This is a genomic window from Methylobacterium sp. UNC300MFChir4.1 (assembly GCF_900110155.1).
In the GTDB taxonomy this organism is placed as follows: domain Bacteria; phylum Pseudomonadota; class Alphaproteobacteria; order Rhizobiales; family Beijerinckiaceae; genus Methylobacterium.
The window spans coordinates 1-55,811 of sequence record NZ_FOCS01000019.1 but is presented as its reverse complement, the minus strand read 5'-3'; the positions used below and the strand labels follow the sequence as shown (position 1 = coordinate 55,811).

55 protein-coding genes are annotated in these 55,811 nt (G+C 71.1%); 24 read left to right on the top strand and 31 right to left on the bottom strand.

Features of this window, described 5'->3' with window-relative positions:
* Positions 1-419: 419 nt before the first annotated feature.
* The 5 genes from BMY19_RS22270 to BMY19_RS22250 form a co-directional block, all read right to left on the bottom strand.
* Entirely contained in the window at positions 420-902 is a 483-nt protein-coding gene (locus BMY19_RS22270; protein ID WP_100252958.1) for a DUF3280 domain-containing protein, read from the bottom strand.
* A 71-nt stretch (positions 903-973) separates the two neighbouring features.
* Positions 974-2,029, bottom strand: a complete 1,056-nt coding sequence (locus BMY19_RS22265) for an efflux RND transporter periplasmic adaptor subunit (RefSeq protein ID WP_100252957.1) — start codon at positions 2,027-2,029, stop codon at positions 974-976.
* Complete coding sequence (locus BMY19_RS22260; protein ID WP_100252956.1) at positions 2,029-2,223, bottom strand: DUF1656 domain-containing protein; 195 nt, start codon at positions 2,221-2,223, stop codon at positions 2,029-2,031. Before BMY19_RS22260 ends, BMY19_RS22265 begins: the two co-directional genes overlap by 1 nt.
* 23 nt (positions 2,224-2,246) lie before the next feature.
* Positions 2,247-4,286, bottom strand: coding sequence for an FUSC family protein (locus tag BMY19_RS22255; RefSeq protein ID WP_100252955.1), 2,040 nt, complete (start codon positions 4,284-4,286; stop codon positions 2,247-2,249).
* 126 nt (positions 4,287-4,412) lie between these two features.
* Complete coding sequence (locus BMY19_RS22250; RefSeq protein WP_020091797.1) at positions 4,413-4,721, bottom strand: hypothetical protein; 309 nt, start codon at positions 4,719-4,721, stop codon at positions 4,413-4,415.
* A 240-nt stretch (positions 4,722-4,961) separates the two neighbouring features.
* Here BMY19_RS22250 and BMY19_RS22245 point away from each other — a divergent pair, with 240 nt between their 5' ends.
* Entirely contained in the window at positions 4,962-5,597 is a 636-nt protein-coding gene (locus tag BMY19_RS22245; RefSeq protein WP_056521224.1) for a glutathione S-transferase N-terminal domain-containing protein, read from the top strand.
* A 6-nt stretch (positions 5,598-5,603) separates the two neighbouring features.
* On the opposite strand, the gene BMY19_RS22240 is transcribed toward BMY19_RS22245, so the two are convergent.
* The gene (locus BMY19_RS22240; protein ID WP_020091800.1) at positions 5,604-6,068 is read right to left on the bottom strand and encodes a DUF2147 domain-containing protein; all 465 of its coding nucleotides are present in this window, start codon (positions 6,066-6,068) and stop codon (positions 5,604-5,606) included.
* 268 nt (positions 6,069-6,336) lie between these two features.
* Here BMY19_RS22240 and ndk point away from each other — a divergent pair, with 268 nt between their 5' ends.
* Both ndk and BMY19_RS22230 read left to right on the top strand, forming a co-directional pair.
* Positions 6,337-6,759 (top strand): nucleoside-diphosphate kinase, encoded by a 423-nt coding sequence (ndk, locus tag BMY19_RS22235; protein WP_012317495.1) that lies wholly within the window; start codon positions 6,337-6,339, stop codon positions 6,757-6,759.
* A 173-nt stretch (positions 6,760-6,932) separates the two neighbouring features.
* Positions 6,933-7,298 (top strand): hypothetical protein, encoded by a 366-nt coding sequence (locus tag BMY19_RS22230; protein WP_020091801.1) that lies wholly within the window; start codon positions 6,933-6,935, stop codon positions 7,296-7,298.
* A 141-nt stretch (positions 7,299-7,439) separates the two neighbouring features.
* Here BMY19_RS22230 and purN read toward each other — a convergent pair whose 3' ends face one another.
* Positions 7,440-8,090 carry a phosphoribosylglycinamide formyltransferase gene (purN, locus tag BMY19_RS22225; RefSeq protein WP_056521218.1) on the bottom strand — a complete coding sequence of 217 codons (651 nt, stop codon included), beginning with the start codon at positions 8,088-8,090 and terminating at the stop codon, positions 7,440-7,442.
* Positions 8,090-9,169, bottom strand: coding sequence for a phosphoribosylformylglycinamidine cyclo-ligase (gene purM, locus BMY19_RS22220; protein WP_091678383.1), 1,080 nt, complete (start codon positions 9,167-9,169; stop codon positions 8,090-8,092). Before purM ends, purN begins: the two co-directional genes overlap by 1 nt.
* Positions 9,170-9,312: 143 nt before the next feature.
* Here purM and BMY19_RS22215 point away from each other — a divergent pair, with 143 nt between their 5' ends.
* From BMY19_RS22215 to BMY19_RS22195, 5 genes are all read left to right on the top strand, one after another.
* Positions 9,313-10,437: an AI-2E family transporter gene (locus tag BMY19_RS22215; RefSeq protein WP_026604737.1), complete on the top strand. Its 1,125-nt coding sequence runs from the start codon at positions 9,313-9,315 to the stop codon at positions 10,435-10,437.
* Between the two features lie 13 nt (positions 10,438-10,450).
* The gene (locus BMY19_RS22210; protein ID WP_020091805.1) at positions 10,451-11,161 is read left to right on the top strand and encodes a P-loop NTPase family protein; all 711 of its coding nucleotides are present in this window, start codon (positions 10,451-10,453) and stop codon (positions 11,159-11,161) included.
* Positions 11,162-11,259: 98 nt separating this feature from the next.
* Complete coding sequence (locus BMY19_RS22205) at positions 11,260-13,647, top strand: RNA degradosome polyphosphate kinase (protein ID WP_100252954.1); 2,388 nt, start codon at positions 11,260-11,262, stop codon at positions 13,645-13,647.
* Positions 13,648-13,728: 81 nt separating this feature from the next.
* Positions 13,729-15,282, top strand: a complete 1,554-nt coding sequence (gene ppx, locus BMY19_RS22200) for an exopolyphosphatase (protein WP_100252953.1) — start codon at positions 13,729-13,731, stop codon at positions 15,280-15,282.
* A 401-nt stretch (positions 15,283-15,683) separates the two neighbouring features.
* Positions 15,684-18,200 carry a methyl-accepting chemotaxis protein gene (locus BMY19_RS22195; RefSeq protein WP_100252952.1) on the top strand — a complete coding sequence of 839 codons (2,517 nt, stop codon included), beginning with the start codon at positions 15,684-15,686 and terminating at the stop codon, positions 18,198-18,200.
* A 12-nt stretch (positions 18,201-18,212) separates the two neighbouring features.
* On the opposite strand, the gene BMY19_RS22190 is transcribed toward BMY19_RS22195, so the two are convergent.
* Together BMY19_RS22190 and BMY19_RS22185 are read right to left on the bottom strand one after the other, a co-directional pair.
* Complete coding sequence (locus BMY19_RS22190) at positions 18,213-19,658, bottom strand: acetamidase/formamidase family protein (protein ID WP_020091809.1); 1,446 nt, start codon at positions 19,656-19,658, stop codon at positions 18,213-18,215.
* An 82-nt stretch (positions 19,659-19,740) separates the two neighbouring features.
* Positions 19,741-22,068 carry an NADP-dependent malic enzyme gene (locus BMY19_RS22185; protein ID WP_020091810.1) on the bottom strand — a complete coding sequence of 776 codons (2,328 nt, stop codon included), beginning with the start codon at positions 22,066-22,068 and terminating at the stop codon, positions 19,741-19,743.
* A 66-nt stretch (positions 22,069-22,134) separates the two neighbouring features.
* On the opposite strand from BMY19_RS22185, the gene BMY19_RS22180 reads away from it, so the two are divergent.
* The gene (locus BMY19_RS22180) at positions 22,135-22,797 is read left to right on the top strand and encodes a CatB-related O-acetyltransferase (RefSeq protein ID WP_170863018.1); all 663 of its coding nucleotides are present in this window, start codon (positions 22,135-22,137) and stop codon (positions 22,795-22,797) included.
* A complete protein-coding gene (locus BMY19_RS22175; RefSeq protein WP_020091812.1) occupies positions 22,794-23,045 on the top strand; it encodes a DUF3297 family protein in 252 nt (83 codons plus the stop codon). The genes BMY19_RS22180 and BMY19_RS22175 overlap by 4 nt, the downstream gene beginning before the upstream one ends.
* Here BMY19_RS22175 and BMY19_RS22170 read toward each other — a convergent pair.
* Genes BMY19_RS22170 through aspS form a run of 4 tightly spaced genes read right to left on the bottom strand, consistent with a single transcriptional unit; the run spans position 23,015 to position 27,154 of the window.
* Entirely contained in the window at positions 23,015-23,347 is a 333-nt protein-coding gene (locus BMY19_RS22170; protein WP_100252951.1) for a hypothetical protein, read from the bottom strand. The genes BMY19_RS22175 and BMY19_RS22170 overlap by 31 nt on opposite strands.
* Positions 23,344-24,420 (bottom strand): acyltransferase family protein, encoded by a 1,077-nt coding sequence (locus BMY19_RS22165; RefSeq protein WP_100252950.1) that lies wholly within the window; start codon positions 24,418-24,420, stop codon positions 23,344-23,346. The genes BMY19_RS22170 and BMY19_RS22165 overlap by 4 nt, the downstream gene beginning before the upstream one ends.
* Positions 24,417-25,289, bottom strand: a complete 873-nt coding sequence (locus BMY19_RS22160) for a glycosyltransferase family 2 protein (RefSeq protein ID WP_100252949.1) — start codon at positions 25,287-25,289, stop codon at positions 24,417-24,419. The genes BMY19_RS22165 and BMY19_RS22160 overlap by 4 nt, the downstream gene beginning before the upstream one ends.
* 20 nt (positions 25,290-25,309) lie before the next feature.
* Positions 25,310-27,154, bottom strand: a complete 1,845-nt coding sequence (aspS, locus tag BMY19_RS22155; RefSeq protein ID WP_100252948.1) for an aspartate--tRNA ligase — start codon at positions 27,152-27,154, stop codon at positions 25,310-25,312.
* 144 nt (positions 27,155-27,298) lie between these two features.
* Between aspS and BMY19_RS22150 the strand changes: the two genes are divergently transcribed.
* The 6 genes from BMY19_RS22150 to xoxJ all read left to right on the top strand — a co-directional run bounded on the left by BMY19_RS22150 (position 27,299) and on the right by xoxJ (position 33,475).
* Positions 27,299-27,697 (top strand): hypothetical protein, encoded by a 399-nt coding sequence (locus BMY19_RS22150; RefSeq protein WP_170855122.1) that lies wholly within the window; start codon positions 27,299-27,301, stop codon positions 27,695-27,697.
* 93 nt (positions 27,698-27,790) lie between these two features.
* Entirely contained in the window at positions 27,791-28,978 is a 1,188-nt protein-coding gene (gene rnd, locus BMY19_RS22145) for a ribonuclease D (protein ID WP_056522182.1), read from the top strand.
* 110 nt (positions 28,979-29,088) lie between these two features.
* Positions 29,089-29,376: a hypothetical protein gene (locus tag BMY19_RS22140; RefSeq protein WP_020091819.1), complete on the top strand. Its 288-nt coding sequence runs from the start codon at positions 29,089-29,091 to the stop codon at positions 29,374-29,376.
* A gap of 703 nt (positions 29,377-30,079) precedes the next feature.
* The gene (gene xoxF1, locus BMY19_RS22135; protein ID WP_026604740.1) at positions 30,080-31,885 is read left to right on the top strand and encodes a lanthanide-dependent methanol dehydrogenase XoxF1; all 1,806 of its coding nucleotides are present in this window, start codon (positions 30,080-30,082) and stop codon (positions 31,883-31,885) included.
* Positions 31,886-32,018: 133 nt separating this feature from the next.
* Positions 32,019-32,630: a c-type cytochrome, methanol metabolism-related gene (locus BMY19_RS22130; RefSeq protein ID WP_020091821.1), complete on the top strand. Its 612-nt coding sequence runs from the start codon at positions 32,019-32,021 to the stop codon at positions 32,628-32,630.
* The gene (gene xoxJ / locus BMY19_RS22125) at positions 32,630-33,475 is read left to right on the top strand and encodes a rare earth element methanol dehydrogenase accessory protein XoxJ (RefSeq protein ID WP_244526844.1); all 846 of its coding nucleotides are present in this window, start codon (positions 32,630-32,632) and stop codon (positions 33,473-33,475) included. The genes BMY19_RS22130 and xoxJ overlap by 1 nt, the downstream gene beginning before the upstream one ends.
* A 27-nt stretch (positions 33,476-33,502) precedes the next feature.
* Here the strand turns inward: xoxJ and folK are convergent, their stop codons facing one another.
* From folK to BMY19_RS22045, 16 genes are all read right to left on the bottom strand, one after another.
* A complete protein-coding gene (folK, locus tag BMY19_RS22120) occupies positions 33,503-33,973 on the bottom strand; it encodes a 2-amino-4-hydroxy-6-hydroxymethyldihydropteridine diphosphokinase (protein ID WP_091678360.1) in 471 nt (156 codons plus the stop codon).
* Positions 33,970-34,347 carry a dihydroneopterin aldolase gene (folB, locus tag BMY19_RS22115; protein ID WP_091678357.1) on the bottom strand — a complete coding sequence of 126 codons (378 nt, stop codon included), beginning with the start codon at positions 34,345-34,347 and terminating at the stop codon, positions 33,970-33,972. The genes folK and folB overlap by 4 nt, the downstream gene beginning before the upstream one ends.
* A gap of 2 nt (positions 34,348-34,349) precedes the next feature.
* On the bottom strand, positions 34,350-35,186 hold the full coding sequence (gene folP, locus BMY19_RS22110) for a dihydropteroate synthase (protein ID WP_091678353.1): 837 nt from the start codon (positions 35,184-35,186) through the stop codon (positions 34,350-34,352).
* A 97-nt stretch (positions 35,187-35,283) separates the two neighbouring features.
* A complete protein-coding gene (locus BMY19_RS22105) occupies positions 35,284-35,646 on the bottom strand; it encodes a hypothetical protein (protein WP_091978084.1) in 363 nt (120 codons plus the stop codon).
* Positions 35,627-36,337 carry a hypothetical protein gene (locus BMY19_RS22100; protein ID WP_244534977.1) on the bottom strand — a complete coding sequence of 237 codons (711 nt, stop codon included), beginning with the start codon at positions 36,335-36,337 and terminating at the stop codon, positions 35,627-35,629. The genes BMY19_RS22105 and BMY19_RS22100 overlap by 20 nt, the downstream gene beginning before the upstream one ends.
* Positions 36,338-36,348: 11 nt before the next feature.
* Positions 36,349-37,494 (bottom strand): pyrroloquinoline quinone biosynthesis protein PqqE, encoded by a 1,146-nt coding sequence (pqqE, locus tag BMY19_RS22095; protein ID WP_056521179.1) that lies wholly within the window; start codon positions 37,492-37,494, stop codon positions 36,349-36,351.
* The gene (gene pqqC / locus BMY19_RS22090; protein WP_100252946.1) at positions 37,491-38,576 is read right to left on the bottom strand and encodes a pyrroloquinoline-quinone synthase PqqC; all 1,086 of its coding nucleotides are present in this window, start codon (positions 38,574-38,576) and stop codon (positions 37,491-37,493) included. The genes pqqE and pqqC overlap by 4 nt, the downstream gene beginning before the upstream one ends.
* 186 nt (positions 38,577-38,762) lie before the next feature.
* Positions 38,763-39,662 carry a pyrroloquinoline quinone biosynthesis protein PqqB gene (gene pqqB, locus BMY19_RS22085; protein ID WP_100252945.1) on the bottom strand — a complete coding sequence of 300 codons (900 nt, stop codon included), beginning with the start codon at positions 39,660-39,662 and terminating at the stop codon, positions 38,763-38,765.
* Between the two features lie 33 nt (positions 39,663-39,695).
* Positions 39,696-39,785 carry a pyrroloquinoline quinone precursor peptide PqqA gene (pqqA, locus tag BMY19_RS22080; protein ID WP_012317526.1) on the bottom strand — a complete coding sequence of 30 codons (90 nt, stop codon included), beginning with the start codon at positions 39,783-39,785 and terminating at the stop codon, positions 39,696-39,698.
* A 224-nt stretch (positions 39,786-40,009) separates the two neighbouring features.
* Positions 40,010-40,714 carry a response regulator transcription factor gene (locus BMY19_RS22075; protein WP_020091831.1) on the bottom strand — a complete coding sequence of 235 codons (705 nt, stop codon included), beginning with the start codon at positions 40,712-40,714 and terminating at the stop codon, positions 40,010-40,012.
* Positions 40,711-42,369 (bottom strand): sensor histidine kinase, encoded by a 1,659-nt coding sequence (locus BMY19_RS22070; protein WP_100252944.1) that lies wholly within the window; start codon positions 42,367-42,369, stop codon positions 40,711-40,713. Before BMY19_RS22070 ends, BMY19_RS22075 begins: the two co-directional genes overlap by 4 nt.
* 78 nt (positions 42,370-42,447) lie before the next feature.
* Positions 42,448-42,654, bottom strand: coding sequence for a hypothetical protein (locus BMY19_RS22065; protein WP_012317529.1), 207 nt, complete (start codon positions 42,652-42,654; stop codon positions 42,448-42,450).
* 84 nt (positions 42,655-42,738) lie between these two features.
* Positions 42,739-43,533, bottom strand: a complete 795-nt coding sequence (locus BMY19_RS22060; RefSeq protein WP_056521171.1) for a formylmethanofuran dehydrogenase subunit C — start codon at positions 43,531-43,533, stop codon at positions 42,739-42,741.
* A 3-nt stretch (positions 43,534-43,536) separates the two neighbouring features.
* Positions 43,537-44,484, bottom strand: a complete 948-nt coding sequence (gene fhcD / locus BMY19_RS22055) for a formylmethanofuran--tetrahydromethanopterin N-formyltransferase (protein ID WP_020091835.1) — start codon at positions 44,482-44,484, stop codon at positions 43,537-43,539.
* A 27-nt stretch (positions 44,485-44,511) separates the two neighbouring features.
* Positions 44,512-46,158: a formylmethanofuran dehydrogenase subunit A gene (locus BMY19_RS22050; protein WP_100252943.1), complete on the bottom strand. Its 1,647-nt coding sequence runs from the start codon at positions 46,156-46,158 to the stop codon at positions 44,512-44,514.
* The gene (locus tag BMY19_RS22045; RefSeq protein WP_100252942.1) at positions 46,152-47,222 is read right to left on the bottom strand and encodes a molybdopterin-binding domain-containing protein; all 1,071 of its coding nucleotides are present in this window, start codon (positions 47,220-47,222) and stop codon (positions 46,152-46,154) included. Before BMY19_RS22045 ends, BMY19_RS22050 begins: the two co-directional genes overlap by 7 nt.
* Before the next feature lie 398 nt (positions 47,223-47,620).
* Here BMY19_RS22045 and BMY19_RS22040 point away from each other — a divergent pair, with 398 nt between their 5' ends.
* The 8 genes from BMY19_RS22040 (at position 47,621) to BMY19_RS22005 (ending at position 54,925) form a co-directional block, all read left to right on the top strand.
* Positions 47,621-48,598 (top strand): beta-ribofuranosylaminobenzene 5'-phosphate synthase family protein, encoded by a 978-nt coding sequence (locus BMY19_RS22040; RefSeq protein ID WP_100252941.1) that lies wholly within the window; start codon positions 47,621-47,623, stop codon positions 48,596-48,598.
* 86 nt (positions 48,599-48,684) lie between these two features.
* The gene (locus tag BMY19_RS22035) at positions 48,685-49,578 is read left to right on the top strand and encodes an NAD(P)-dependent methylenetetrahydromethanopterin dehydrogenase (protein WP_100252940.1); all 894 of its coding nucleotides are present in this window, start codon (positions 48,685-48,687) and stop codon (positions 49,576-49,578) included.
* 22 nt (positions 49,579-49,600) lie between these two features.
* Entirely contained in the window at positions 49,601-50,752 is a 1,152-nt protein-coding gene (locus tag BMY19_RS22030) for an ATP-grasp domain-containing protein (protein ID WP_100252999.1), read from the top strand.
* Positions 50,749-51,723 (top strand): methenyltetrahydromethanopterin cyclohydrolase, encoded by a 975-nt coding sequence (gene mch / locus BMY19_RS22025; protein ID WP_100252939.1) that lies wholly within the window; start codon positions 50,749-50,751, stop codon positions 51,721-51,723. The genes BMY19_RS22030 and mch overlap by 4 nt, the downstream gene beginning before the upstream one ends.
* 120 nt (positions 51,724-51,843) lie before the next feature.
* Complete coding sequence (locus BMY19_RS22020) at positions 51,844-52,752, top strand: ATP-grasp domain-containing protein (protein ID WP_100252938.1); 909 nt, start codon at positions 51,844-51,846, stop codon at positions 52,750-52,752.
* Entirely contained in the window at positions 52,749-53,588 is an 840-nt protein-coding gene (locus BMY19_RS22015) for a triphosphoribosyl-dephospho-CoA synthase (protein WP_100252937.1), read from the top strand. The genes BMY19_RS22020 and BMY19_RS22015 overlap by 4 nt, the downstream gene beginning before the upstream one ends.
* Positions 53,589-53,826: 238 nt before the next feature.
* The gene (fae, locus tag BMY19_RS22010; RefSeq protein WP_012317540.1) at positions 53,827-54,339 is read left to right on the top strand and encodes a 5,6,7,8-tetrahydromethanopterin hydro-lyase; all 513 of its coding nucleotides are present in this window, start codon (positions 53,827-53,829) and stop codon (positions 54,337-54,339) included.
* A gap of 295 nt (positions 54,340-54,634) precedes the next feature.
* Entirely contained in the window at positions 54,635-54,925 is a 291-nt protein-coding gene (locus tag BMY19_RS22005) for a hypothetical protein (RefSeq protein ID WP_100252936.1), read from the top strand.
* Positions 54,926-55,025: 100 nt separating this feature from the next.
* Here BMY19_RS22005 and groEL read toward each other — a convergent pair.
* On the bottom strand, positions 55,026-55,811 hold a 786-nt coding region (groEL, locus tag BMY19_RS22000), incomplete at its 5' end, for a chaperonin GroEL (protein ID WP_139215661.1).

Sequence of the window (55,811 nt, the reverse complement as noted above, 5' to 3'; positions counted from 1 at the left end):
GCGGAACGGCTCGAAGTGGGGCCTTTCGCGCATTCGAAGGCGTGCCATGTGTGGCCGCTTCTGCGCCCCTGGAGCCGCGTCCGTCCGGCTGTTCGTGTTGCGCCGCTGGGTCTTGGGCCGAACCTGTCCCTGAACCGTCTAGGCGGCATTCCGCTGCGGTGGAGTCATCCCTGTCTCCTCCAGCTTCCGACGACCGACACCGCTGCGAAACCTGATCGCGTCAAGATTTCATGCCGGTCCGCGCCCGCTCTCGCTAAGCACAGATGGAGACTGCGCCCGTCCTCCAAGTCGGTCAATAGCTATTTTCTCGGCAAAAGGCTTTTTCGATCCGCTTGCCCCCGCCGCCGCACCGCAGCGCGTGCGAGCTCAATCACTTGGATCGATCCCGCGGCGCTGCGAAATATTGATTGGCCCGCAAGCTACTTGCCGGCGCCCATATTGTTCTCGACCAGAAAGCGGATGCCGCGGTCGAAGGACTCATCCGTGTCGCCGCGCAGGTCGACGCTGTAGGCCTTCTCGGGCGCGTCGCCGGTGAGGGACTTCACGTAGACGTTGAGGTTGAGGATCAGGTTCGAGACTTTCTGCACCTCGCCGGTGATCGCGACATCCGCGCCGAGCTTGCGGGCGAAGTCATCCGCGCAGCCATTGCAGCGGCGCAGGTCGGCACTTCTGGTGACCTCGTCCCGCACCGGCTCGGTCGAGACCACGACGAACAGGCCCTTCTTCTGGAGGAGGTCGCGCAGTTCGGCGCTGACCCGCTTCAGCCGCGCGGTGTCGGCGGCGTCACCCGGCACCGGCGATAGGTTCGAGAACTGGAAATCGAATACCGCGGCCCGCGGGGGCGCGGCCGCGGCCGGTCCCGCGGCCAGCAGGAAGGTGGCGAGTGCGAGCAGTCGGTTCATCGTGATCTCCGGCGCGGATGCGTCTCCGGGAAACCGCGCCCCCGCCAACCAGGTCGCGTCCGCGCGGCGATTCAGCGCCGGTCGGCCTCCCGGGTGGGGCTGGCCGCCGGCTTTGCCAGGCCGGAGACGCGGTCGCGCAGGTCCATGAACCAGCTCGGTGCCGGGCCGCGGCCGCCGTTGACGAACACCGTCGCGGTCATGCCGGCGATGAGCGGGACGCCCGCCGGGACGCGGTCGATGCGGATGCGGACCGGCACCCGCTGGGCGAGGCGCACCCAGGTGTAGACGGGGTTGACGTCCGGCAGCCCCTGCGTGCTGGCGGCGGCGTTCGCCGTGGAGATGCCGAGCGTGATGCTGTGGACCGTGCCGGTCAGGTGCGGATCGAAGCCCATCAGCTTCACGTCGGCGGGGTCGCCGACGCGGATGTTGGACATCTTGGTCTCCTCGAAATAGCCGTCGATCCAGAAGGAGTCTGTGTCGACCACGTTGATGTTCGAGGTGCCGGTCCGGGCGTAGTCGCCGACCCGCATCAGCAGGTTGGTCACCCGTCCGTTGACGGTCGACCTCACCTGGGTGCGCTCCAGATTCACCTTGGCCTGCCGCAGCTGCGCCTGCGCGCTCTCCAGCGACGCCTCGGCGATCTTCGCGGCGCCTGCGAATCGCTGCTTCTCCTCGATCGAGGTCGACACGGTCGAGAGCGCTTGGCGCCGGGCCGACTCGGCGTTCTTCACCTGCAGGTCGGCTTCGCGATTCTTGACCTCGGCATCCGCCGAGGTGACGGCGACCTCGAAATCGACCGGGTCGATGACGTAGAGGACGTCGCCCTTGCGGACGTTCTGGTTGTCCTGGACCCGGACCTCGACGATCTGACCCGCGACCTGCGGGGCGATGTTGGCGACCTGGACCCGGACCGTGCCGTCGCGCGTCCAGGGCGCCGCCACGTAGAACTCCCACACGAAGGCTCCCGCCAGGATCGCCGCGAGCAGGATCACGCCGGTGGCCGCGAGGCGGAACACTTTGGCGGCCCGGCCCCGGCGCGGCACTGCGGGCAGGGGGTCGCTCCGCCCGGGCGCGCCGTCGCGGGCGGCGGACTTCGGATCGTCCTCGTCGGCGGTCGTGTCGGGCATCAGATGAACGCGATCAGGAGGGCGAGGACACAGACGTAGAGGCCGGCTTCGGCGAGCGGGGCGTTGGCGACGTAGCGGCTGAAGCGGATGCGGGCGAAGACGAGGCGAAGGACGACCAGGATCACGAACGTGGCGAGCGCGTAAGCGACGAAGGCCGTGACCAGCACCCCGCCGACATGGATGTCCTCGTGCATGGTTACCCCGGAAGAAGCGGCAATCAGAATAGCGCGACGTCGAGGCGTTGGAGGAATCGCCTGTGGCGGGCGATGGTCCGCGACGCGGTGGCGAGGTCGCTGGCGGCACGGGCCGTCGTGAGCCGCACCGCCCGGTCCTGGCTGGAGGCGGCGCGGATCAGGTCGCGCGCCGCCATCTCGAGCCCGCGATCGTCGCCTGCCGCGAGGGCGTCCCGCGCCCGCGGGATCGCGCCGCGCAGGGCTCCGACCGACCAGAGGCGGCGCAGTTCCGCGTGGGCCCGGGCGGCGGCGGCCTCCAGGCGGGCGAGGGCGAAGGCGTGGTGCAGGTTCGCTTGCCGCACCGCCGCGCTCCCCGAGCTGTAGGCGGCGAACTGGAACAGCCGGTCGGCATTCAGGCTCGTGCGGGTGGTGGCGTCGCCGCCCTGGCCGACGAGGGCGTCGGCGAGCGCCCGCCGCGCCGAACCGAGGGCGAAGACCCGCTGCTGGGCCGGCGAGATCGGCAGGATGAGGCGGACGATGATCGACAGGATCACGGCCGCCACGACGACGAGGAACGCGTTCAGCAGGAAGCTCAGGGCGTCGTAGGTCTGCGGGTTCGAGGGCCCCAGCAGGACGGGGAAGAACACGATCAGGATAAAGCCGACCCCGAAGGTCTTCGGGTTCAGCGAGAGGAAGCAGCCCAGGAAGATCACCGGCGCCATCACGAGCGCCAGCATCGGGAAGCCCTGGACACCGTTGAGGAGCGCGAACCGGGCGATGCCCGCCAGGGCGGCGGCCAGCGTCATGCCGACGACGACGCCGTTCGCGAACTTCTTCGGGTCCGGCGTCATCGACGACAGGGCCGCGGTGGCGGCCACCTGGACCAGTGCGAACGAGGCCTGGGGCAGGCCGAGCGCCGCGAAGGTGGCGGCGGTGACCGCGAAACTCAGGGCCACCCGCAGGGCGCCGCGGAGGGCGACCGGGAAGTCGCGGTGCGTCGGCAGTTCGGCGTCGCGCAGAGGCCTGTGGCCGTCGGCGACGGCGCGGATGCCGTCCTGCGCGAAGGTCGCGGCGCAGACGAAGTCGAGGGCGCGCTGGAGCACAACGACCTCATCGAGGGGACGGGTCCCGTCGCGGATAGCCGCGTCGACCAAGTCGCGCAGGCGCTCGTCGTCTCGGTCGAGGGCGTCGGGATCGGGCGCGTCGGCCACCCGCCGGCAGATCGCCATCGCCTCCGCGACGGCCGGGCTCGGATCGCGCAGGGACGCGGCCGCGGCCCCGAGGCCGCGGATCGACGCCGCCATCACGTAGAGCGCGGCGATGCAGCTGCGCGCGCCGGCCGCGCGGTACCGGCCGTCGTCCAGCTCGCCCGCGATGGCGCTGGCATCGGCCCGCATCGGCGCGATGGCGCGGATCAGCGCGGCGGTGCGCGGGGCGCCGAGATCCCCCGACGCCAGAGTCTCGCGGGCGTAGCCGCGCGTCTGGTCCCAGGCCGCGCGCAGCTGCGGCAGCAGCGCCCGCCACGTGCTCGGCGAGGCGAGGGCGTCGTTGATGAAGGTGATCACGACGATGCCGAGCACGATCGCGGCGACGCGGGACACGGCGGCGTCGAAGGTCCCCTGCGGATCGTCGATCTGGCCGAGCGCGATGATCGCCACAGTGTAGCCGGACAGCATCGCGCCGTAGGCCCGCGTGTCCTGCAGAAACTGGGCGACGAAGACGCAGAGGCCGAGCCAGACGGTGAAGCTGAGGAGCAGCAGCACCCGGTCCTGGCCGAAGAGCGCCATGAAGACGAGCGCCACCGCCGCGCCGACGAGCGTGCCGAGCAGGCGGTAGACCGCCTTCGAGATCGCCTGCCCCCGCTTGGGCTGGGCGAGGATCGCCACGCAGGTGGCGGCGGACGAGGCGCTGTCGAGCTGGAGCCAGAATGCGGCGGCCAGCGCCAGCATCATGGCGATCCAGATCCGCAGCGCGAAGGCCCAGGCGGCCGGCTTCGGCACCCAGGCATCGAGGAACGCCAGGACGCGGTCGCCGAGCGGTTCGGGGCGGCGATCTGCGACGGAGCCGGCGGGGGCCTCAGCCATGCCGGACCCCGCGCGGCGCGCTGTCCACCGCCCGACCGGACGGAGAAGGGTCCGTCATCGCCTCGTGCCTCCTGCCAACCCGCCGCGGATGTTCGAACGAACGGAACGCCCCGCGGTTCTAGCCGATCAGGCCTTGTCGCCACCTTTCAGGCGCTTGTTGCACTTGCTCCAGTACTGCGGCCATTTCGGTCCCTGCGCCGCCTTCTGCGCGTCGGTCAGGGCGCGCCACTCGGTGCCGCAGGTCTTCTGGCGATCGCGGGCGGCGGACTGGCCCGCGCTCGGCGCCCTGGCGGCCGGCGCCTCGGCGGCGGGCGGCGCCTTCGTGGGTGCTTCCTTAGCGGGTGATTCCTTGGCAGGTGGCTCCTTGGCGAGAGCCGGGCAGGCGGCGAGCAGCGGCGCGGACAGGACCGCGATCCTGACGAGACGATCGATCATCGGATGTTCCCCCTCGGGCGCCGTTCCGGCGCCCGAGCCGCAATCTCGCCGCTCTCCCGCGGCGCCGGCAAGCCCGGCCGCGCCGCCGCCGCCAGCCCCGGCGCAGCTTCGCCGTGCGACCGCGTCTACGGGCGCGGTGCCCTTGAGCGCGGCCGGGAAATCGTCTTCACTGCCGGGGCAATTCGGAAACGGCGGAGGACCACCGCGCCGCCGACGATCGGGTCCAGGAGCAGGCAAAGCATGGCAGCGGTGTCCGGGCGGCCGATCGACGTCCACACATGGAGTACGCCGAACGGCTGGAAGATCCCGATCATGCTGGAGGAGTGCGGGCTCCCCTATCGCATCGTTCCCGTGGACATCGCGAAGAACGAGCAGTTCGCGCCCGACTTCCTGGCGATTTCGCCCAACAACAAGATCCCGGCCATCGTCGATCCGGACGGTCCGGGCGGACAGCCGATCTCGGTCTTCGAATCAGGCGCGATCCTGCAGTATCTCGGCCGGAAGACCGGGCAGTTCTACCCGACCGACGAGCGCGCCCGCGTGGCGGTCGACGAGTGGCTGTTCTGGCAGGTGGCGGGCTTCGGGCCGATGCTCGGGCAGACACACCACTTCAAGATCTACGCGCCCGAGAAGCTGCCTTACGCGATCGACCGGTTCACCGCCGAGGCCAAGCGCCTCTACGGCGTGCTGGAGCGGCGCCTCGAGGGGCGCGCCTTCCTGGCCGAGGACTACTCCGTCGCCGACATCGCGACGTTCACTTGGGCGAAGCTCAACTTCAAGCAGGGTGTCGACATCGACACCCTCCCGAACGTCGCCCGGTGGCTCGAGAGCATCCTGGCGAGGCCGGCAGTGCAGCGCGGCCTCGCGGCGATCTGACGAAGCTCAGTTCTTGTTGGCGGCCTGCTGGTTCACGTCCGGCACGCGGGTCCAGGTCTGCGACCCGCACAGGATCTTGAGCATGCAGCCCGACACGTTGAGCTCGGCCTCGCTCTCCCGCTCGAGGCTGACCGTGTAGATCTTGCCTTCCTCGATATTGTAGAGTTCGCCGGTGAACTTCGCGTCGTCCGGCTTCAGACCTTCGATCAGCTGGAGACCGATTACCGGACGGGCGCGCTTCTTCGGGTCGGGATTCTTGAGGTCGGTGCGCGGGGCGCCGTTGTCGAAGGTCGGCGTCTTGAGCCAGACGACCTTGCCGCAGACCAGCTTCTGGCCGGGGCCGCAGCGGTCGATCCGGATCTTGGCGCGGCCGTCGCCGGTGAGCCAGGTGCCGGACGGGTCCTTGCCCGTGTCGGCGGAGGCGGCGGTGAGGCCGGCGAGAAGCAGGCTGGCGCTGAGAGCGAGTCGCATGGTTCGTCTCCGGGATTGGGGCGCCGCGGGCGCCCGAGGGGTGGACGAAGTCGGTTGGTGCGCGACTGAGCCGCCGCAATCGGGCGATTTTTCGGCGGTGTTGCGGCAGAGCCACGGCCGCGCTTGCCCCGCCCGGGCGCGCCGGGCCGCTTGAGACACCGGGGGGCGCCCGCTATAAGCCCGGCGCCGAAGCGAAATTCTCGCTGCCGCGGCGTGTCCGGATCGCCGGCGCGCCGCAGATCTTTTCCACAGACAGACCGGACGCACCATGGCCACCGAGCGCACCTTCTCGATCCTGAAGCCCGACGCGACGCGGCGGAACCTGACCGGCGCGGTCAACGCCGTCATCGAGGAGGCCGGCCTGCGCATCGTCGGCCAGCGCCGCATCCGCATGACCAAGGAGCAGGCCGAGAAGTTCTACGAGGTGCACAAGGAGCGCCCGTTCTTCGGCGAGCTCGTGACCTTCATGACCTCCGGCCCGGTCGTGGTTCAGGTCCTCGAGGGCGAGAACGCCGTCGCCAAGTACCGTGAGGTGATGGGTGCCACGAACCCGGCCCAGGCCGCCGAGGGCACGATCCGCAAGAAGTTCGCCGAGTCCGTCGGCGAGAACACCGTCCACGGCTCCGACAGCGCCGAGAACGCCAAGCTCGAGATCGCGCAGTTCTTCAAGGATTCCGACATCGCCGCCTGAGGCGAGGCGACGCGCGGTGGCGGGTTGGGCACACCGACCCGCCATTCGCGCGCCCCGTACCCGGCGGCGCCGGGAATGCCGCCCTGTGTGACCGGGTCGTCCTTGACGGGACGGAGCCCGGGAGCGTCCAACGGCCGAGCTTAGCCAATCTCAGCCCCCGGACGACCCCGACCATGACGATGCGCCGCCTGCCCCTGCTGATCGCGACCGGCCTGTTCGCCCTCGGCGCGACCGCCGCCCTCGCGGGCGGATCCTCGGCCCCGTTCCAGCAGTACGAGCCGGACCCCGCTCTCAAGACCGCCAGCAAGACCAACCTCGAGGGCCGCGTGCGCCACGCCTGCACGGTCGTCCAGGCCCGCATGACCAGCGCCAGCGAGGCCTCCCTGGAGCGCCCCTGCGGCTGCTACGCGCGGCAGACGCTGCGCAGCCTCGACGCCTCCGAGATCGAGGCCTACCGGACCACCGGCTACTTCAACGACACCGCCCGCGCTAAGGCGCTCTCGGCCCTGGACAGCTGCAAGCTCCAGCGCCCGGTCTGAGCGCCAAGAGCTTCGAAGGCCTCCGGGTCCGCGCATCGTCTTCGTCGGCGGAGCAGCCCCGGGGGCGGAACATGGCGAGCGTGGCGCGGCCGGATCGCGGCGCCCCGCTCGCGCGGACGGAAACGCCCGTGCTACCGCCGCCTAGAGGCTGAACAGAGCGCCGTCTGGCGCCCTCTCGTCGATCACGACGCGATCGCCGTCCAGACGGGCGCGGCCGCCCGCCACCAGGGCGAGCACCGCGGGGTAGAGCCGCCGCTCCTGCACGATCACGCGGTCGGCGAGGCTGTCGGGATCGTCGTCCTGGCGGACCGGGACCGCAACCTGGGCGACGATCGGTCCGGCGTCGAGTTCCGGCACGACGAAGTGGACCGTGCAGCCGTGCAGGCGCACGCCCGCGTCCAGCGCCTGCCGGTGCGTGTGGGTGCCCTTGAACAGGGGCAGAAGCGAAGGGTGGATGTTAAGCATCCGGCCGGCCCAGGACGCCACGAAGTCGGTCGTCAGGATCCGCATGAAGCCCGCGAGGCAGACGAGGTCGACCTCGGCCGCCCGCAGCGCCGCGTCGAGGGCGGCGTCGAAACCGGCCCGGTCGGCGAAGGCCCGGTGATCGATGGCCTGCGTCGGGATGCCCGCCTCGGCCGCCCGGGCGAGGCCGGCGGCCTCCGGGCGGTTCGACAGGACCAGCACGATCTCGGCCGGGAAGGCGGGATCCTTCGCGGCCTCCAGCAGCGCCAGCATGTTCGAGCCGCGCCCCGAGATGAGGATCGCGACGCGGGTCTTGCGGGCGGACGCCATCACAGGGCGAGGCGGCCGCTGAAGGTCACCGGCTCGGGGCCGCGCGCCGTGATCCGTCCGAGGCGGACCGGGGTCTCGCCGGCCCGGGTCAGAGCCTCGTCGACGTCGTCGACCGCGTCGGCGGCGGCGATCACCACCATGCCGATCCCGCAGTTGAAGGTCCGCAGCATCTCGGCCTCGGCGACGCCGCCCTCGCGGGCGAGCCAGCCGAAGACCGGCGGCGGGGTCACGGCATCGAGGTCGACGGCGATGCCGACTTCGTCCGGCAGGACCCGGGGAAGGTTGTCGGGGAAGCCGCCGCCCGTGATGTGGGCGAGCGCCCGGATCCCGTCGGTGGCGCCCAAAGCCGCGAGCAGCGGCTTCACGTAGATCCGGGTCGGCTCCAGCAGCGCCTCGCCGAGGCTGCGGCCCGGGGCGAACGGGGCCGGCGCGTCCCAGCCGAGACCCGTCTTCGCGACGATCCGGCGGACCAGCGAGAAGCCGTTGGAATGGACGCCGGAGGAGGGCAGGCCGAGCACGACGTCTCCGGGCCGGATGCCGGGCCGCGGCAGCAGCGCGCCGCGCTCGGCGGCGCCGACCGAGAAACCCGCGAGGTCGTAGTCGGACCCGTCGTAGAGGCCCGGCATCTCGGCGGTCTCGCCGCCGATCAGCGCGCAGCCGGCCTGCCGGCAGCCCTCGGCGATGCCGCGCACGATGTCGGCGCCGACGCCGGGGACCAGCTTACCGGTCGCGTAGTAGTCGAGGAAGAACAGCGGCTCGGCGCCCTGGACGATGATGTCGTTCACGCACATCGCCACGAGGTCGATGCCGATCGTGTCGTGGCGGCCGGTCTCGATGGCGATCTTGACCTTCGTGCCGACGCCGTCGTTGGCGGCGACCAGGATCGGGTCGCGGAAGCCCGCGGCCTTCAGGTCGAACAGGCCGCCAAACCCGCCGATCTCGGCGTCGGCGCCCGGGCGCCGGGTCGAGCGCACCAGCGGCTTGATCGTCTCGACCATGGCGTTGCCGGCATCGATATCCACGCCCGCCGCCGCGTAGGTCAGCCCCGTCTTCGGCTCGTTGCCGTCCTTGGCCGTCATGCCCGCGCCACCTCGCTGAATACTGGCCCCGCTCTAGCGGCTTCCCGCGCGCCGCGCGAGTCGTGCCGGCGGCGCCTTGATCGGCGCGCTCCGCATACCCACTCTGCCCGCTGGCGTGGTGTGCTGCTGGGGGGAGCGTCATCGTGCGCGCACGGGCTGTGATCGGGCTGGCCGCTGTCGTGGCCCTGGGATTGATCGTCTACCTCCTGCGGGAGGTGATGCTGCCGTTCGTGGCCGGCATCACGCTGGCCTACCTCCTCGACCCCCTGGCAGACCGGCTGGAGCGGCTCGGCCTCGGGCGTCTGGCGGCCAGCCTGCTGATCCTGGCGCTGTTCGTCGTCGTCCTCGTCGTGACGCTGCTGATCCTGATCCCGCTCACGGCCAACCAGGTCGTGGCGCTCGTCAACGCGCTGCCCGGGATGGTGTCGCGGCTCCAGGCGATCATTGCCGAGCGGTCCGGGACCCTGCTCGAGCGCGTCGGCGGCGCGAACGTCCTCAACGAGCTGCAATCCTCGGTGGGCACGCTCGCCACCCAGGCCGGCACGTGGCTCCTGGCCTTCTTAAAATCGCTCTGGTCGGGCAGCCAGGCGCTGATCTCGATCGCCTCTCTGCTGGTCGTGACACCGGTCGTCGCCTTCTACATCCTCGTCGACTGGGACCGGATGGTCGCAGCCATCGACGGCTGGGTGCCGCCCCGGCACCGGGCGACGGTGCGCGAGCTGGCGCGCCAGATCGACGGAGCGGTCACCGGCTACGTCCGCGGCCAGACCCTGGTCTGCCTCATCCTGGGCAGCTTCTACGCCGTCGGCCTGTGGCTGGTCGGCCTCAACTTCGGCGTGCTGATCGGCCTGATCGCCGGGTTCCTGACCTTCATCCCCTACGTCGGCACGCTCACCGGCTTCATGCTCTCCGTGGGCGTCGCGCTCGTCCAGTTCTGGCCCTCCGGAGACTGGCTGCATCTCGGCCTGACCGTCGCCGTCTTCCTCGTCGGCCAGTTCCTAGAGGGCAACGTCATCTCGCCGAAGCTCGTCGGCGATTCCACTGGGCTGCACCCGGTCTGGCTAATGTTCGCCCTGCTCGCCTTCGGGACGCTGTTCGGCTTCGTCGGGCTGCTGCTCGCCGTCCCGATCGCGGCCTCGATCGGCGTGCTGGTCCGCTTCGCCCTGGCCCGCTACCTGGAGAGCCGCCTCTACCACGCCGGGCAGCCGATCCTGATCGAGCACGAGGGCAAGGACGCTTCGGCCTTGACCTCCGCGGGCGCGGGATGATCCTGAGCGGCCTATGCGCGAGAACGCCCCACCCCGGCAACTGGCCTTCGACCTGCCGCTCGACCCCCGCTACGGGCGCGAGGATTTCCTCGTCGGACCGGCCAACGAGGCCGCCTACGCGCTGATCGAGGCGTGGCCGGACTGGCCCGACAGCGTCTTGGTCCTCACCGGCCCCTCCGGCAGCGGCAAGAGCCACCTCGCGGCGATCTGGGCCGAGCGGGCCCATGCCTGGACCCTCCCGGCCGCCGAGCTGGGTGCCGACGCGGTCCAGCACCTCGTCTCCAACGGGGCGCTGGTCGTGGAGGACATCGACCGGGCGGAGCGGCGCGACGAGGCGGCGCTGTTCCACCTGCTCAACCGCGCCCGCGAGCGAGGCTGCCCGGTCCTGCTGACCAGCGCCACGGGTATCGACGCCCTCGGCCTCACGACGCCGGATCTGCGCTCGCGGCTTCGCCTCGCGCCGCGCATCGCCATCGAGGCGCCGGACGACGCGCTCCTGCGTGCCGTCCTGGTCAAGCTGTTCGTGGACCGGCAGCTGGTGGTCGATCTCGGCGTCATCGAGGCGCTGGCCCTGCGGATCGACCGGTCGCTGGGCCGAGCCCGCGACGTCGTCGCCGAGCTCGACCGCGACGCCCTCGGGCGCGGCCGCCGCATCAGCCGGCCGCTCGCGCTGGCCGTCCTGCGCCGCATGGGGCTGGAGGACGAGCCGGACCCGAACGCCTGAAGGAGGAATGCAGTGGCCGTCACGAAACTGTCGTGAAGGCCGCCGGTCTAGGGTGATACACGCTCCGCCGCCGCGAGGAGCAGAGACAGGGATTCGGGATGGAATCGACGCAGAAGCCCGTGGACCGCGACGCCGCCGATGAGGCGCCCGAGCCCCGTCGGCGCGCGACGGCCAGTCCGGCGACGCGGCGGGCGGTCGCGCCCAAGCGCCTGCAGGCCGATCCGGTCGCGGGGGCGGCGGCTCCGGCGGAAGCCATTCCGGACGCCAACGACGAGTGGCCGGCCGCGGCGGCCGCGACTCCGGCGGAGCCGCCGGTCGGCGCGGCCCGCGAGCCGGTGGTGGAAGCCGGGCGAACCCTGCGCCACTCACCGGAGCGGTTCGTGAACCGCGAGCTGTCCTGGCTGCAGTTCAACCGGCGGGTGCTGGAAGAGGCGTCGAACCCCAACCACCCGCTCTTGGAGCGCCTCCGCTTCCTGTCGATCTCGGCCAACAACCTCGACGAATTCTTCATGGTCCGCGTCGCCGGCCTCATCGATCAGGTCCGGGCGGGGATCACGGTCCCGTCGCAGGACGGCCTATCGCCGTCCGAGCAACTCGTCCGGATCGGCGCCGAGGTGTCGCGCCTCGCCGCCGACCAGCAGGCCCGCTGGCGGGAACTGCGCACGGAGCTGCACACCAGCGACATCGACATCGTCGAGCCCGCGGCCCTCACGGCCGAGCAGGCGGCGTGGCTGGAGGAGTACTTCCTCAACCACGTCTTCCCGGTCCTGACGCCGCTGGCGATCGATCCGGCCCACCCGTTCCCGTTCATCCCGAATCTCGGCACGACCATCGCGCTGATGCTGGTGCGGCCGAAGGACGGCCGGCTGCTGCGCGCCCTGATCCGGCTGCCGGGCGTCATCGACCGCTTCGTGCGCCTGCCGGTGAGCGACAGCGAGACGGCCGCGCGCCTGATCACCATCGAGCAGGTGATCGGGATGTTCACCGGGCGGCTCTTCCCGGGCTACCTCGTCAAGGGCAGCGGCGCGTTCCGCGTGGTTCGCGATTCCGACCTGGAGATCGAGGAGGAGGCGGAGGACCTCGTCCTGCATTTCGAGACGGCGCTGAAGCAGCGGCGGCGCGGCGTCGTGATCCGTCTCGAGGTCGAGGCGGGCATGTCGGAGGATCTGCGCAGCTTCGTCGCCGACGAGCTGGAGATCGCCGCGGACGCGATCTTCCTCGTGGAGGGCATGCTGGCCCTGAACGAGCTGTCCCAGGTCGTCGGCATCGACAGGCCCGACCTGAAGTTCAAGCCCTACAATCCCCGCTTCCCGGAGCGCATCCGCGAGAGCGGCGGCGACGTCTTCGCGGCGATCCGGCAGAAGGACTTCATCGTCCACCACCCGTACGAATCCTTCGATTCGGTGGTGCAGTTCCTCGCGCAGGCCGCCCGTGACCCGAACGTGGTCGCGATCAAGCAGACGCTCTACCGGACCTCGTCCAACTCGCCGATCGTGGCGGCCCTCGCCGAGGCCGCGGAACTCGGCAAGTCCGTCACCGCCCTCGTGGAGCTGAAGGCGCGCTTCGACGAGGAGGCCAATATTCGCTGGGCGCGCAACCTCGAGAAGGCCGGCGCGCAGGTGGTGTTCGGCTTCGTCGAGCTGAAGACGCACGCCAAGCTGTCGCTGGTGGTCCGGCGCGAGGGCGACAAGCTCGTCACCTACTGCCACGTCGGCACCGGCAACTACCACCCGATCACCGCGCGCATCTACACGGACCTGTCGTTCTTCACGGCCGATCCCGCGATCGCGCGCGACGTGTCGCGGATCTTCAACTTTATCACCGGCTACGCCGAGCCCGCCGAGCTGGAGCGCATGGCGGTCTCGCCGCTGACCGCCAAGAACAAGCTCCTCGAGCACATCGAGGCCGAGGTCGCGCACGCGAAGGCCGGGCGCCCGGCCGCCATCTGGATCAAGTGCAACTCCCTGGTCGACAGCCAGATCATCGACGCGCTCTACGATGCCTCGGCAGCCGGTGTTCAGATCGACTGCGTGGTCCGCGGCATCTGCTGCCTGCGCCCGGGCATCCCCGGCCTGTCGGAGACGATCCGGGTCAAGTCGATCGTCGGGCGGTTCCTGGAGCACGGGCGCATCTACGCCTTCGGCAACGGCGTTGGGCTGCCGCACCCTAAGGCAACGGTCTACATCTCCTCCGCCGACCTGATGAGCCGGAATCTCGATCGCCGCGTCGAGGCGCTGCTGCCGATCACGAATCCGACGGTGCATCAGCAGGTGCTCGACCAGATCATGCTGGCCAACCTGCTCGACAACCGCCAGAGCTGGCGGCTCCTCGCCTCGGGCGGCTGCGAGCGGATCCAGCCCGCCGAGGGCGAGGAGCCGTTCAACGCCCACAAGTATTTCATGACCAATCCCAGCCTCTCTGGGCGCGGCAAGGCCTCGAAGAAGTCGAGCCCACGGGCGCTGAGCCGCCGCGCCCAACGCAGCTGAGTTTCGCTGCGCGGCGTCGCTGGGCTAAACCTCCCGCACGGCGCGCCGGCGGCGCGCCGGGCTGATGAAGGACTCGGACGTTTGGGCAGCCCTCTTGCCAACCTCACCCTCGCGCACGACGCGGAGGCGATCGACAACACCGCGCGCCATCCTGTGGCGATCATCGACATCGGCTCCAACTCGGTCCGCCTCGTCGCGTACGATGGACTGACCCGAGCGCCGACGCCGCTCTACAACGAGAAGGTGCTCTGCGGCCTCGGCCGCAACGTCCTGACGACCGGCCGCCTGAACGAGGAGGCGGTGACGCGCGCACTCGCCGCCCTGGCGCGGTTCCGGGTGCTGTGCCAGACGATGCGCGTCAGGCAGGTCTACGTCCTCGCCACGGCGGCGGCGCGGGACGCCGAGAACGGTCCAGACTTTCTCCGCGCCGCCGAGGCGGCCTGTGGCCAGGAGATCCAGCTCCTCTCCGGGCGGCGCGAGGCCGAGCTGTCGGCCCTCGGCGTGGTCTCGGGATTCCACGCGCCGAACGGCGTCGTGGGCGACATGGGCGGCGGCTCGCTCGAGCTCGTGGACGTCCGCGGGGCGGTCGTCGGACAGGGGGTGACCATGCCCCTCGGCGGCCTCGCTCTGCAGGACCTGTCCGGCGGCTCGGTCAAGAAGGCCGCCAAGATCGTCCGCGAGTACATGCGCAAGGCCGCCCCGCAGCTCGAGACCCTGCGCGGGCGGACCTTCTACGCGGTCGGCGGCACGTGGCGGGCCATCGCGCGGCTCCATCAGGCGGCCCGCGGCTACCCCGTCCACGTGATGCACGGCTACACGGTGGAGCCCACCGACGAACTCAGCTTCCTGCAGGTCGTCGAGCAGACCGACGTGGCGCTGCTGCAGGACGTCGACGCGATCTCCGAGGCGCGGCGCCCGCTCCTCGCCTACGGCGCCGTCGTCCTCGAGGAGATCATCCGGGTCGGGCGCCCCCGCGAGGTGGCGATCTCGGCATCGGGCGTGCGCGAGGGCCTGCTGTTCGAGCAGCTCGACCGCGACACCCGTCTGATCGATCCGCTGCTGGCCTCGGCGTCGGAATTCAATGTTCTGCGCGCGCGCTCGCCCCGCCACGGCGAGGAGCTGATCACCTGGACGGACCGGTTCGTCGCGACCCTGGACGGCCACGAGACCACCGACGAGCGCCGTCTGCGGCACGCCGGCTGCCTGCTGTCCGACGTCGGCTGGCGGGCGCATCCGGATTACCGCGGTGAGCAGAGCATCGCGGTGATCCAGAATGCCGCGTTCGTCGGCGTGGATCATCCGGGCCGGGCCTATCTCGCCCTGGCGGTGTCCCTGAGGCACACCGGCCTGGCCCCCGAGAAGGCGAACCCGATGCTCCGGAGCGTGGCCGGCCCGCGCCTGTTCGAGCGCGCCCGCCTCCTGGGCGCCCTGCTCCGGATCGCCTTCCCGATCTCGGCCGGCATGGACGGCGCCCTCGGACGGGCGCCGCTCACCGTCGAGGAGGGACGGGTGGTGCTGCGCCTGCCGCGGGACTGGGAGCCCCTGAACGGGGACCGCCTGCTGAACCGCGTCCGCGGCCTCGGGCGCATCATCGGCCTGGACGGGCGGGTCGAGCTCGCGGACGACGCGCCCTGATCCGCGCGGCGCGGGCGCCGAACCCGGGCAGGGCCTCGCTCGTCGCCGCGGTCCGGTCTCGCACGATGGCCCGGGCCCGTCGCGCGGGAGAGCTCACGCGTCCCGAGGCCGCGAGCGGCCTCGGGACCGTCGCACCGGCGCTCACCGCACGCCGCCGGAACGGTGAGCGTGCGCCTGCCGACCGAGATCGCCGCGGTAACGTCGGCTTAATTCACAAAGCCAACTTTTTTATTGGTTGATGTCGATTCTCCTCTGAATCCGGAATAGAGCGCGCCGCCCGCAAAGTATGTCGGCGCGATAGACTTTCGAACACTGCCGAGCGGCAGCGTGAACGCGCGCGCCGTTCGCCCTATGATGCGAGCAACACGCAGATCCCACTCGCACATCGGAATGTTCACGCGATGAGATGGCTTGGCTACGTCTCGATTCGAGTCGTCATGTGCACGACGATACTCGCAATGGCGATGATGTTACTGGCTTACGCGGGGAACGCTCTGTTCGACGCGCGTCTTCAGGCGCGACAGGCCCGGGACGCGGTCACGCTGACCCGCGCGAGTCGCCAGCTGCTCGGGACGATCCTGCCGACACGCCTCGAGCGGGGGGCAGCGCTCGCCCTGGGCGGGGATGCGTCCGCCGACCCGGAGAGCCTGAAGGCCTACGCGACGAACCGGGACGCGATGGTCGCGGGCTTCGCGAGCGTTCAGGACCTGCTGCGGGACCGGGATCTGCCCTCCGTGACGGCGACGATGGCGAGGCTCAACGCGGCGCAGGACGCCGTGAACCTGCTCCGCCCCCGGATCGATGAAGCCCTGCGCGTACCGAAGCCGAAGCGGGACCCGGCGCTGCTGCCCGCCGTGCTGACGGCCTTTCAGGAACTTCTCGACGCGCTGACGGCGACCACGGACGCCGTGGATTCGGCTATTCCGCGCTCCGACGCCGTCCTGCAGCACTACCTCGTCCTCAAGCGGTCCGCCTGGGCGACCCGTGTCGCGATCGGGAACGTCGCCCTGCGCGTGCAGACCTCGCTGGCGGCGGGAACGTCGTGGTCGCTGCCCGAGACCGTGGCGGCGGCCGAGGAGCGGGCGCGGGTCCAGTCGGCGTGGTCGAGCACCAGCGAGGCCGCCGCCCAGAGCTCGGACGCCGTGCGGTCCGCGTTCGAGAAGGCCAAGCGCAGCAATTTCGAGGGCGAGGCGGCGGAGGCGGCGCGCGCGATCTTCGACGCCCTGAGCCAGCATCGCGCGTCCCCCATCACGTTCCAAGATCTCCGTAAGCGAAACAGCGTCGAGCAGATGACGATCGTCGATCTCGCCAATGCCGCCCTCGCCGAGATGGTGGCGCGGGCCGAGAGCCTCGCCGCGGAGGCGGACCGCGTTCTCCTGCACAGTGCCGCGGCGCTGCTGGCCGTCCTGCTGCTCGTCGGGCTGGGCCTCATGGCTCTGTTCGGGGGCGTGCTGCGCCCCCTCCGGATCATCGCCACCGCGATGCGCGCGCTGACGGGGGGCGACACCGCCGTCGCCGTCCCGGTGCAAGCGTACCGGAACGAGTTCGCGCCGATCATGGTGGCCGTGCAGGCCTTCCGGGACAATCTGATCCGCACGCGCGACCTCGAGGCCGGGGCCGAGCGGGCGCGGCTGGACGCCGACGACCAGCGTCGGGACAGCCTGCGCCAGATGGCGCAACGGTTCGAGGAGGCCGTCGGAGGCATGATCGGCTCGGTCGCGTCCTCGGCCAACGCCCTGCAGGTCACGGCGCAGACGATGACCGCAACGGCCACCCAGACGGCCGGGCAGTCGACGGCGGTCGCGGCCGCCGCCGAGCGGGCCTCGAGCAACGTCAACACCGTGGCGGCGGCCGCGGAGGAGCTCGGCACCTCCGTCCAGGAGATCGGGCGGCAGGCCGACGGGTCGGCGGATCTCGCGCAGAGGGCCGCGGCCGAGGCCGACCGGACCGCCGCGCGCGTCCAGGACCTGAGCAGCGCCGTGGACCAGATCGGTGCCGTCGTGGGGCTGATCTCGTCGATCGCCGAGCAGACCAACCTGCTGGCGCTCAACGCCACCATCGAGGCGGCCCGCGCGGGCGCAGCCGGCCGCGGCTTCGCGGTGGTGGCTTCCGAGGTGAAGGCCCTCGCCGCGCAGACCGCCAAGGCCACCGACGAGATCTCCAGTCAGATCGCGCAGGTGCAGGCGTCCACCGGGCAGGCGGTGGAGGCCATCGCGGCGATCACCGCGCGGATCCGCGAGATCAACGGGGCGGCGACCACGATCGCGGCGGCCGTCGAGGAACAGGGTGCGGCGACCCAGGAGATCGTCCGCAACGTCGGGCAGGCGGCCACCGGCACAGGCGAGGTCACCACGACCATGACCGGCGTCGCGCAGGCGGCGGAGGGCACCGGCCTGGCCGCGAGCCAGGTTCTCGCGGCGGCCTCCGCCCTGTCGGACCAGTCGGACCGTCTGACCGCCGAGGTCGAACGGTTCCTGGCGAGCGTTCGCGTGTCCTACGCGGTCTCCGCCGCCCAGGTCGCGATCGTGCAGCGCAGCTTCGCGACGGTGCAGGCGCTCGGCGACACCGCGGCAGAGCTGTTCTACGGACGCCTGTTCGACATCGCGCCGCAGGTCCGGTCGCTCTTCCCGGACGACATGACCGCGCAGAAGCGCAAACTCGTCGCCATGCTGGCACTGGCGGTGGCCAACCTCGACAAGCCGGAGGCCCTCGTCGCCGCCGTGCGCGATCTCGGGGACCGGCACGTCGGCTACGGCGCGCTGCAGGCGCATTTCGAGGCGGTCGGGGCGGCACTGCTCTGGACCCTGGAGCAGGGGCTCGGCCCGGACTTCACGCCGGAGGTGCGGGAAGCCTGGACCGAGACCTACCGGGTCATCGCCGGCCTCATGACGATGACCGGAGCCGCGAAGGCCGCGTGACCGGGTCAGGCGTCAGGCGACGCGATCGGAGAAGATCGCCTTCTTGACCACGGCGTGGACGCCCCAGTTGCCGTCCACGACCTGCGTGATCCCGAAATCGACCGCCACCGACATCAGCGAGATCGCCTCGTCCTCCGTGAGGCCCTTCGCGTGCATCAGGAACTGGCGCATCTTCCGGAAGGCGTCGCGCATGGCGAGGTCGATCGAGGATTTCTGGAAGATCGCGCTCTGCGCGTCCGGACCGAGATCCCGCAGGTAGTTCGGGTAGCTGAAGCCGGACAGAACCCAGTCGTCCCGGGTCTCGATCATCGGGAAGTCGAGCGCCTCCAACGGCGTGCCGGGCAGGTCCGCCTTCTTGTGCAGGATGAACTGGAAGGTGCCGGTGAGCGAGCACTCGATCGCGGTGCCGCACAGTTCGGAATCGCCCTGGCTGGCGTGGGGATCGCCCACGGAGAACAGGGCGCCCGGCACCGCCACCGGGTAGTAGAGGGTCGCGCCCTTGCCGATCCGCCAGTTGTCGATGTTGCCGCCGGTGTAGCTCGGCGGGATCGTGTTCACCCGGTCGGCCTCGGCAGGCGCCACGCCCATCGTGCCGAAATGCGGCCGGATCGGCACGCGGATGCCCTTCAGGACCTCGAAGGTCTTCTGGGTCTTCGTGTGGTCCACCGGCAGGCCGGGATAGTCGATGGTCGGGTGGGAGACGCCGAACGGGTCGGTCACGCCGGGCCAGCGGAAGCTGTAGACCGCCCGGGCCCAGTCGCGCTCGCCGGTGGCGTCGACCTCGTAGATAGTCACGACCTCCCGGGGTTTATCGCCGGTGATCAGGTCGTTGTAGTGGTAGCCCCACCACGCCGCCGCGTTGCTGCCGAAGGCCAGTCCCTTGTACCTGGGATTGGCGCAGGGGCGGGGGGCGACGTCGAGGATGCGCACCTCCAGGACGTCGCCGGGCTCGGCGCCGCGGATCGCCACCGGGCCGGTGCAGATGTGCACGCCGAGGCCACCGCCGGGGCCGACCTTGGCGTCCATGGCGCCGGCCCCGCGGGGCGAGACGCCCATCTTGTCCTTGGTCCAGAGATAGACGCTCTCGGCGCCCGGATCGCCCTGGATCATGCGCTCGGCATCGTCGCTCGCCTGGTGGGTGAGCGTCTCGATCGTGACGAAGTCGCCCGAGCCGATCTCGACCTTGGGCTTGAGGCTGCGGCTGAAGAAGCCCCAGTGGACCGTCTCGGCATTCGCCGGCAGGTGGTAATGCGCCGTGGCGGCGATCTTGGCGCCGCTCGCCTGGGCCAGGGCCGGGCTCACGAGCGACGGACCGCCGGCCGCGAGGGCCGCGGCCGCGGCGCCGGTCGCCGCGAAGCCGCTCTTCAGGAAGGCGCGCCGCTCAGGCTCGAGATCCCGCCGGAACCGGCGGCGGTGCTCCTCGAAGGCGTGGCAGGTTGGATCGTCGCCCGCGCACATCGCGTCGTCTCCCGGTGGTTTCGTGGTCCCGGGGCGGGCAAGCAAATCGACGGCCACGCTGGCGGCCGCCGACGGGCGCCCCTCACTCCGAGAGCATGCCGACGCCGCCCTCCTCGGCGCGCGCGACGGCCTCGTCCGCCTGGGCCTCGACCACGGCGGCGGCCGTGACGTTGACGATGCCGCGCGCCGTCACCGACGGCGTCAGGATGTGGGCGGGCTTGGCCGGGCCGATCAGGAGCGGGCCGACCGGCAGCGCGTCCGCCAGCACCTTCGCGAACTGGAAGGCGATGTTGGCGGCGTCGAGGTTCGGGAAGATCAGGACGTTGGCCGCGCCCTTGAGGCGCGAGCCCGGCAGGACGCGCTCGCGCACCATCTCGTTGAGGGCGGAATCGGCCTGCATCTCGCCGTCGACCTGCAGCTCGGGATTCCGCGTGTGCAGGAGCGCGAGGGCGTCGCGCATCTTCATCGCGGAGGGCGAATCCGACTGGCCGAAATCGGAGTGGCTGAGGAGCGCGATCTTCGGCGTCATCCCGAACCGGCTGACGTGGCTGGCGCAGGCCTGCGCCACGTCGGCGATCTCCTCGGCCGTGGGGTTCTGGCGGACATGGGTGTCGGCCAGGAAGTAGGCGCCGTTATGCGTCACCACGAGGCTCATCGCGGCGCACTGCTCCACGCCCGGCGCGAGCCCGATCACGTCGCGGATGATGCGCAGGCGCGTCTCGAACCGGCCCTCCAGGCCGCAGATCAGCGCGTCGGCCTCGCCGCGGCGGACCGCGATGGCGCCGATCACCGTGTTGTTGGTGCGGACCAGCGTCCGGGCCGCGTCCGGCGTGATGCCGCGGCGACCGGCGACTTCCAGGTAGGTCTGGACGTAGGCGCGGTAGCGGGGATCGTCCTCGGGATCGATCAGCTCGAAGTCGCGGCCGTGCACCATCGACAGGCCGAAGCGCTTCAGGCGGGTCTCGACCACCCGCGGCCGGCCGACCAGGATCGGCAGGGCGACCTTGTCCTCGACGATCGCCTGGACGGCGCGGAGCACGCGCTCGTCCTCGCCCTCGGCGTAGATCACGCGCTTGGGCTCGGCCTTCGCCTTCGAGAACAGCGGCTTCATGATCAGGCCGGACCGGTGCACGAACCGGTCGAGGCTCTCGACATAGGCGTCGAGGTCCGGGAGCGGCCGGCCGGCGACGCCGGAATCCATCGCGGCCTTGGCCACCGCCGGGGCGATGCGCAGGATCAGGCGCGGGTCGAACGGGCTCGGGATCAGGGATTTCGGTCCGAACGGCCGGGCCTCACCGCCGTAGGCGCGGGCGACCACGTCCGAGGTGGTCTCGTGGGCCAGGCCCGCGATCGCCTTGACGGCGGCCTTCTTCATCTCCTCGTTGATCTTGTGGGCGCCGACATCGAGCGCCCCGCGGAAGATGTAGGGGAAGCACAGGACGTTGTTGACCTGGTTCGGGAAGTCCGACCGGCCGGTGCAGATCATGGCGTCCGGCCGCTCCTTCTCGGCCAGATCCGGCATGATCTCCGGGTAGGGGTTGGCGAGCGCCATGATCAGCGGCTTCTCGGCCATCTCCTTCAGGTACTCGGGCTTGAGCACGCCGCCGGCCGACAGGCCGATGAACACGTCCGCCCCCGGGATCACCTCGGCGAGCGTCCGCTTGTCGGTCTCCTGGGCGTAGACGTCCTTCCACCGGTCCATCAGCTCGGCGCGGCCCTTGTAGACGACGCCCTTGATGTCGGTGACCGTGATGTTCTCGCGGGTCGCCCCGAGCGACACGAGGAGGTTGAGGCAGGCCAGAGCCGCCGCGCCGGCGCCGGACGTGACGATCCGGACGTCGGACAGGTTCTTGCCGGCGAGTTCCAGGCCGTTGAGGACGGCGGCGGCCACGATGATCGCGGTGCCGTGCTGGTCGTCGTGGAAGACCGGGATGTTCATCCGAGCCCGGCACTGCTCCTCGACCTCGAAGCACTCGGGCGCCTTGATGTCCTCGAGGTTGATGCCGCCGAAGGTCGGCTCGAGGGCGCAGACGACGTCGACGAGCTTCGACACGTCCTTCTGGTCGACCTCGATGTCGAAGACGTCGATGCCGGCGAACTTCTTGAACAGGACGGCCTTGCCCTCCATCACGGGCTTCGAGGCGAGCGGGCCGATATCGCCGAGGCCGAGCACGGCCGTACCGTTGGACAGCACCGCCACGAGATTCTGGCGCACCGTGAGTTCGGCGGCCTGCTGCGGGTCGTCGTGGATCGCCATGCAGGCCGCGGCGACGCCGGGCGAGTAGGCCAGGGCGAGGTCGCGCTGGTTGCCGAGCGGCTTGGTCGCCTGGATCTCCAGCTTCCCGGGCTTGGGCAGGCGGTGGTAGACGAGCGCCCCGGCCTTGAGGTCCTCGGACATGTTATCGGCCATCGCCCACGCTCCCGCTCACCTTTTTCACCGAGGACGACGCGGTCGCGCATCGCGCGGGCCCGCGTCATGACCGGTCTGTTGCACCGGCTGCGCAGGGGGCGCAACCCGCACAACGAGACCCGGATCCACCTCGCCGAGCTGGCGAGGACCCACGGGTTCTCCATAGGCGCTTATTCGTACGGGCGTCCAAAAGTCCGCTTCCCAGAGAGCGGGCGGCGGCTGACGATCGGCCGCTATTGTTCCATCGCCGACAAGGTCGAGATCCTGCTCGGCGGCGATCACCGCCTCGACTGGGCGTCGACTTATCCGTTCGCGGCGATGCGCGGGCTGTTCCCGGAGGCCGCGGCGCCGGAGGATTTCCACGCCTCCCGGGGCGACGTGGTGATCGGGCACGATGTCTGGCTCGGATCGGGCTGCATGATCCTCTCGGGGGTGACCGTCGGGCACGGGGCCGTGGTGGCGGCCCGCGCCGTGGTGACCCGCGACGTGCCGGCCTACGCCGTGGTGGCGGGCAACCCGGCCAAGGTCGTGCGCCACCGCTTCGACGCGGCGACCGTGGAGGCACTCGTCGCGGCGGCGTGGTGGGACCTCCCGCACGACGCGGTGACCCGGCTGGTACCGCTGCTCCAGAGCGGGCGGATCGCCGACCTGCTCGCGGCGTTGCGCGCGGGCGCGGATTCCCGTACCGGCGGGGCCCCATACGAAGACCATCCGAGATCCGGACGATGACCGACACGCCCCCCGACCGCCTCGCTTCCAACCCGAACAGCCCGTTCTACGACGAGAAGGTGCTGGAGCGCGGGGTCGGTGTCCGGTTCAAGGGCGTCGAGAAGACGAACGTCGAGGAGTACTGCGTGAGCGAGGGCTGGGTCCGGCTCTCGGCCGGCAAGGCCCTCGACCGGGCCGGCAACCCGATGACCGTGAAGCTGAAGGGTACCGTGGAGCCCTACTTCCGCGACCCCGCCGCGGACGCCTGATCCACCACCCGCGCCAGGGCGGCCTCGAAGTTCCGGACGGCCTCGCGGACGAGGTTCCCGATCTGATCCGAGGAGCGCGGCCCGTCGATGACGAGGCTCGCGAGGATATCGGAGCGCCGGGCGCGCTGCTTGGCGGCGCGCCGGTGGTTCGAGACGCGCAGGTGCCAGGCGCAGTCCGGTCGCCGCAGGTAGAGGCTGTCGCCGCGCTCGTTCCGGGCGACGATCGCGAAGCCGTCCGCCTCCAGCATCCGCGCCGCCAGACCCAGCGCCGCGAGCGGCGGAAGCGGGCCTGCGGCGGTCACGGCCCGGCCGGCTCGATCGTGCCGAGGCGCCGCCGCCCGAGCGCGCGCGCCTTCAGCGACAGGGCCGGCCGCTCGACCCCGTACCAGGACAGCGCCGCGACCGGCAGCGTGAGGGCGAGGGCCGGCACCAGCAGCGCGGGCCCGGAGGCGGCCGGCCACAGGGCGTGCAGGGTCTGCTGGACCGGCCAGCCGTAGAGATAGATCCCGTAGGAGAGGTCGGCCGCAGGGTCGAAAAGGCCGCGCGCGAGGGGGCCGAGGGCGAGCCAGACCACGCCGTAGGCCTCGGCGAGGAATAGCAGGGCCGGGTAGGCCGGCGTCCGCGCGAGGACGAAGGCGCCGAAGACCAGGCAGGCGAGGGCCGCCGCCGAGACACGCAGGCGGTCGCGCCACAGGTAGAGACACGCCCCGGCCGCGAAGATCAGCGGCAGGCGCAGCGCCGTCTCGGCGCCCTTGGGCAGGTCCGGACCGCGGAGGCCGCAGGCGATCGTCAGGGCGAGCGTCAGGCCGGCCACGATCAGGGGCGCCGACCACCGGCGCCGGAGCAGGCCGCACAGGGCGGCGACGAGGACGCCGAGGTAGCACAGCACCTCGTACTTGAGCGTCCAGACCGTGCCGAGGGGTGCCCGGTAGGGATTCGCTTCGAAGACGCCGGGCAGGGCGGCGTTGCTCTTGAAGGTCGTCAGCGTCCCGCGGATGAACGACCACAGGGCGGGATCGCGCCAGTACTCGGTGACGGGCAGGCGGGTCAGGGCCGCGCCGAGCCCGAGCGCGACGACGAGCGTCGCCGCCACGAGTCCCGGGAGGATCCGCAGGGTCCGGGCGAGGGCGTAGTCCCGGAGGCCGCGGCGGTCGCAGCTCATGGTGACCAGGAAGCCCGACACCGCGAAGAATCCGTTCACCGCGTGCTCGCCCAGCGTGTAGCCGGTCAGCCGGGCGAGGGGCTCGTCGCCGGCCGCGCCGGTCGCGACGCTGAACGCGTGGGACACCACGACGGCCAGAGCCAGCATCAGCCGCAGGCCGGTGAAGCCGTTGCGCCCGCGCGCCAGAGCGGTCGCGATCGTCGGCGCGCTCATCCGGTCAGACCCTCGCGGGCCAGCGCGGTCCGGCCGCGCAGGAAGGCGAGGGCGCCCGCGGCCGAGCCGCCGTAACGCTCGAGTCCGGCCCGCCGGAGGACCAGACCCGACAGCAGCGTCTTCGGCAGGTTGGCGCCCAGGACGGCGAGGCTCGGGTCCGGGAGGCCGTACTTCCGGCTGACATAGGCGCGCGACCACGCCTGATGCCAGCGCGCGCGGAACACCCGTCCCGGCTCCGGCGCCGACGATCGGCCGCGACCGTGCAGCGCCTCGGCGCGGTGGACGTGGATCAGGGCGCGGCCGCTGTCGGCCACACGCCGGCACAGATCATCGTCCTCGTAGAACAGGAAGATGTTCTCGTCGAAGCCGCCGAGATCGAGGAACAGGGCGCGCGGCATCATCAGGCAGGCCCCGGAGAGAAACGGCGCGCAGACATCGCCCTGCGGCAGCGCGAGCCGGCCCGCGGGATTGGTCAGGTAGGGCGCGAGCAGGGACCGCGCTTGGAAGAAGAAGCGCCCATCGGGTTCGACGAGGCGCGGGGCGATAAGCCCGGCATCCGGCCAGGTGCGGGCCGCGTCCAGCAGGGCGTCCACGGTGCCCGGCCGCAGCACGACGTCCGGGTTGACGACGAGGACGTGCTCCGCCGTCTCGGCCGCGCGGACGCCCCGGTTGTTGGCGCGGCCGTAGCCCTCGTTGCGGGCGTTGCGGATCACCTGCGCGCCGGCCGCCTCCGCGACCGACGCGGAGGCGTCCCGGCTGGCATTGTCCACGACGATCGCCGGCACGTGCTCGCCGGCGAGCGCCGCGAGACAGGCCGGCAGCACGTCGGCGCTGTCGTGGGCGACGACGATCGCGACGAGGCTCGCCACCGCGGGGGACTATGGGCGCCTCAGGCCTTCTTCTCGGGCAGGTTGAGGCGGATGTGCAGCTCGCGCAGCTGCTTGGGGGTCGCCTCGGAGGGCGCGCCCATCATCAGGTCCTCGGCGCGCTGGTTCATCGGGAACAGCACGACCTCGCGGATGTTCGGCTCGTTGCACAGGAGCATGACGATGCGGTCCACGCCCGGCGCGATGCCGCCGTGCGGCGGGGCGCCCATGCGCAGGGCGTTGAGCATGCCGCCGAACTTCTGCTCCAGCACCTCGTGCCCGTAGCCCGCGATGGCGAAGGCCTTCTCCATCACGTCCGGACGATGGTTGCGGATCGCGCCCGAGGACAGCTCCACGCCGTTGCAGACGATGTCGTACTGGAACGCCTTGATCCCGAGGATCCGCTTGGTGTTCGCGCCGTTCTCGTCCTCGCTCGCGAGGGCGTCGAGGTCGAGCGCGAGGAACTCCTCGCGGTCGATGTTCGGCATCGAGAACGGGTTGTGGGAGAAGTCGATCCGCTTCTCCTCCTCGCTCCACTCGTACATCGGGAAGTCGGTGATCCAGCAGAACGCGTACTGGTCCTTGTCGCAGAGGCCCAGCTCGTCGCCGATCCGGACGCGCGCCTTGCCGGCGAGCCCGGCCGCCTTGGCCTCCGGACCTGCGGAGAAGAACACGGCGTCGCCCGCCTTCGCGCCGGAGCGCTCGGCGATCAGGGCCTGAACCTCGGAAGGGATGAACTTGGCGATCGGCCCCTTGCCGGTGAGCGCGCCGTTCTCCTCCTCGAACACGACGTAGCCGAGGCCGGGCGCGCCCTCGGAGCGGGCCCAGTCGTTGAGCTTGTCGAAGAACGAGCGCGGCTGGCTCGCCGCGCCGGTCGCCGGGATCGCCCGGACGACGCCGCCGGAGGCGACCACGCCCTTGAACGCCTTGAACGCCACGTCCTCGCGGGCGAACAGGTCGGAGACGTCGGCGATGATCAGCGGGTTCCGCAGGTCCGGCTTGTCGACGCCGTATTTCAGCATCGAGTCCGCGTAGGTGATCCGCGGGAATTCCTTGGTGACGCGCTTGCCCTCGGCGAACTCCTCGAACACGCCGCGCAGCACCGGCTCCACCGCCTGGAACACGTCCTCCTGGGTGACGAAGCTCATCTCGATGTCGAGCTGGTAGAACTCGCCCGGCGAGCGGTCGGCGCGGGCATCCTCGTCGCGGAAGCACGGGGCGATCTGGAAGTAGCGGTCGAAGCCCGCGATCATCGTCAGCTGCTTGAACTGCTGCGGCGCCTGCGGGAGCGCGTAGAACTTGCCGGGATGGACGCGCGACGGCACGAGGTAGTCGCGGGCGCCCTCGGGCGAGGAGGCTGTCAGGATCGGGGTCTGGAACTCGAAGAAGCCGCCGTCCCGCATCCGGCGGCGGAGCGAGTCGATGATCGCGCCGCGCTTCATGATGTTGGCGTGGAGCTTCTCCCGGCGCAGGTCGAGGAAGCGGTACCGGAGCCGCGTCTCCTCCGGGTACTCGAGGTCGCCGAAGACCGGCAGCGGCAGCTCGCCCGCCGGACCCAGCACCTCGAGGTCGTCGATGTAGACCTCGACCGCGCCGGTCGGCAGCTCGGCATTCTCGGTGCCGGCCGGGCGCGTGCGCACGCGCCCGTCGATCCGCACGACCCATTCCGAGCGCACGGCCTCGGCGGCCTTGAAGGCCGGGGAGTCGGAATCGATCACGCACTGGGTCAGGCCGTAATGGTCCCGCAGATCGACGAACAGCACGCCCCCGTGGTCGCGGATGCGGTGGCACCAGCCGGAGAGGCGGACACTCTGCCCGACATCGGACGGGCGGAGCGCCCCGCAGGTGTGGGAACGGTAACGGTGCATGACGGGCTTCTTCTGTGGGAAGGCCGGCACCATTCACGCGAGGCCCCCCAAGTCAAGCGCGGGGCGCGCAGAACGGCGCCGAAAGCCGCGCGCGACTCGCCCGCCGGCCTACCGCAGAAGACCCCGAATCCCCATATCATCTCCATGAACGACAACCTCTTTTTCGATCTGGAGCGCCCCGCGAAGGCGGCGCCCGAACGCACCGCGGCCGGGTGGCGGACGCTGCCCCTCGAGGGCCGTTTCGACCTCGTCTACGAGGACGCGGCCGGGGCCTGGAGCAACCGCTCCCTCGACGCCCGCGAGCTCAGGCTCGGGCCGGGGCGGACGCTGCTCGGCGGCATCGATGCCCGGCGCGGCGGCTATCGCGGGTTCCGGGTCGACCGGATCCGCCGCCTCGTCGACGGGGCCACCGGCGAGCGGATCGAGACCGGCATCCTCGACCGCCTGCTCGCGCGCGCCGAGGCGCAGCGTCGGGCCGACGCGCTGCGGATCCGCCGGCAGGCGCGGGCGCGCCGGAAGGCGGCGGTCGCGGCCGTGGCGTGATCGCGGTCATCGGGCCGCGCGTGAACGCGTGAAAGATGGGGACCTGCGAAGCCGCGTCTCCCCATGTCGGCCGCGGTTGCGTATAGCCGGTGCATGGACCTGATCACCACCACTGACGCGCTGCGCCAGATCTGCACACGTCTCGCCGAGCAGCCCTTCGTGACCGTCGACACGGAGTTCATGCGCGAGACGACGTATTATCCGAAACTGTGCCTGATCCAGATGGCGGCACCGGACGGGACCGGCGTCCTGGTGGATCCGCTGGCGCCGGGGATCGACCTCGGGCCGTTCATCGCCCTCATGGCCGATGAGGGCACCGTCAAGGTGTTCCACTCCGCCCGCCAGGACCTGGAGATCATCTGGCTGATCGGCGGGATCCTGCCGCACCCGTTCTTCGACACGCAGGTCGCCGCCATGGTCTGCGGCTACGGCGATTCCGTCTCGTACGAGCAGCTCGTCAACGACGTCGCGAAGGCCAAGATCGACAAGTCCTCCCGCTTCACCGACTGGTCGCGGCGCCCGCTCTCGGAGGCGCAGCTGACCTACGCGCTGTCCGACGTCACCCACTTGGTGAAGATCTACGAAGTCCTCGTCGCCGAGCTGCTGCGGACCGACCGCGGCGCGTGGCTCGACGAGGAGATGGCGGTGCTGACGTCTCCCGAGACCTACCGCGCCGATCCCGCGCAGGCGTGGCGCCGCCTCTCCGGCCGCATGCGCAAGCCGCGGGAGATCGCCGTGCTGATGGAGGTCGCGGCCTGGCGCGAGAGCGAGGCGCAGACGCGCAACGTGCCGCGCGGGCGCGTCCTGAAGGACGAGGCGGTCATCGATATCGCCTCGGCGGCGCCGCGGAGCGCGGAGGCGCTCGGGCGGCTGCGGACGATCCCGGCGGGCTTCGAGCGCTCCCGGACCGGGGCTGACATCGTCGCCGCCGTGGAGCGCGGTCTCGCCCGCGACACGAGCGCCGTCCGGATGCCCGAGCGCGTGCGGCGGAGCGGCGGCAACGGCGCGATCGTCGAGCTCCTGAAGGTCCTGCTGAAGGCGGTCTGCGAGGCCGAGGGCGTGGCGCCGAAGATCATCGCCACGGTCGACGATCTGGAAGCGGTCGCCGACGACGACGACGCCGAGGTCCCGGCGCTGCAGGGCTGGCGCCGGACGCTGTTCGGCGAGAAGGCGCTGGCGCTGAAGCAGGGACGGCTGGCCCTCTCGGTCGAGTCCGGTCGCATCGTGGTCCGTCCCCTGGAAGCCGAACCTGTCGGCGGCGGCGCCGACCCGGACCGATGACGTTGCAGCGGCACTGACCGCACAATCCGCACTGGCGGGCGTGACTTGCCGCGGGTCCGGGATTAAATGGCAATTCGGTTGCCGCTTAATCCCGCCCCTGCGTCCCGCGTATGTTCGAGCCGAACGAGATCCTCAAGACGCTGACCGGGCGCGGTCTCGTGTCGGCCGAAGGGTGTGAGGCCGTCCGCGTCCGCTACCGGGTTGTGGTCGAGAGGCGCGAAGGCGGTGTCGTCGCCTACGGCAATCTGTACGGCAGCTATGCGGGCCTGCGACCGGTCTGGCTCGAGCCCGATGCCCAGCTCCGCCTGTCCAACGGCCGTCGTCTCAACATCTCCGTGACCGACCTGATCGGCGACACTGCGGAGTTCGAGAGCACCGGGCCGGTCGGCGCGGTCTGACGCCGGCAAGAGCCGTTCCGCAGATCCTGAAAGAGACCTCCTGGTCCGCGCGCGCGACCCATCCCGATTCTCAGAAGCGGGATGATTCGGCAATTTGTCGCGCGCGAACCCCACCGATCAGCCCGGGATCCGCGGAAAAACGGGATGCGGCGACTGGGCGCACAGCGGGCTTTCGGGAAAATTCGGCAACTGATAGCCGCCGAAGCGTCTTGCACTGCAGTCCGGCGACCCACATCGGCCGCACGCCCGGGTGCGCCTAAATCCCGCCCACCGCGCAGGGGACGCATGCTTAAGCGCAGCAAAGCTCGCCTGTTTGCAAGGTCTGCATGGGACACGGACACAACCCCGTGAGACCGAGGCCAGAGCAGGCAGCATCTCTTGTGCGTCGCAACATTTCTTTTCGCAAACGCATGACATCCGTCGTGCCTATGTCACCCGAAAAGAAGCTTTCACCGTGTGCCCACAGGCGTCGAACAGCGAGTTGACGGCGCTCAAAAATCTCTTAAGGTCCGGGCAAGCCTCGGTTTCGAGGGAGACGCCTCAGGGATGGCGGCTCCTGGCTAGGGGATCAGTAGATCTCCTCGAAGTCCACTATGCCCGCTACCGAGGCGTCCATCCCTGTCGCAAACAGTCAGGTCGGAGTCCGAGCGACGCCACTCTCTTCGCGCGCCGTGAGAACTCTCAAGACTTGTCGGAGGAACCCATGAGAGCGGTACATCTCCTTGCGCTCGGCGCAGGTGTCGCGGCCGTCGCCGCGCCGGCGCTGGCCAATGAAAGCGTCATGAAGGGCATCGCCAACCCGGCGGAACAGGTTCTTCAGACGGTAGACTACGCGAATACGCGCTACTCGAAGCTCGACCAGATCAACGCCAAGAACGTCAAGGACCTGCAGGTCGCCTGGACGTTCTCGACCGGCGTGCTGCGCGGCCACGAGGGCTCGCCGCTCGTCGTCGGCAACATGATGTACGTGCACACGCCGTTCCCGAACATCGTGTACGCCCTCGACCTCGACCACGACGCGAAGATCGTCTGGAAGTACGAGCCGAAGCAGGATCCGTCCGTGATCCCGGTCATGTGCTGTGACACGGTCAACCGTGGTCTGGCCTACGCCGACGGCGCCATCCTCCTGCACCAGGCCGACACCACCCTCGTGTCGCTCGACGCCAAGACCGGCAAGGTCAACTGGTCGGTCGTGAACGGCGACCCGAAGAAGGGCGAGACCAACACCGCGACGGTTCTGCCGGTCAAGGACAAGGTCATCGTCGGCATCTCGGGCGGCGAGTTCGGCGTGCAGTGCCACGTCACCGCCTACGACCTGAAGACCGGCAAGAAGGTGTGGCGCGGCTACTCCGAGGGCCCGGACGATCAGCTGATCGTCGACCCGGAGAAGACCACCTCGCTCGGCAAGCCGATCGGCAAGGACTCCTCGCTGAAGACCTGGGAAGGCGATCAGTGGAAGACCGGCGGCGGCTGCACCTGGGGCTGGTTCTCGTACGATCCCAAGCTCGACCTGATGTACTACGGCTCGGGCAACCCCTCGACCTGGAACCCCAAGCAGCGTCCGGGCGACAACAAGTGGTCCATGACCATCTGGGCGCGTAACCCGGACACCGGCATGGCCAAGTGGGTCTACCAGATGACCCCCCACGACGAGTGGGACTACGACGGCATCAACGAGATGATCCTCACGGATCAGAAGATCGACGGCAAGGAGCAGCCGCTCCTGACCCACTTCGACCGTAACGGCTTCGGCTACACGCTGAACCGCGCGGACGGCACCCTCCTCGTCGCCGAGAAGTTCGACCCGGCCGTCAACTGGGCGACCAAGGTCGACATGGACAAGGGCTCGAAGAACTACGGCCGGCCGCTGGTCGTGTCGAAGTACTCGACCGAGCAGAACGGTGAGGACACCAACTCCAAGGGCATCTGCCCGGCGGCGCTGGGCACCAAGGATCAGCAGCCTGCGGCCTTCTCGCCGAAGACCAACCTGTTCTACGTGCCCACCAACCACGTCTGCATGGACTACGAGCCGTTCCGGGTGACCTACACCCCGGGCCAGCCCTACGTCGGTGCGACCCTCTCGATGTACCCGGCCCCGAACTCGCACGGCGGCATGGGCAACTTCATCGCGTGGGACGGCGTCAACGGCAAGATCAAGTGGACGAACCCCGAGCAGTTCTCGGTGTGGTCCGGTGCTCTGGCCACCGCTGGCGACGTCGTGTTCTACGGCACGCTTGAGGGCTACCTGAAGGCGGTCGACGACAAGACCGGCAAGGAGCTGTTCAAGTTCAAGACCCCGTCGGGCATCATCGGCAACGTGATGACCTACCAGCACAAGGGCAAGCAGTACGTGGGCGTCCTCTCGGGCGTCGGCGGCTGGGCCGGCATCGGCCTCGCGGCCGGCCTGACCGACCCGAACGCCGGCCTCGGCGCGGTGGGTGGCTACGCGGCTCTGTCGCAGTACACCAACCTCGGCGGTCAGCTGACGGTCTTCGCCCTGCCGAACTAATCGGCCGCAGGGTTTGAAGTGAAAAATGGTGCCGGCGCGGGTTCCCGCGCCGGCATCCTTGTGATTAGACTTTCTCGCAAGAGGCTGCGTCTCGGAGGGAGACCAAGAGCCTCGATCAAGGGAGACACATGCGTTGCTCAACCTCAGCAAGATCGTAACGCGGCCGGTTATCGCCGCCCTCGCCCTAGCGACCGTCTCGACGGTTGCCGTACATGCTGAGGATGCCAAGCCCGCCGACCCCAAGCTGGCGAATTCGCTGAACGCGAACGACAAGACCGCCGAGCAGGATGACAAGCTCCTGAAGAAGGACGCGGCCGTGAAGGTCGACGACGGCAAGTACTTCGACGCCGAGGGCCACCCGACGTTCCACGTGACCCAGGACGGCAAGATGCTCGACTGGTACACCTACTCGGGCTACCGCCGCTATCACGCCGAGTGCCACGTCTGCCACGGCCCGGACGGCATGGGCTCGACCTACGCGCCGGCCCTCAAGGACTCGCTGAAGCACCTCTCCTACGAGGAGTTCATCGGCATCCTGGCGGGCGGCAAGCAGGAAGTGAACGCCGCCGAGCAGAAGGTCATGCCGGCCTTCGGCGACAACAAGAACGTCATGTGCTACTCGGACGACCTCTACGTCTATCTCAAGGCGCGCGCTTCCGGCGCGATCGGGCGTATCCGTCCCTCCGAGCACGAGGGCAAGCCCGAGACCGCCAAGAAGGCGGAGAAGGAATGCATGGGCGGCTGATGTCGTCTCCTGCCCGGATCGCCGTTCTCTGCGCCCTGACCGTCTTCGGGGCGCAGGGCGCCCTCGCCCAGCATCTGCCGGATACCGTCACCACCGACGTGCTGCGCGTCTGCGGTGATCCGGGCAACATGCCGTTCTCCGAACGCAAGGAGGACGGCTTCGAGAACAAGATCGCGGCGATCATCGCCGACGAGTTGAAGATCAAGGTCCGCTACTACTGGCTGACGCAGGGTCCGGGCTTCGTGCGCAACACGCTCGGAACCGGCCTCTGCGACGTCATCATGGGCCAGGCCTTCGGCAGCGACCTCGTCCAGACCACCAATCCCTATTATCGATCGGCCTACACGCTGGTCACCCGTGCGGGCGAACTCGACGGTGTGACGGCTCTCGACGACCCGCGGCTGAAGGGCAAGAGCATCGGCGTGATCGCCGGGACGCCGCCGGTCAACCGGATGGGCGAACTGGGCCTCGTCTCGGCCATGAAGGCCTACGCGCCCTACCAGCTCGACCCGTCCCGCAAGCACCAGACGGTCGCTGCCGAGATCGTCGCGGCCCTGGCCGCGAAGGAGATCGACGCGGCCGTCCTCTGGGGCCCGGCGGCGGGCTGGCTCGCCAAGCAGTCCGGCACGCCCATGAGCGTCGTGCCACTGCTGAAGGAGCCGGAGCGTCCACCGATGGCGTACCGGATCGCCATGGGTGTCCGGATCGGCGAGAACGACTGGAAGCGCTCGCTGAACACCATCCTGCGCAAGCGCAAGGCCGACATCGACAAGGTCCTGCGCGACTACGACGTGCCGCTCCTCGACGAGGAAGAGAACAAGCTCGTCGCCCCCGGCGAGCGCTGACGCGCAGCGCCGCGGCGCGCGCCGCCATCAGGCGCGCGCGATACCGGTCGAGTCGAGCTTCGCCAGGGCGTCCACCACGCGCTCGCCGCCGATGACGAGGTCGGGCGCGATCTCCGCCAGCGGGACGAGCACGAAGGCCCGCTCGCGCACGTAGCGATGCGGCAGGACAAGGCGCGCGTCGTCGATGCTGGCGCCCTCATAGGCCAGGACGTCGATGTCGATCACACGGGGCCCCCAGCGCTCATCGCGGATCCGGCCGAGGTCGTGCTCCACCCGCAGGCAGGCGTCGAGCAGCCCGTGCGGATCGAGGTCGGTCTCGACCGCCACGGCCCCGTTCAGGAACCACGGCTGATCGGTCTTGCCCCAGGGCGGGGTCCGGTAGTCGGCCGAGCGCGCCACGACGTCGATGCCCGGGATCGCGGCGAGACCGGTGACCGCGCGGTCGAGCATCGCGGCCATGTCGCCGACATTGCTGCCAATGCCGAGATACGCCCTCATCGACCGGCCCCGCGGCGGCGCGTGATCGCCACGCCGACGCTGTCCAGGATGGCGGGGACGGGCGCGCTCGGCTTGTCGACCTGAACGGTGATGGCGTCGACCTGCGCGAAGCGCGAGAGGATCTCCGCGGCGACCGTCTCGGCCAGGGCCTCGATCAGGTTGAACCGGCGCTCGGTGGCGATCGCCACCGCCACCGCCGTGAGATCCGCGTAGCTCACCGTGCCGGCCACGTCGTCGGAGCGGCCCGCCGGGCCGAGATCGAGTTCCGCTTCCAGGGAGATGTAGAAGCGCTGACCGAGCACCGCCTCCTCGGCCAGCACGCCGTGCCGGCCGAACACGGCGATCCGGGTGACGCGGATCAGGTCGCCCGCCATGCTCAGCGCGCCTCCGGCCGCATCACGGCGTCGACGACGCGCATCGCGTCGATATGCGCGGCCACGTCGTGCACGCGCACGATGTCGGCCCCGAGGGTCGCCGCGACGGCGTGGGCGGCGAGGGACCCGTGCAGGCGGTCCGCCGGACGGGTCTCGCGGTCGTGCAGGCGTCCGAGGAGCGACTTGCGCGAGACGCCGACGAGGACCGGAAAGCCGAGGGCGCGGATCTCGGGCAGCCGCCGCAGCGCCTCGAGATGCTGGTTCCAGGTCTTGCCGAACCCGACCCCCGGGTCGAGCACGATCTCGGAATCCGCGAGGCCCGCCCGGTGGGCGATCGCGAGGGACCGCTCGAAGAAGGCCAGCATGTCGGCGACGATGTCGAGCTCCGGCTCGATCGTCTCGCGGTTGTGCATGATGATGACCGGCGCGCCGTGGGCGGCCGCGACGTTGGCGATGTCGGGCTCGCGCTGGAGGCCCCAGACGTCGTTCACGATCCGCGCGCCGGCCTCGAGCGCGGCGCGCGCCGTCGAGGCCTTGTAGGTGTCGATCGAGATCGGCACCGGCAGCCGCGGCGCCACGGCCCGGACGACCGGCACGACGCGCGCCTGCTCCTCCTCGGCGGGGACCGGAACGTGGCCGGGCCGCGTCGATTCCCCGCCGACGTCGAGGATCGCCGCCCCCTCGGCGACCAGCCGCTCGGCCTGGGCCACGGCCTCGGCCTCCCCGGCGAACAGCCCGCCGTCGGAGAAGGAATCGGGCGTGACGTTGAGGATGCCCATGACCAGCGTGCGGCCGCCGAGCGCCGGCAGCAGGTCGGACAGGCGGGATGAGGGGGTCACAGGCGGGTCCCGTTCACGAGCGCGGTTCGGGAGCCGGTGTGCGCGAATCGGGAGGCCGGCGCAACGCCGGCCTCGCCGTGCGGCTCAGACCTGCCCGTCAGCCGTGGTAGCAGCGGATCTCGGCCTCGGCCTGGGCGCGGCGCAGCTCCGCGACCTTGTCGTCGAAGATCTTGGTCGACTTGAACTCGTTCGCCCGGTTGCCGATGCCCTGCCGCATCGAGAGCACCGTGCTCGCCTGAACGTACTTGTCGTAGGGGAGGATCGCGGCGAGCTGGTCCAGCGAGCACGAGCATTTCTGCAGGCTCTCGCGGGTCTGGCCGTTGGCGGCCATGCAGCCGAACACGTAGTCGACCCGCGCGTCGGTCGGGTAATCGTTCTCCTCGGCGGCCCAGCCGGTCAGGCCCGACAGCGTGAGGGCGAGGGCGGCCAGCGCGCCCCGTTCAGCCAGCCTTCTGATCATAGCTCAGCTTCTCCTCAAGCAGTTCGCCGCCGTCGGGGCTCTTCGACGACGCCTCGATCGAGACGATCTCGCCCGGGACCGAGGGCGCGGTCACGAAGGTATAGGTCATGTCGTCCATGCCGCGCATGCGCTGCGCCATCGAGTCGCCCGCGAACGGCTTCGTGACCACGCGCCAGCCGTCGACCTCGCGGCCGCCGATATCCACCTTGGTCGGCGTGACGGTCGCCTTCTCGCGCAGGCCCTTGCGGATCGCGAGCTTGAGGTAGCGCGGGTTCGCCTCCAGCACCTTCGCGACGGCCCGGAGATGGTTCTCGAGGAAGAGCGAGACGACCGGGTTGCCCGCCATGTCCTCGAACGGGCCGGCCGGCATCCGGTTCAGCCCGGAGAACATCACGACGCTGATATCGCGACCCTCGGCGGTCTTCCCGGGCGCCACCTTGAGCTGGATCGTGTCCTCGAGCGGCGCCCCGAACGGCCCCTTCGAGATCCCCGAGCGGCGCAGGTAATCGTAGGTCAGCGTCGAGCCCGCGGCCGTGTTCTTCATGTGCGGCTGGTCGAACAGCAGATCCGCCGCGGAGGGCGGGGCGGCGGCGTTCGCCGGGGTGACGGTGGCGGGCTTCGGCGCGTCCTCGGCGAGGGCCGGCAGCGCGGCCAGAGCCAGCGCGACCGACGTCGCGGCGAGGACCCTCACGACAAGACTTCTCACGAGTTCACTTCCTCCTTGAGCGGCGACCGGACGTTGCTGCCGATCGTCCGGTAGACGTAGTCGGGCGGGTTCTCGGCCGCCTCCTCGGTGGCCAGCGCCCGCACCTTGGCGTGGAGCGGCGAGAGCGAGCAGGCCGGATCCGTGGCGGCCGCGTCGCCGGCGAGCGCGAGCGCCTGGCAGCGGCAGCCGCCCCAGTCCTTCTCGCGCCGGTCGCAGGAGCGGCAGGGCTCCTTCATCCAGTCGGTGCCGCGATAGGCCGTGAAGGCCGGCGAGTCGCGCCAGATCTCGCCGAGCGAGCGGTCGTTGACGTTCCAGAACTCCAGCCCCGGGATCGTCTCGGCGGCGTGGCAGGGCAGGACCTTGCCCTGGGGCGTGACGTTCATCAGCTTGCGGCCCCAGCCGCCCGCGCAGGCCTTCGGGTACTTCGCGTAATAGTCGGGCACGACGAGGTCGATGACGAGCTGGCCCTTCAGGCGCTCACGGGCCGCCTCGACGATCCGGATCGATTCGTCCACCTGCGCCTTGTCGGGCATCAGGGCCGCGCGGTTGACGTAGGCCCAGCCGTAATACTGCGTGTGCGCCACCTCGAGCCGCTTGGCGCCCATCTTCACCGCGAGATCGATGAAGCCCGCCACCTCGTGGATGTTGCCGCGGTGGATCACCGAATTCAGCGTGAGGGGCAGGCCGAGCTCGACCACCTTGGCAGCGAACTCGAACTTCTGCGGCTGCGCGTTCTTCAGGCCGCCGATCTTCTCGGCGTTCTGCGCGTCGACGCCCTGCACCGACAGCTGCACGTGGTCGAGCCCGACGTCGTAGAGCGCCTGCAGCTTGCCCAGCGCCCCGCCGACGCCGGATGTGATCAGGTTCGAGTACAGGCCGAGATCGGCGCAGGTCTTGGTGATCTCGACGATGTCGTTGCGCGCCGTCGGCTCGCCGCCGGACAGGTGCACGTGCAGGACGCCGAGCGCCGCCGCCTCCCCGAGCACGCGCTGCCACGTCTGCGTGTCGAGCTCGCCCGACCGGCGGTCGAGCTCCAGCGGGTTCGAGCAGTACGGGCAGCGCAGCGGGCAGCGATGGGTCAGCTCGGCGAGCAGACCGACCGGGGCCGGCGCGTCGGGGCGGTTCGGCGTCAGCGCGTTCATCGCTCGAGAACCCGTTTCTCCGCGAGGCCGTCGAGCATCACCAGGATGTCGGCCTCGATGGCGCGGGGATCAGCCGCGTAGGTCTTGCCCAGCTCGTCCGCGATGTCGGCGACGCTCCGCGCGCCGTCCACGAGCTTCAGGACCGCCACGGCGTTGTCGTCGAGGTCGAAGGTGCGCTCGGGGGCGAGCAGGACCCACTTGCCGCGGGTCTCGTCGTTGCGCAGCCGGACGCCGCGCGGCAGCCGCGGTCGGTCGCCGGCCGCCATCTTCCCGCCAGCCGCTCCCGGCTTGGCCTGAGACGCCCCGGCCACCAGACCCTCGCCGGGCTGCCACGCGTCCGGCGGGACCATGCCGGGGGCCACGTAGGCGAAGTACAGGGCGTCGAGCTGCGTCCACAGCACGGTGCACTTGAACGTCAGCGCCGCCATCGCCTGCCGCTGCAGCTCCGGCGTCGTGGCGTGTTGCTTGACGTAGTCCAGGGCGAAGTCCGCGTCCCGCGGCGCCTGAGTCAGGCGCTTGTCGAAATAGGCCAGCGTATCCTTGGTGATGAAGTCGTAGTTCTTCAGCATCCCGGCAACGCGCTCGGAGATGATCGTCGGCGAGAACATCTCGGTCAGCGACGAGGCGATCGCCTCCAGGAGCGTCCGCTCGGAAACGAAGTGGACGTAAGCCTCGACCGAGAACTTCGTGGCCGACAGGATGCCGCGGGTCGACAGCACGTAGTCGCGGTCGAAGCCGACGCCCTCGGCCAGCTTGAGCCAGCGCTCGATGCCGCCGTCACCCTCGTGGTCGCCGTCGTGGTCGACGATCCGCTGGCGCCAGATCCGCCGCAGCGACGCGTCGGTCATCCGCGCCAGCACGGCGGCGTCCTTCACAGGAATCATCGCCTGGTAGTAGTAGCGATTCAGCGCCCAGGCCCGGACCTGGTCCTTCGACAGCTTGCCGTCGTGCAGCAGCCGGTGGAATGGGTGCAGGTTGTGGTAGCGGCGCGCGCCGATGTCGCGCAGAGCCGCTTCCAGTTCCTCGGGACTCAGGAGACGCTGGCTGTCGGCGGCATCGGGGGTCGGGAAAATGGCGTTCATGGCGTGTCCGGCGTCCGTCCTCAGGTCGCGTTTCCTGTGTTCCGATCCCGCCCTCGTGCGCGGGGCGACTGTCCGGGCTCAGCCACGATATAGTGCCGTCCCCCCGGGCGCCCAACCGTCCACGGCGACCGTCGGTCGCGCATTCGGCCGCGGCGCCGCGATCCGGCAGGCCGTCGGCGCGGCGTGCTAGAGCGTCAGACCCAGCCCGTCATGCGCCACGGTCCAGCCGGCCGCCTCGACATCGGCCCGCTCCGGCGAGCCCTCGACCAGGACCGGGTTCGTGTTGTTGATGTGCACGAAGACGCGGCGCCCGATCTCGACCGAAGCCAGGGCCTCGATCGAGCCGTTCTCGCCGCGCATCGGCACGTGGCCCATGCGCCAGCCGGTCTTGGTGCCGACGCCGGCCCGGATCATGTCGTCGTCGTGCAGGACGGTCCCGTCGAAGAGCAGCGCGTCCACGCCGGCGATCCGCGCGCGCAGACCGTCCGTCACCCGGGCACATCCGGGAATGTAGGCGAGGCGCCGGCCATCGGCCTCGATCAGGGCGCCGACCGTGGTCTCGGTCTCGGCGCCGATCTGCATGGTCTCGTCCTCCAGCCAGAGCGGCACCTTGCCGGGAACCGGGAAGAGGGTGATTGCTAGGCCGGGGAGGGGCTCGAAGCGTTGGTCCATGCCGATCGGCTGACGGGCGACGACGCCCTCGGCCATCACGTCGAAGACGCGATTGGCGTTGACCGAATCGAGGATCCCGCGCGTGCCGTAGAGCGTGTAGGGCTGACCTTCGCGCAGGGTCAGGAGGCCCGCGACATGGTCGACGTCGCCGTTGGTCAGGAGCACGGCGCGGATCGGCGAGTGGCGCAGACCCTCGCGCGGATGCATCTGCGCATTGTCGAAGAGCTGTTGCCGGATGTCCGGCGAGGCGTTGATCAGCAGCCAATCCGACCCGTCCGCGGAGACCGCGATGCTCGACTGGGTCCGGGGCCGCACCCGGTCCGGCTCGGACCGCGCCAGCGTGCAGATGGGGCAGCGGCAATTCCACTGGGGAAGGCCGCCGCCGGCCGCGGAACCGAGGATCACGACGCGCATGGTGCGGCTCCCGAGATCCCCGGCCCGTGAAACTCAGTTGAAGGTGTCGATCTCGGCCGACTCGTAGCTCGTCACTTCCATACCGACGCAGATCTCGGACACGATCGGGGCAGCCCACTTCATGGTGTTTCTCCTCAGGCAACATCTACACCGAGTGTCACGCGGTTCCTAAGAGGACCCTAAGACACTGATGGCGCTCTCATTTCCGGCGCCGGAGAGGTATCGACGATTCACGCGCGGGCTTCAAGCACTAAGTTGCCGGATCCTCCCAAATTTTTCGTGAGAGACTTCCTAAGCGTCCGGAAACCATCACGAAATGGGCGGGCCTGCGACTAAAGTACAGGGGCCTACTGGCGGAAGTCGGGACCGCGCAGTTCCAGCATGAATCCTTTACCCCGCACGGTGACGAGGCCGGGCCCGCCGTAGCGCACGAAATCGGCCATCTTGGAGCGCAGGTAGCCGATATAGACGTCGACCACGTTGAGGGAGAGCCCGCCCTGGCTCGCCCACAGCCGGTCGAAGATGTCGGCGCGCGAGACCGGCTTGCCGATATTCTCCATCAGCATGGCCAGCAGGTCGGCCTCGCGGGGCGTGAGGCGGGCGCTCGCCTCGCCGCAGCTCGCCTGCCGGGTCTCGAGGTCGAGCATCAGCTTGCCGGCGGTGATGCGCGAGCGCGGCGCCTCCGCCTGCTCGCGGCGCATCAGGTGGGTCCGCAGGCGCGCGACCAGCTCGTCGAACTCGAAGGGCTTGATGATGTAGTCGTCGGCGCCGAGCGCCAGGCCCTCGGCCCGGTCGCGGATCTCGTCGCGGGCCGAGAGGAACAGGATCGCGCCCGGGAAGCCACCCTCGCGCAGGGACCGGCAGACGTCGTGGCCCGAACCGTCCGGGAGGTTGATGTCGAGCAGCACCGCGCCGGGGGCCGGGTCGTGGGCCGCCTTCAGGGCCTCGTCGACGCAGGCCGCCGTCCCGACCTCGAATCCCTCGGCCTCGAGACCCCGGGCGAGGAGGCCGCGGATGTCGATATCGTCCTCGACGATCAGGATCCGCGTCATGCGGCCGACTCCTTCACCTGCGCGCCCAGTTGGGCGCCCACTTGGGCGCCAACGGCAGCGCCGTCGACCGGGCCCGTCTCCCATGCCGGATCGCAGGCCGGGATGTCCAGGGTGACCCGGGCCCCGCGCCCGTCCGGCCCGGGGCCGAGCCGGATCGTGCCGCCGTGCTGCTCCACGATCCACCGCGCGAGCGCGAGCCCGATGCCGAACCCGGTCTCGTCCGGCCCGGCGCCCGAGCCGCGCTTGAAGCGCTCGAACAGCGCGTCCTCCGACGCGCCGAAGCCCGGTCCGTCATCCGTGATGGTGATCCGTCCGACCGGCCCGGGCCCTGCCGCCAGGGCGACCTCGACCCGGGTGAGACCGGCGGCGTGGCGGAGCGCGTTGTCGACGAGGCTCTCGACCGTCTGGCGCATCCACTCGCGGTCGGCGAGGCTCTCGACGTCGCGGGTGCCGGGATGGAGGGTGAGGCCCACCCGGCGCCGCGCCGCCTCGGAGCTCATGTTGTCCACGGCCTCCGCCAGGACCTGGGCGAGCCCCAGGCGGCGCTTGTCGAACGCGATCTCGCCGGATTCCGAGCGCGCGACGCGCAGCAGGTCCTCGACGCGCAGCTTGAGGCGCTGCGCCCGCTTCTTGATCGTCGCGAAGACCGGTCCCGGATCGGTGCCCCGGGACGCACCGCGCAGGGCGAGGTCGCACTCGCCCAGGATCACCGTCAGTGGCGTGCGCAGTTCGTGGCTGACATCGGCGAAGAAGCGGCGGCGGGACTGATCGACGGCCTCGAGCCGGGCGTTGGCGGCGCGCAGATCGGCGGTGCGGGCCGCCACGGTGTCCTCCAGCGCCGCCCGGTCGGCCGCGACCCGCGATTCCCGCCGGGCGAGGCGGGCGGCCATGCGGTTGACGTTGGTCATGAGCAGGCCGAGCTCGTCCCGCGTGGCGACGGAGAGGCGCGTGTCCAGGGCGCCGTGGCCGATGGCGCTCGCGGCGCGGCGGACCTCCTCGATGCGGGCCAGGGTCGGCCGGGTGACGCCGCGGTAGAGGATCGCCAGCAGCACGAGGGCCGCGGCCACCGCGGCGGCGGCCGCCACCCGCAGGCGCTCCGAGAGCGCCCGGGCCTCCTCGGAGCCGAGCGCCATGCTGCGCCGCTCGGCCTCGATCAGGAACGAGAGCGGCTGGCCGGTCATGGCACCGAAACCGTTGAGCGCGCCCTTGATCGCGTCCTGACGCCGCTCCGGCTCGGTCTGGCGGCTGATCAGCGACACCTGCCGGTCCAGCACGGCGCGCGCCGCGCGCAGCTGCGCCATGGGGCGGGTGCGGGCGGCGTACTGCATCCGGTCGGCCGGGTCGTCGCTCGGCGGGAAGCTCTTGGCGAGCGCCTCGTCCACGGTGGTCAGGGCGCGGTCGGCGTTGTCGCGGGCGATCGCCATCGCCTCGGGCTGGCCATCGGGATTGCCGACGGTCTCCACCGCCGCGAGACCGAACTGCGTGAGGCGGCCGGACAGCTCGGCCAGCAGCTCGAGACGCCGCTGGGCCTCGAGGGTCCGGTCGACGGTGCGCTCCGCCGCCCCGATCGCCGCCAGCGCGGCCGCGGCGGCCAGCACCACCACGATGGCGGTGCCGCCGAGCAGCAGCGCAAAGCGGACCTTCAGCGAGCGCATCGTCCCCGTCCCGCCCTCAATCCCGCCGTGCCGGCGGGCCCGAGCATGGCACCGCCGGGGCGCCGAACCAAGGTCCCGTCACAGGTCCTTCGGCAGGCTGCCCTTCGCGGCGCAGCGCCAGCGCTCCACGTGCCATTCCGGATGCGCCGCCTGCCACGTCGCGAGCGCGCTCTGCGAGTTGCGCAGGCACACGAAGGGGCTCGATTTCTCGAAGGACATCTCGATCCGGTCCTCGCGGCAGGTCGAGGGCTGGGCGACGAGACAGATCGACAGCAGAAGCAGCATGGGCGCCTCCCCGGGCTGCCGGCCTCGTGCGGGCCGGCTTGGCGGGGAGCATAGGACGCGTCCACGCCCCTTGCCCAGGCGGCGTCAGGCCGCGACCCAGATCTCGCCCTTGGCGATCGTCGCGAGGTCGCCGGAGTAGCGGCGCAGCGGCTTGCCGAGGAGGTCGGCGTGCTCGGCGCTCAGGCCGCGCAGGGCCTTGGCCAGCAGCCGCAGGAACACGAGGTCGTGCGTCCCGGTCTCCACGAAGGTCGGCGACATCCGGCCGTGGCTGCCGACGAGGAGCGTCCCGCGGCGCATGCCGAAGCCGGGATGATCGCCCACGGCGAGCGCCGCCAGGGTGCCGGCGATCATGCGCGAGCCCGCGAAGGCGCCCGCGCGCCCGGCCACGATCGTCCCGCGCCGCATCCGGTCGCCGAGATGGGCGCCGGCGCTGCCGCGGATGATCAGCGTCGCGCCGTCGAGGCCGGCCTTCGCGGCGTAGACCGCGCCACCGGCATAGTCCCCGGCATCGCCCTCGACGGTGATCGTGCCGCCGGTGGCGCCGGAGGCTGCGTAAGGTCCGGCATGGCCGGTGACGGTCAGGCTGCCGCCCGCCATGCCGGCGCCGAGGCGCTGGCCGACATCGCCGGTCACCCGGATCGTACCTTCGGACAGCGACGCTCCGACCCGGTCGAGGCGCTCGTGGCCGCCCTCGATGGTCAGGGTGTCGGAGCCGTCCAGCGCGACCGCGAAGCAGTCGCCGAGGCGCACGCCGGTCCGGGTCGTCCCGATCTCGAGGCGCTCGGCCTCGCCCTGGGACAGGCGGCTGAGCGCCCGCGGGTTGACGTTCAGGAGGTCCAGGCGCTCGGGCGGGGCCGCGCGCAGGGTGAGGGTGCTCACGGCTCAGCCCTCCGGCTTGGCGCTGTCGCGCGCGATCAGGTCGCGCAGGTGGTAGTGGTGGCGGCCGAGATTGCCGCCGTAATTGCCGGCCGTGACGGCGATCAGCCCGTGCTTGCCGCCGATCTCGGTGGCGGCGTGCAGGCCGGCGCGCATCGAGTCGGACACGCCCTGCGAGGTGAGGGCGTCGATCACGATCTCCAGCACCACGCCGCACTCGGCCGGGAGCGCCGAGCCGGCGCGGCCCTTCAGGGTCGGGCAGTAGGCGTCGTTCGTCGAGGCCATCATGCCCTTGGTCCGGCCGCCGACCTTGGAGCCGGAGCGGACGATGCCGCCCGGGAACGGCAGGATCGCGCCCGGGACCGCCTTGGCGGCCTCGACGGCGATCTCGGCGACCTTCAGCGTCTCGGCGTGATTGCGCCCGAGGAACAGCAGGTTGCCGCCGCCGACCGCGCCGTCGACGGCCCGGACCGAATCCTCGCAGAGGAACTCGCCGTCCATCACCGGGATGCGCCAGTAGCGCCGGGCCTTGCCGGTGGCGTCGGGCAGGCGCTTGGCCACCGCGAAGCCGTCGCCGAAGTACCGGATCGCGCCGCCGAGCTTGATCTTGGTCGGCCCGTCGACGCCCGCGTAGCAGGCGGTGCCCGGACAGGTGAGGATGCACTGGCCGACGCGCTTGATCAGCTGGTCCTTGAGGCCGTTCGGCTCGAAGCCGAACAGCAGGATGCGCACGCCCGGCCGCCCGTCCGGCGTCTCCTCGGGCGACAGCTCGGCGTCGATGCCGGCCTCGGCGCCGCAGCCGATCACCGAGGTGGCGAAGCCGGTCATCGTGGTCGCGGCGATCATCGCCCACTTGGCGGTGTCGTTCGTGACGATGATGGCCGTGCCGGCCACGTCGAACGCCTCCGCGAAGGTGTCGACGACCGGGATGCCGTTGAGGGTGAGGTCAGACATCGTACTTCCCGCGGCTCGCCCCGCTGATCACGCCCGGCATGGCACCGCCTCGAAGTTCTCCCGGCCCTCGCCGAAGGCCGCGTCGGGCACGGCGAAGCTGTCGAGGCCCTCGCCGAACCGCTCCGTGAGGTAGGTGTCGGCGCGCTTCGCCATGGCCTTGTCGGACTCGACGGTCAGCGACAGCGTGCGGCCGGCGCGCCACTCCACGACCTCGCCGTCTTCGACGATCGGCACGCCGTCCTTGAGGACGAGCTTGGCGGCGGTGAACATCGCGGTGCGGTTCGCGTCGTCGCGGTAGACCGCGACGTCGGCCCGGGCGCCGGCCCGCAGGTGGCCGCGGTCGGCGAGGCCGAGGAGCTTCGCCGGTCCGGACCGGGTCAGCTGCGCGATCTCCGAGAGCGTGTACTCGCGCTCCAGCCCGGGGAGGCTCGACCGCTCGCCGACCACGCTCGGCAGCGTCGCGATCTCGCGGTCGCGCTCCGACTTGTCCATCAGCAGGTGGATGATGCGGGGATACTGTGTGAACGGGCCGCCGTTCGGGTGATCGGTGGTCAGGATCGTCCGCTCCGGGTCGGTGGAGAGCAGCATGATCTCCAGGCCGATCGCCCATTGCAGCGAGCTGGTCGGGCCCCGGGGCCGGTACAGGAACGGCACCACGCCGCCGCCCTCGGCGTCGCCCGCGTTGAGGACCCACTTCTTCGGCTTGGCGCCCTTCCGGCCGGCGAATTGGCGGAGGATGTCGAGGGACACCGTCACGGTCTGGCCGAACACGACCTGCCCGATATCGAGGGTGGCGTTCGGGTTGTCGGTGATCGCCTGCGCGATCCGCTCGGCGGCCGAGCGGAAGCCGCCGGTGCCGGGATTGGCCGGATCGACCGCGCCGTAGGCGTAGAACTGCGCGTGGGCGAAGTGGATGCGCCGTCCCTCCGCCGCGTCCAGCGTCGCCATGAAGCTGTCGTCGGCCCCGGGCAGGCCGAGGTTGTTGCAGTGGACATGCAGCGGGTGCGGGACGCCGATCTCCTCGACCGCGTCGAGGAGCGAGCCCATGATCTGACGGGTCGAGAGCCCGTAGCAGGGGATCTCGTCGTCGAGCGACAGGCGCAGGGCCCCGTCCTTGAAGGCCGAGGCGCCGCCGGCGTTGATGCACTTGACCCCGAGGCCGCGCGATTGGGCGACCGACAGGGCGACGAGGTCGCGCACGGCGTTGCCGCCCTGGCCCTCGCGCAGGAGCTGCAGGAGCTGGTCGTCGTTGCCCATCACGGTCAGGGCGCCGCGGTCGAGCAGCGGGATGTCGGCGAGTTCGAGCTGCGTGCCCAGCGCGTGGGTCGGCGGCATCGCCGGCTCGACGGCCGTGGTGTAGCCCATCCGCGCGTAGGTCGAGCCGATCCAGGCCGCCGCCCCGCCCGCGTGGGCGAAGGGATGGCCGTCGGGCGCCGCCTCGCTGACGTAGAGGTCGGGCAGGAGCAGCCGCGAGGTGATCACGTTGCCGCCGGCGATGTGCGAGTGCACCTCGACGCCGCCCGCCATCACCACGCAGCCCGCGGCGTCGATCACGGCGTCGGGCTCGCGGCCCGGCGGATCGATCACGCGGCCGTCCTCGATCCAGACGTCGCCCACGGAATCGCGGGACGCGGTCGGATCGACGACGCGCCCGCCCCGGATCACGCTCAGCATGCGGGTTCACTCCTCGACGCGGCCGGGCCCGTGACCAGGCGCTCCTTCAGGGCGCCCAGCACCGACGCGGCCGACGGCAGATCCGACGGCGCCGAGGCCGGCCAGAAGGTCAGCGCGGCGCGCTGCTCGTTCCACAACACGCCGCCGTGGTCGCGGCCGGGCTGGCCGACCGCGATCACCACCTCGGCGGCCCCGGCCTCACCGTCGGCGACGAGCGCGACGGAGGGGACGCTCGACAGCCAGTCCGGGCGCGACACCGGGACGGCGCCGAGCCAGAGAACGGCGTCGACCTCGCCGGCGGCGACCTGCCGGGCGGCGTCGAAGCGCCAGGGATCGTGCTCGGGCACGCGGCGCCCGAAGCCGCTGCGCGGCGCCTGCCCGGTGAGCCAGGCCGAGACCGGCACCACCGCCCGGTCCTGACCGGTGCCGCCGACCGCGAGGGTGAAGCAGCGCGTCGTCTCGCTGAGCTCCATGGCGAGGCCCTGGAGCATCTCGATGCCGACCTCGCCGAGTTCGGCGGCGTCGTAGAGGAGGATTCCATACTGAGCGGCGGCGAGCCGGGCGGCGATCTGGCCGGGGAGATCATCGCCGGCGAGGTGGCCGCGGGCGTGGGCGCGCAGCACGCCGACCGCCTCGGTCAGCCCGCCCTCGGCCGGCCAGGACAGGAACGCGGTGGCGTTGGCGCCGACGGCCAGCAGGGTGCGGTCCGACCCGGCGGCCCGACCGCGGCCGGGCTTGCCGTCGACGAGGCGCTTCAGGAGCGGCGCCTGCCAGGGGGCGGCGCCGACCACCAGCACCACGTCGGCGCGCCCGACGGCCTCGGCGGGCGTCGAGGTCAGCGCCCCGACCCGGCTCAGCGCTCCGAGGTCCGCGTAGGTGCCGGCCGCGCCGGCGGTGTCGACGGAGGCGCCGATGCGCCCCGCGAGATCGTAGGCCGCGCGGATCGCGGCCACGTCGGCGCTGAGGCCGGCGATCACCGGCGCGCGCGCTTTGGCGAGGAGGGATGCGGCCGCCTCGATGGCGGTGCCCGCGTCCGTCGCGCCACCCTTCACCCAGGCTGCCATGCTCCCTCTCGCAACGTTCTTGCTTGGTTTCGGAGCGGGCGACGGCCGTAAGACCGGACGAAGCGGGTGCCCCTCGAGCCCGAGGGTTCCCCACCGAATCGGAATGGCTCATCCGCCCGGCATGTCCGGGCAGGCGGCAAACTCGGCGCGCCGTCGCGGGCCTAGGTTTGCCTTCATCCGCGCACCGCGGCAAGGGGGTCCGGCGGTGATGCGCGTCGGGAAGTGAATCGCGGGTATCGGTTCACCGCCGCGCGCGCTCTCCGCGATCGATCAGTCCTGCGCCGTCGGCGGGCACGATCCGCGCGCGTCCACGTTGCCCGGTTCCGGGCCGCGTGTGACAAGCGCGCCGCGCAGGGGCCGGACCTGCGGGATTCGAGACGGGATTCGAGGGAAGAGCGTTGGGCGAGGTCCCCGAACGGAACGAGGCGACGGCGGACGGTACCGTGCGGGTCGAGGCGCCGGCGCGGCTGCATTTCGGCTTCCTGGACCTGCATGGCGGGCTCGGCCGGCGCTTCGGCAGCATCGGGCTGGCCATCGACGCGCCGTCCCTGGCCTTGACCGCCCGCCGGGCCGCCCGGCCCACCGTCACGGGCCCGGAATCCGACCGGGTGCGCGGCTACGTCGAGGCCGCAGCCGCCCATCTCGGGCGCGGCGGGGACGTCGCCATCGATGTCGAGCGGGTGATCCCGGCCCATGCCGGGTTCGGCTCCGGCACGCAGCTCGCCCTCGCGGTGGCGGCCGCGATGGCGCGCCTCAACGGCGAGCCCTTCGCGGCGGAGGCCTTCGCGGCGACCCTGGACCGGGGCAACCGGTCCGGCGTCGGCCTGTGCGCCTTCACCGAGGGCGGCCTGATCGTCGACGGCGGCCGCGGCGCGGATGGCGGGCCGCCGCCGGTCATCGCGCGCCTGCCCTATCCGGAGGCCTGGCGGATCGTCCTGATCCTCGATCCGAGCATGGCCGGCGTGCACGGGACGCGCGAGGTCGAGGCGTTCCGCGACCTGCCGCGCTTTCCCGAGGCGCAGGCGGCCGAGATCTGCCGGATCGCGCTGATGCAGGTGCTGCCCGCCGTCGCCCTGGCGGAGCCGCAGGGCTTCGGCGCCGGCATCACCCGGATCCAGACGCTGATCGGCGACCATTTCGCGCCCCATCAGGGCGGCCGCTACGCCAGCCCCGCGGTCGCCGAGGCGCTCGCCAGCGTCGCCGCGCGGGGCGTCGCGGGCTACGGCCAGTCCTCCTGGGGGCCGACCGGCTTCGCGCTGGTCCCGTCCGAGGCGGAGGCCCGCGCCCTGGTGGTCGGCCTCGACCGGGGCGGCCCCCTCCGGTTCGTCATCGCCCGGGGCCGAAACGGTGGCGCTTCGGTAACCGGTCCGGCGTGAGCCGGCCGCCCCGGGCTTGACCCGGGGCGCCGCTCCGGGTTTGGACGGAGGGAAGGCGCCTCTCTCGCGCGCCGCACGAGGATTCCATGGCCCGCTCGATCCTCCACATGCTGACGCCGCTCCGGCACATGAGCCCGTTCGACGTGAACATGGCCGTGGATGCCGGCTTCGAGACCGTGGTGACCTACGCGGAGGTCAGCCTCGCCGACGTCGTCACCCTGACGCAGGATTCGATCTTCTCGCGGTCGCCGGCCGACGGGACGCGGACGGGCATCTTCATCGGCGGCAAGAACGCCGAGGACGCCCTCGACATGGTCGACCGCGCCAAGAAGGCCTTCGTGCCGCCCTTCGTGAACCACGTGTTCGCCGACCCGGCGGGCTCGTTCACCACCGGCGCCGCCATGGTGGCGCAGGTCTCCCGCGCCCTGCGGCAGAAGTTCAGCACCGACCTCAAGGGCAAGCGCATCGTGATCTTCGGCGGCGCGGGCGTCGTCGCCTACGTGGCCGCGGTGATCGGCGCCCTGCAGGGCGCGACCACCGTCCTGGTCGGCCACGACGGCGAGGAGCGCGTCTCGAAGATCGCCTTCACGATGAAGTGGCGCTTCGGCATCGAGGTCGGCGCCGTCGACGGCACGACGCCCGACGATCGCCGCGCGGCCATCCGCGACGCCGACGTCATCCTCTCGGCCGGCCCGGCGGGCATCCCGATCCTCACCGCGGAGGATCTGAAATCCGCGCCGAAGCTGCTGGTGGCGTCCGACGTCAACGCCGTGCCGCCCGCCGGCATCGCGGGGATCGACGTCAACGCGGTGGACGTCGCGCTGCCCAGCGGCAAGGGGGTCGGCATCGGCGCGCTGGCCGTCGGCGACGTGAAGTACAAGACGCAGCGGCGCCTGTTCGATCGGATGCTCGCCTCCGACACGCCGCTGTGCCTCGACTTCCGCGACGCCTACGAGCTCGCCGTGGAGATCGCCGGCTAGGCCGCTCCCGGACCAGATGCCGATGGCGGACGCGGTCCTGATCGCCGCGCAGGCCGGGCGCACCCTGGCCGAGGCGGCGCGGCGCGCGGGGCTTCGGCCCTACGTCGCCGACCTGTTCGGCGATTCCGACACCCGCGCGCTGGCCGAGGCCTACCGGCAACTGCCGGGCCGCTTCGGCACCGGCCCCGCCGCCGACGCCACCCTGGCGGCGCTCGACGACCTCGCGGCGCTGGCCGGGAACCCGGTCGGCCTGATCCTGGGCAGCGGCTTCGAGGACGCGCCCGACCTGATCGCGCGCCTCTCCGCGCGGCACCGGCTCATCGGCGCCTCGGCCGAGACCGTCGCCGCCCTGAAGGATCCCGTGGCCTTCGCGGCCCTGTGCGCGCGCCTCGGCGTGCCGCATCCGGCCGTGACAGCCGCGCCGCCGGCGGACCCCGCGGGCTGGCTGGTCAAGCGGATCGGGGGTTCCGGCGGCAGCCACATCCGGCCGGCCACCCGGTCGCCCGCGCCGGCGGGCCACTATCTCCAGGCGCGCGTGCCGGGGCGCCCCCACGCCCTGAACGTCCTCGCCGACGGCCGAACGATCCGTGTCCTCGCGGTCACCGAGCAATGGTGCGCGCCGTCGCCGATCCGGCCGTTCCGTTACGCCGGGGCGCTCGCCCGCGGCGCCGGCGAATCCCCGGCGCTCCCCGCCCACGTCGTGCAGGCCGTCGCCGCCGGGACCGAGCGGATCGTCGCCGCGACGGGCCTGCGCGGCCTCGCCAGCGCCGACCTGCTGGTCGACGGGACCGAGTGGTGGCTCACGGAGATCAACCCGAGGCCCGGCGCGACCCTAGACGTCCTCGACCGGCGCGGGGCGCCGCTGCTCGCGGCCCACATCGCCGCCTGCCTCGGCACGATGCCGGAGCCCGGCCCGCATCCGGCGGGTGCGGCGGCCGCGCAGATCTGTTACGCGGACCGTGAGCTTGCGCCTGTGCCGGACCTCGATTGGCCGGACTGCGTGCGCGACCGCCCGTGCCCCGGCTCGGTGGTCCGCCGCGACGCGCCGCTCTGCACGGTGCTGGCCGAAGGCGCGGACCGGGCGGAGGTGCTCGCCCTGTTGGAAACGCGGACGGCACACCTGCGGGCCGTCTGCGCGGCGAAGAAAACACACCCCGAGGAAGCCCCGTCATGAGTGCCAGCCCGTCCTATCCCAGCATCAACGCGCTCTCAGGCCCCCTGGTCGAGCGGCTCGTGGCCGACGCCGCGACGCTGCGGCTCTCCGTGTCGCAGGCCGCCGGCGGCGCCCGCATGGTCGATGCCGGCGCGCAAGCGCGGGGCTCGATCGAGGCCGGGCGGCGCATCGCCGAGATCTGCCTCGGCGGCCTCGGCACCGTCACGATCGCGCCGAGCGGGCCGATCGCGTCCTGGCCGTACTCGGTAACGGTGCATTCCGCCGACCCGGTGCTCGCCTGCCTCGGCAGCCAGTACGCGGGCTGGAGCCTCGCGGACGAGACCGGGGATTCGGGCTTCTTCGCCCTCGGCTCGGGCCCGGGCCGCGCGGTGGCGGCCGTCGAGGAACTGTACCAGGAACTCGGCTTCCGCGATTCCGCCACCAAGACCGCCCTCGTGCTGGAAGCGGCCGGCGGACCGCCCGAGAGCGTCGTCGCCAAGGTCGCGGAGGCCTCCGGCCTCAAGCCCGAGGACTTGACCTTCATCTTCGCGCCGACCCAGAGCCTCGCCGGCTCCACGCAGGTCGTGGCCCGCGTCCTGGAAGTCGCCCTCCACAAGGCGCACACGGTCGGCTTCGACCTGCACGCCATCGTGGACGGGATCGGCTCGGCGCCGCTGTCGCCGCCGCACCCGGACTTCATCAAGGCGATGGGCCGCACCAACGACGCGATCATCTACGGCGGGCGCGTGCAGCTCTTCGTGGACGCCGACGATTCCGACGCCAAGCAGCTCGCCGAGCAATTGCCCTCCACGACCTCGAGCGACCACGGCGCGCCCTTCGCCGACATCTTCGCGCGGGTGAACGGCGACTTCTACAAGATCGACGGCGCCCTGTTCTCGCCGGCCGAGGCGATCGTCACGTCGGTGCGCTCCGGCGCCACCTACCGCGGCGGCCGCCTGGAGCCGACGCTGGTCGACGCGTCCTTCGCCTGAGGGCACGCGGGGCGCCCCTCCCGCGCGGCGGGGCCCCCAGTCCGATCCACCGAGCGACAGAACCTCGGGCCGCCCCGGAGGCGGGCGGCCCGTGACGATCAGGACCCCATCAGGACCCCCATGCGCATCGGGCTCGCGGCCGATAACGGCACCTGGCACAAGAACCGCCTGCTCGCGGCCCTGCGCGCGAGCGGCGTGGAGCCGGTGCTGTTCTCCCTCGCCGACGTGGCCGTGGTCACGGGCGGCGGCGAGCCGCTGCGCGTGCCGGGCTTCGCCGACGCCCTGCCGGACGGCGTGCTGATGCGGACCATCGCGGGCGGCACCTTCGAGGCGACGACGATGCGGCTCGGCGTTCTGCACGCCCTGGTCGCCGCGGGGGTCACCGTCTGGAACGCGCCGACCGCGATCGAGCGCTCGGTCGACAAGGCGGCGACCTCGCTGCTGATCGACCGGGCCGGCTTGCCGACCCCGGCGACCTGGGTGTTCTCGAAGCGCGAGGCGGCCGCGGCCCTGGTCGCCGCCGAGGCGCGGCCGGGCGCGCCGCTGGTCCTGAAGCCGCTGTTCGGCTCGCAGGGGGAGGGGCTCGCCCTGATCGAGCGCCCGGAGGACCTGCCCGACGAGGAGGCGGTGGCCCGGGTCTACTACCTCCAGCGCTACGTGCCGCGCCGGGACGGCCTGTGGCGCGACTACCGGGTGTTCGTCTGCGACGGCCGGGCGATCGCCGGCATGATCCGCGAGGGCGACGGCTGGATCACCAACGTCCACAGGGGCGGCCGGCCGCTGCCCTGGGCGATGCCGCGCGCCGCCGCCGAACTGGCCGAGGCCGCCGCCACCGCGGTCGGGGTCGACTATTCCGGCGTCGACCTCGTCGAGGACGGGGAGGGCGGGTTCTCGGTCCTCGAGGTCAATTCCATGCCGGCCTGGTCGGGGCTCCAGACCGTCTGCGAGGCCGACATCGCCGCCGCGGTGGTGCGGGGCTTCCTCGCCGCGGCCCGCGGCGCCAGCCGCCCCCGGCTCGTGGTGGCATGAGCGGGGCCGGCCTCGATGCGGCGCTGATCGGCACGCTCTACCGGGCGGCCTGCCTCGCGGAACTCGACGCCCTCAAGCCCGGCAACGTCCACGCCTACGCGCCCGGCCACCGCATGGTACTGGCGGATTTCGTCACGAGCGCCGACGTCTCGGCCCCGCCCCTGGCCCGCCCGGGCGCGGGCGTCGGGGCGCGGGTCCGCGACGGCGTCGCCGCCACCGTGGCGGCGGTGGGCCAGAACACCAATCTCGGCATCCTGCTGCTCTGCGCGCCGCTCGCGGTCGCGGCCGAGGAGGACCGGACCGTCGCTGCGGTGCTCGACACGCTGGACGGCGCGGATTCCGACGCCGTCTTCGCGGGCATCCGCCGCGCGAATCCGGGCGGCCTCGGCGAGGCCGCCCGGCACGACGTCGCCGAGGCGGCGCCCGGCGCCCTGCGCGACGCCATGGCGGAGGCCGCCGACCGGGACCGGATCGCCCGCGCCTACGTCACGGGTTTCGCGGACGTGCCGGCGATCGGGCTCGCGGCCCTGCGCGAGGCCCGCGCCGCCGGGCTCGACCCGACCTGGTGCACGACCGCGATCCACCTCGCCTTCCTGCGCGCCGTCCCGGACAGCCACGTCGCGCGCAAGCACGGCGCGGCCGCGGCCGAGGGCGTCCGCCGGGAAGTCGAGGCGGCACTCGCCGGGATCGATCTCGCCGCGCGGCCGGTCGACGCGCTGCTGGCCCTCGACGCGTCGCTGAAGGCGCGGTCGATCAATCCCGGCACGAGCGCGGATTTCACCGTCGCGACGCTGTTCTGGGACGCGCTCGCGGGCGCCGGCGCCCGGCTGGCCTGAGCCGCGTGCACGATCCGGTGTCCATAGCGCCGGGCGGATGGAAATTCCTTCGTGTCAGGGCCTTGCGCGGGTTGTGAGCCGCAGGGGCCCGCTGTAGGGTCCGCCGCGCTGTCCGGCCCAACCGGCTCGGCCCAACCGGCTCGGCCGGCATGGTCGGGCGCCGATAACAAGGATGGCTTCCCGGCCGCGGCACCGCCCGGCGCGCGGCTCTATTTCGGAATCCAGGGAGAGACACCGAATGGCGAAGATCACCAAGGTTCAGGTCGGCGAAGCGCTCGTCGGCGACGGCAACGAGGTCGCCCACATCGACCTCATCATCGGACCGCGCGGTTCGCCGGCCGAGACGGCTTTCTGCAACGGCCTCGTGAACAACAAGCACGGCTTCACCAGCCTGCTCGCGGTCATCGCGCCGAACCTGCCGTGCAAGCCGAACACTCTGATGTTCAACAAGGTCACCATCAACGACGCCCGTCAGGCCGTCCAGATGTTCGGCCCGGCCCAGCACGGCGTTGCCAAGGCCGTGCAGGACGCGGTGGCCGAGGGCATCATCCCGGCGGACGAGGCCGACGACCTGTACATCCTGGTCGGCGTGTTCATCCACTGGGAGGCGGCCGACGACGCCAAGATCCAGAAGTACAACTACGAGGCCACCAAGCTGTCGATCCAGCGCGCCGTGAACGGCGAGCCGAAGGCCTCGACGGTCACCGAGCAGCGCAACTCGGCGCAGCACCCCTTCGCCGCCAACGCTTAGATCGGGGACGGTCCTGGGCAGAGCGAGCCTCCGCCCGCACCGCGGGGCCTGCTCCAGCGACTGGCTTCGATCTTCCTTGGCCGATAATTAGGCCCCTGAACGGGACGGCGCGAGCCGTCCCGTTTTTTGTTGATCGCCCACCGCCCGGACCGCCGCGCCACATCGCGGCCGGGCGAGGCGCCGACGTACAGGTGACGCGGCGTCGAAGCTCCGCGGTCGCTGGTGGAGAACGGGATCGGCGCGCGCGAAAACTCTATCGTCCCGGCCGCACCGGGCAGAGCCGCGAGGTGAGGTCATGCCTGCATCGGACGAAGTGTCCGCAACCCAGCGCGATGACTGGATTCACGGCGGCCACTTGGTCCTCGCCGCGGATCCCGACACGTCCGACCACGCGGCGATCCATGCCTGGATCCTCGACTTCATGCAGACAGGCGCGGACGATCCCGATCAGGACAGCATCCGATCCCTGATCTACCACAGCCTGAACTTCGATATCCCGTTCCAGGCGACGGAGCACGTCCGGCAATCCTTGATCGCCACCGTGCGGGCGCGTCTCGCGGCCGAAGCGTCGCGTCGCGGCCTCTGACCGGCCTGCGCCCCGCGGGCCACCGCGGCAGGCCGGCGCCAAGAGAAAAGGGGCCGCCTCGCGGCGACCCCCTTCCTTCGTCTCAGCGGATGGCTTGGACTTAGAAGTCCATGCCGCCCATGCCGCCGCCCGGCATGGCCGGAGCAGGGCTGTCCTTCTTCGGCGCGTCGGCGACCATCGCCTCGGTGGTCACCAGCAGGCCGGCGACCGAGGCCGCGTCCTGCAGGGCGGTGCGCACCACCTTGGCCGGGTCGACGATGCCGGCCTGGATCATGTCGACGTACTCTTCGGTCTGGGCGTTGAAGCCGAAGGTCTCCGAGGAGGTGTTGTCGGTGATCTTGCCGACCACGATCGAGCCTTCCACGCCCGCGTTCTGGGCGATCTGGCGGAGCGGGGCCTCGAGCGCCTTCAGGACGATCTTGATGCCGGCCTGCACGTCCGGGATCTCGGACTTCAGCTCGGCGACCGCCTTCTTGGCGCGCAGCAGCGCGGTGCCGCCGCCCGGGACGATGCCTTCCTCGACCGCCGCGCGGGTGGCGTTGAGGGCGTCGTCGACGCGGTCCTTCTTCTCCTTCACCTCGACCTCGGTCGCGCCGCCGACGCGGATCACCGCGACGCCGCCCGCGAGCTTGGCCAGGCGCTCCTGGAGCTTCTCGCGGTCGTAGTCCGAGGTGGTCTCCTCGATCTGCGCCTTGATCTGCGAGATGCGGCCCTCGATGTCGGACTTCTCGCCGACGCCGTCGATGATCGTGGTGTTCTCCTTCTCGATGCGCACGCGCTTGGCGCGGCCGAGCATGGGGAGCGTCACGTTCTCGAGCTTGATGCCGAGGTCCTCGGCGATCATCTGGCCCTTGGTCAGGATCGCGATGTCCTCGAGCATCGCCTT

Coding starts and splice junctions, on each gene's coding strand:
- BMY19_RS22270 (WP_100252958.1), bottom strand. CDS start 902: ATGAACCGACTGCTCGCACTCGCCACCTTCCTGCTGGCCGCGGGACCG.
- BMY19_RS22265 (WP_100252957.1), bottom strand. CDS start 2,029: ATGCCCGACACGACCGCCGACGAGGACGATCCGAAGTCCGCCGCCCGC.
- BMY19_RS22260 (WP_100252956.1), bottom strand. CDS start 2,223: ATGCACGAGGACATCCATGTCGGCGGGGTGCTGGTCACGGCCTTCGTC.
- BMY19_RS22255 (WP_100252955.1), bottom strand. CDS start 4,286: ATGGCTGAGGCCCCCGCCGGCTCCGTCGCAGATCGCCGCCCCGAACCG.
- BMY19_RS22250 (WP_020091797.1), bottom strand. CDS start 4,721: ATGATCGATCGTCTCGTCAGGATCGCGGTCCTGTCCGCGCCGCTGCTC.
- BMY19_RS22245 (WP_056521224.1), top strand. CDS start 4,962: ATGGCAGCGGTGTCCGGGCGGCCGATCGACGTCCACACATGGAGTACG.
- BMY19_RS22240 (WP_020091800.1), bottom strand. CDS start 6,068: ATGCGACTCGCTCTCAGCGCCAGCCTGCTTCTCGCCGGCCTCACCGCC.
- ndk (WP_012317495.1), top strand. CDS start 6,337: ATGGCCACCGAGCGCACCTTCTCGATCCTGAAGCCCGACGCGACGCGG.
- BMY19_RS22230 (WP_020091801.1), top strand. CDS start 6,933: ATGACGATGCGCCGCCTGCCCCTGCTGATCGCGACCGGCCTGTTCGCC.
- purN (WP_056521218.1), bottom strand. CDS start 8,090: ATGGCGTCCGCCCGCAAGACCCGCGTCGCGATCCTCATCTCGGGGCGC.
- purM (WP_091678383.1), bottom strand. CDS start 9,169: ATGACGGCCAAGGACGGCAACGAGCCGAAGACGGGGCTGACCTACGCG.
- BMY19_RS22210 (WP_020091805.1), top strand. CDS start 10,451: ATGCGCGAGAACGCCCCACCCCGGCAACTGGCCTTCGACCTGCCGCTC.
- BMY19_RS22205 (WP_100252954.1), top strand. CDS start 11,260: ATGGAATCGACGCAGAAGCCCGTGGACCGCGACGCCGCCGATGAGGCG.
- BMY19_RS22195 (WP_100252952.1), top strand. CDS start 15,684: ATGAGATGGCTTGGCTACGTCTCGATTCGAGTCGTCATGTGCACGACG.
- BMY19_RS22190 (WP_020091809.1), bottom strand. CDS start 19,658: ATGTGCGCGGGCGACGATCCAACCTGCCACGCCTTCGAGGAGCACCGC.
- BMY19_RS22185 (WP_020091810.1), bottom strand. CDS start 22,068: ATGGCCGATAACATGTCCGAGGACCTCAAGGCCGGGGCGCTCGTCTAC.
- BMY19_RS22180 (WP_170863018.1), top strand. CDS start 22,135: ATGACCGGTCTGTTGCACCGGCTGCGCAGGGGGCGCAACCCGCACAAC.
- BMY19_RS22175 (WP_020091812.1), top strand. CDS start 22,794: ATGACCGACACGCCCCCCGACCGCCTCGCTTCCAACCCGAACAGCCCG.
- BMY19_RS22165 (WP_100252950.1), bottom strand. CDS start 24,420: ATGAGCGCGCCGACGATCGCGACCGCTCTGGCGCGCGGGCGCAACGGC.
- aspS (WP_100252948.1), bottom strand. CDS start 27,154: ATGCACCGTTACCGTTCCCACACCTGCGGGGCGCTCCGCCCGTCCGAT.
- BMY19_RS22150 (WP_170855122.1), top strand. CDS start 27,299: ATGAACGACAACCTCTTTTTCGATCTGGAGCGCCCCGCGAAGGCGGCG.
- rnd (WP_056522182.1), top strand. CDS start 27,791: ATGGACCTGATCACCACCACTGACGCGCTGCGCCAGATCTGCACACGT.
- BMY19_RS22140 (WP_020091819.1), top strand. CDS start 29,089: ATGTTCGAGCCGAACGAGATCCTCAAGACGCTGACCGGGCGCGGTCTC.
- xoxF1 (WP_026604740.1), top strand. CDS start 30,080: ATGAGAGCGGTACATCTCCTTGCGCTCGGCGCAGGTGTCGCGGCCGTC.
- xoxJ (WP_244526844.1), top strand. CDS start 32,630: ATGTCGTCTCCTGCCCGGATCGCCGTTCTCTGCGCCCTGACCGTCTTC.
- folK (WP_091678360.1), bottom strand. CDS start 33,973: ATGAGGGCGTATCTCGGCATTGGCAGCAATGTCGGCGACATGGCCGCG.
- folB (WP_091678357.1), bottom strand. CDS start 34,347: ATGGCGGGCGACCTGATCCGCGTCACCCGGATCGCCGTGTTCGGCCGG.
- BMY19_RS22105 (WP_091978084.1), bottom strand. CDS start 35,646: ATGATCAGAAGGCTGGCTGAACGGGGCGCGCTGGCCGCCCTCGCCCTC.
- pqqE (WP_056521179.1), bottom strand. CDS start 37,494: ATGAACGCGCTGACGCCGAACCGCCCCGACGCGCCGGCCCCGGTCGGT.
- pqqC (WP_100252946.1), bottom strand. CDS start 38,576: ATGAACGCCATTTTCCCGACCCCCGATGCCGCCGACAGCCAGCGTCTC.
- pqqB (WP_100252945.1), bottom strand. CDS start 39,662: ATGCGCGTCGTGATCCTCGGTTCCGCGGCCGGCGGCGGCCTTCCCCAG.
- pqqA (WP_012317526.1), bottom strand. CDS start 39,785: ATGAAGTGGGCTGCCCCGATCGTGTCCGAGATCTGCGTCGGTATGGAA.
- BMY19_RS22075 (WP_020091831.1), bottom strand. CDS start 40,714: ATGACGCGGATCCTGATCGTCGAGGACGATATCGACATCCGCGGCCTC.
- BMY19_RS22070 (WP_100252944.1), bottom strand. CDS start 42,369: ATGCGCTCGCTGAAGGTCCGCTTTGCGCTGCTGCTCGGCGGCACCGCC.
- BMY19_RS22065 (WP_012317529.1), bottom strand. CDS start 42,654: ATGCTGCTTCTGCTGTCGATCTGTCTCGTCGCCCAGCCCTCGACCTGC.
- fhcD (WP_020091835.1), bottom strand. CDS start 44,484: ATGTCTGACCTCACCCTCAACGGCATCCCGGTCGTCGACACCTTCGCG.
- BMY19_RS22050 (WP_100252943.1), bottom strand. CDS start 46,158: ATGCTGAGCGTGATCCGGGGCGGGCGCGTCGTCGATCCGACCGCGTCC.
- BMY19_RS22045 (WP_100252942.1), bottom strand. CDS start 47,222: ATGGCAGCCTGGGTGAAGGGTGGCGCGACGGACGCGGGCACCGCCATC.
- BMY19_RS22035 (WP_100252940.1), top strand. CDS start 48,685: ATGGCCCGCTCGATCCTCCACATGCTGACGCCGCTCCGGCACATGAGC.
- BMY19_RS22030 (WP_100252999.1), top strand. CDS start 49,601: ATGGCGGACGCGGTCCTGATCGCCGCGCAGGCCGGGCGCACCCTGGCC.
- mch (WP_100252939.1), top strand. CDS start 50,749: ATGAGTGCCAGCCCGTCCTATCCCAGCATCAACGCGCTCTCAGGCCCC.
- BMY19_RS22020 (WP_100252938.1), top strand. CDS start 51,844: ATGCGCATCGGGCTCGCGGCCGATAACGGCACCTGGCACAAGAACCGC.
- BMY19_RS22015 (WP_100252937.1), top strand. CDS start 52,749: ATGAGCGGGGCCGGCCTCGATGCGGCGCTGATCGGCACGCTCTACCGG.
- fae (WP_012317540.1), top strand. CDS start 53,827: ATGGCGAAGATCACCAAGGTTCAGGTCGGCGAAGCGCTCGTCGGCGAC.
- BMY19_RS22005 (WP_100252936.1), top strand. CDS start 54,635: ATGCCTGCATCGGACGAAGTGTCCGCAACCCAGCGCGATGACTGGATT.